We start from the raw sequence: 57671 nt of genomic DNA on the forward strand, positions 1-57671 counted from the left end.
CCTGTGCCGAGGAACCCCATGCCCACCGCCAGCAGCGGGAAGTGATCGGCGCTGGCCAGAATCGTTGCGCCAAACAGCATCGCCAGCAGGCCCAGGCGAATGAATTGCGTGGGCTCCAGTTTGAGCCGCTGCATCACGGTAATCTGTACCAGGAATGTGAACAGAGCCGACACCATCAGTGCCGCCCCGGTCATCTGGGCGGTCTGGATACCGTTCAACTCCAGTTTGTCCTGCAGGGTGAAGCCCAGTGTCTGCTGGATGCCGGAGAAGCCGACGAACAACCCCACGGCGGTGGCGAGCAGGTGGCGCACTCGCCGGTCGGTAAAACGCAGCCGTATACGCAAATGGCGTGGTACGCGCTCCCGGCGGGGTGTTTTCGGCAGCTTGCGCCACACCAGCAGCGCCGCCGACGCCGCGAGCGTTGCCGCAAAATACAGGGGTGCCAGCAGGCCGAAGGTTGCCAGGGCGCCGCTCACCGCGGGACCGAGTATGGTGCCCATGCTGTTGGCCGTGCCGAGGCGGGCCATGGTGCGTGTACGGTGCTCGGCGGCGCTGTTGTCTGCCGCATAGGCGGTTGTGGCGGGGTTGGTGGCAGACATCACCACCGACTGCCCGCAGCGCGCCAGCAGCGCCACGACGTAGAGCAGGGTGCCGCTGAGAATACCGGCCAGCCCTATGGAAAATACGCTGGTGAACACCAGGGTGCCCGCGGTGTAGCCGAGCAATCCGGTGATGATGATGGGCTTGCGTCCGACGCGATCGCTGAGTCGACCCCAGTGAGGCGAGGCGAGGGCGAACACCAGGGCGGAGATGGCGATGATCGATGTGATCTGCAGCTCTCCCAGCGCCACTTCGCGGCCCAGCGGCGCGAGGATCGCAAACACCAGCGATTGACCCATGCCCGTTGCCATGAGGGCAAGGATCAGTACGGTCAGCTGCCCGGTAGAAAGCCTGGTCGTGGTCACGGATGCCTGCGCCGGGGGTGAGTGATCACGCGTCGGCCTTGCCGATCTGGCCCAGTCCCGGCATGAAGCGGGGGTAGCTGACCGGAAACAGGCGTGCCAGCAGGTTGATGAGCTTGGCATCGCTGCCTATTAACAGGCGCTGCTGCCTTTTTTCCACGGCGCGGATGATCTGTGCCGCCGCCGATTCCGCCGTGGTGCGCACGTGTTGCTCGAACAACGCGGCTTTCTCGTCTTCGCTGACGGCGACACCGCCGCCGCGGCTGCGGCGCGCGATATTGGTGCCAACCCCACCGGGGTGCACGCAACACACGTGGACGTTGCTGCCCTGCATTTCCATGCGCAGTGCCTCGGTGTAGCCGCGCACGGCAAACTTGGAGGCGTTGTAGGCGGATTGCGTGGGCACGCCAATCATGCCGAAAATCGACGATATATTGACCAGGTGCCCCTGCGGGGCGCGTTGCAGCAGAGGCAGGAAAGCCATGGTGCCGTGGACCACGCCCCAGAAATTGATGCCCATCAGCCACTGCACGTTGGCGTAGTCACAGGCATCGACACGGTCGCTGTAGCCCACCCCGGCGTTATTGACCACGATGTCTACCGACGACTGTTGTTCGGCGATGGCCCCGGCCCAGGCGTCCATGGCGGCCTTGTCTGCCACGTCCACGGACTGCTGCTGGGTAGCGACATCGGTGCGCTCCAGGCCCGCCACGGTTTCATCCAACCCGGTGGCATCCACGTCGCTCAGGAACAGGGCGCAGCCCTCGCGGTTGAGTTGCCTCGCAAGCGCGCGGCCAATGCCTGAGCCGGCGCCGGTGATTACCGCTGTTTTCCCTGAACTGTAGGTCATGTTTGGAGATATCCTGTTGTTTACGGTTATCGGCCCATCATAGAAAACCGGGTGTGTAGCGCAACTGTTTTCTCCAGTGCCGGGCGCCGAACACAGCTTTGCTGCACCTTGGTGCCCCGCGTGCGGTACACTGCAGTGGCCCGCGCAGCAACAAACACCCTGACCCTTCCGGCGATCCGTCATGAATCACGCATCAGGCATTTCACTCCCGGTGATATTCGCCCTCGGCTTCACCATGATGCTGGGGCCTTTCGCCATCGACACCTACCTGCCTGCCTTCCCGCTGATTGCGGCGGCACTGGGGGTCACCCTGCACGATGTGTCCCTGAGCATCTCCGTGTACATGATGGGGTTTGCGCTGGGCCAGCTCACCGGCGGCGCGCTGTCGGACCGCTATGGGCGCCGGCGCGTGCTGGCGACCGGGCTGGCCGTGTTCGCGCTGGCCAGCTTCGGCCTGGCACAGGTGCAGTCGCTGGAGGCGCTGTTGTGGGGCCGTTTGTTGCAATCTGTCGGTGGTGGCTGGATCGGCGTATCAGTACCCGCGCTGGTGCGCGACCGGGTGCAGGGCGTGCAGGCCGCAAAGCTGTTTTCAATGATCGGGATGGTCGCGATCGTGGCGCCTGCCATCGCCCCCGCGATTGGCGCCCTGCTGCTGGAAGTAGGTAGCTGGCGCCTGGTGTTTGTGTGCCTGGGAGGCTATGCCCTGTGCCTGTTCCCGCTACTCCAGGCCACGGTGTTCCGCGGGCCGCGCAAGCCCCCCGGGGGTGCCGATGGCCTGAGCTTCCTGGCACGCTACCTGGGTGTACTGAAAACCCGCAGTGCGCGCCCCTACATATTCTGGCAGGCGGCATCGTTCGGCGGCCTTATCATATTTGTAACCTACGCCTCGTATATCTACCTGGAGCATTTTGCCCAGTCCCGGGCCGCGTTCACGGCATTGTTTGCCTGCAATATCGTCGCGATTTTCGCCTGTAATCTGCTCAACCGGGTTCTCTTGAATCGTTTCGAGCCACGCCAGATCATGTTTGCCGCCACCTGGTTGCAGGCAGCCAGCGGCCTCGCCCTGTTGCTGGTGGTGTTGTTCGACGGACCGGTGCAGGCTTTTCTGCCGGCCATGATGCTCTACGCGGGCATGCTGGGTGCCATCAGCCCCAACATACAGGCGTGCTATCTCGAATCGTTCCCCAGCAGCGCCGCCTCGGCGGCCGCGGTGATGGGTGCGGTCCAGTTCGGGCTGGGGGGCGCGGCGAGTGCGTTCAGTAACCTGCTGCCTGAGGCGCTGCTCAGTGTCGTCGCCTGTATCGCGGCCTGCGCCTTCGCCAGCCTGGCCTGCATGCTGTGGTCGCGCCGCAGCGCCGACCTCTGAGTTTCCCGCATGCGGTATTTGTGCCGTGCTTCTGCGCGCTGCTCGCTGGACAGGGCCGGGGGTATACCCTACAATTCTGCCCCAGATTTCATATGTCCGGATTGCGCCCCGGACGTCGTTTGTACCTGCGAGTAACCAGAGCTGATTCTATGAGAAAAAGCGAGATGTGGTGGCCCCCATCTCGCTTTTTTTCAGCGCGCGCAGCAAAGGTCCGCCGCTGAATCTTGGAGGTGTTCTTGTCCAGCCCAGCCCTTTTGGCCCTTGAAGATGGCACCGTTTTCAGAGGTGTGGCGATAGGAGCAGACGGTGCCTCCGTCGGTGAAGTGGTCTTCAACACGGCCATGACCGGGTATCAGGAAATTCTCACTGATCCCTCCTACGCGCGCCAGATTGTCACCCTGACCTATCCCCACATCGGCAACACCGGCACCAATGCCGAAGACGAAGAGTCGGCTAACATCTGGGCAGCCGGCCTGGTCATTCGCGATCTGCCGCTGCTGGCCAGCAACTACCGCAACCAGGAAGACCTGCAGAGCTACCTGCGCCGGCGCAACATTGTCGCCATCGCGGATATCGACACCCGTCGCCTGACGCGCATACTGCGCGACAAGGGTGCGCAGAACGGCTGCATCATGGCCGGTGACCAGGTCGATGAAGCTGCTGCGCTGGCCAAGGCGCGCGGGTTTGCCGGCCTCAAGGGCATGGACCTGGCGAAGGATGTCAGTGTGGATGCGCCCTACGCCTGGCGTGAGGGCAGCTGGACGCTGGACGGGGGTTGCACGGAGCGTCCGGACGCGGATTTGCCCTGGCACGTGGTGGCCTACGATTACGGCGCGAAGCGCAACATTCTGCGCATGCTGGTGGATCGCGGTTGCCGCCTTACCGTGGTGCCCGCGCAAACCCCGGCCAGCGAGGTGCTCGCCCTGCAGCCGGACGGTGTGTTCCTCTCCAACGGCCCGGGAGACCCGGAGCCCTGCGACTACGCCATCAGCGCTATTCGCAGCATTCTCGACACCGACATTCCCGTGTTCGGCATTTGCCTCGGCCACCAGTTGCTGGCGCTGGCCAGCGGTGCCCGCACCCTGAAAATGGGCCACGGGCACCACGGTGCCAACCACCCGGTGCAGAATCTCGATGACCGCACGGTGCTGATCACCAGCCAGAACCACGGCTTTGCAGTGGATGAAGCGGGCCTGCCGGACAATCTGCGGGTGACGCACAAGTCGCTGTTCGACGGCACCCTGCAGGGTATCCACCGCACCGACAAGGCGGCATTCAGTTTTCAGGGGCACCCGGAGGCCAGCCCGGGCCCGCACGATGCCGCCCCACTGTTTGACCATTTCATCGAATTGATGATCGCCAGAGCAGGGAGCCGCTAAACCGCCATGCCCAAGAGAACCGACATTAAGAGCATTTTGATCCTCGGCGCAGGCCCTATTGTTATCGGTCAGGCCTGTGAGTTCGATTACTCCGGCGCCCAGGCCTGCAAGGCGCTGCGTGAGGAGGGCTACCGGGTGATCCTGGTGAACTCCAACCCGGCCACCATCATGACCGACCCCTCGATGGCCGACGCGACCTACATCGAGCCCATCGTCTGGCAGACGGTGGCGCGGATTATCGAGGAAGAGCGCCCGGACGCCGTGCTGCCGACCATGGGTGGGCAGACGGCGCTGAACTGTGCGCTGGACCTGGCGCGCGAGGGCGTGCTGGAAAAATTCGGCGTGGAGATGATCGGCGCCACCAAGGAAGCCATCGACAAGGCCGAAGACCGCCAGCTGTTCGGCCTAGCCATGAAGCGTATTGGCCTGGAAACACCGCGCGCGGCACTGGCCCACAGCATGGAAGAAGCTTTCCAGGTGCTGGACCAGATCGGCTTTCCCTGCATTATCCGCCCCTCATTCACCATGGGCGGCTCCGGCGGCGGCATCGCCTACAACCGCGACGAGTTCGAACAGATCTGTACCCGCGGCCTTGACCTGTCGCCGACCAAGGAACTGTTGATCGATGAGTCCCTGATTGGCTGGAAAGAGTACGAGATGGAGGTGGTGCGGGACAAAAACGACAACTGCATCATCGTCTGTTCCATCGAAAACTTCGATGCCATGGGCGTGCACACGGGCGACTCCATCACGGTTGCCCCGGCACAAACCCTCACCGACAAGGAATACCAGATCATGCGCAACGCCTCGCTGGCGGTGCTGCGTGAAATTGGCGTGGAGACCGGTGGCTCCAACGTACAGTTTGGTATCGACCCCAAAACCGGGCGCATGGTCATCATCGAGATGAACCCGCGTGTGTCGCGCTCCTCGGCCCTGGCCTCCAAGGCGACCGGTTTCCCCATCGCCAAAGTGGCGGCCAAGCTGGCCATCGGTTACACGCTGGACGAGTTGCAGAACGACATTACTGGTGGCGTCACGCCGGCCTCATTCGAGCCCGCCATTGATTACGTGGTGACCAAGATCCCGCGCTTCGCCTTCGAGAAATTCGGCGCCGCAGACCCGCGCCTGACCACCCAGATGAAGTCGGTAGGCGAGGTGATGGCCATTGGTCGCACCTTCCAGGAGTCGCTGCAGAAGGCGCTGCGCGGGCTGGAGGTCGGCTCGGCCGGCTTCGAACACCGCATCGACGTGGACAACCCGGACCTGCGCGAAGAGCTGGTGTCTGAGTTGACCAACCCGGGCGCGGACCGCATCTGGTACATCGGTGACGCCTTCCGCGCCGGCATGACGGTCGATCAGGTGTACCAGTACACCGGCGTGGACCCCTGGTTCCTGGTGCAAATCGAAGACATCATTGCCACCGAGGATGCGCTGAAGCCGGTGGCACTGCTGGACATCGATGGCGATCGCATGTTCCGTCTCAAGCGCAAGGGCTTTTCCGATGCGCGCCTCGCCGTGCTGCTCGGTGTGAGCGAGCGGGAACTGCGCAAGCACCGTCACGCGCTGGGCATTCGTCCGGTATACAAGCGGGTGGATACCTGTGCCGCCGAGTTCACCTCAGCCACGGCCTACATGTACTCAACCTACGAGGAGGAGTGCGAGGCTGCACCGACCGGGCGCGACAAGATCCTGGTGCTCGGGGGCGGCCCGAACCGTATCGGCCAGGGTATCGAATTCGACTATTGCTGCGTACACGCGGCGCTCGCGATGCGCGAGGATGGCTATGAAGCCATCATGGTGAACTGCAACCCGGAGACGGTCTCCACCGACTACGACACCTCCGATCGCCTCTATTTCGAGCCGGTGACGCTGGAAGATGTGCTGGAAATCATCGATCTCGAGCAGCCCAAGGGCGTGATTGTGCAGTTCGGCGGGCAGACCCCGCTGAAGCTGGCGCGCGACCTGGAGGCCCACGGTGTGCCCATTATCGGCACCACGCCGGACGCCATCGACCGGGCCGAAGACCGCGAACGCTTCCAGAAAATGATCCAGAAGCTCGGTTTGCGTCAGCCCGCCAACACCACCGTACGCAGTGTGGAAGAGGCGCTGGAAGCGGCTGCGCGCATCGGTTACCCGCTGGTGGTCCGCCCGTCCTATGTCCTGGGTGGCCGGGCCATGGAAATTGTCTACCGCGAGGAAGACCTGCTGCGCTACATGCGCGATGCGGTGCAGGTATCCAACGACGCGCCGGTGCTGCTGGATTCGTTCCTCAGTGCGGCCATTGAGGTGGATATCGATGCGGTGAGCGACGGCGAGCAGGTGGTCATAGGCGCCATCATGCAGCACATCGAGCAGGCAGGCGTGCACTCCGGTGACTCCGCCTGTTCCCTGCCGCCCTACAATCTGGCTCCCGAGGTGCAGGATGCCATGCGCGAGCAGGTGCGGCAGATGGCACTGGAACTGGGCGTCAAGGGCCTGATGAACGTACAGCTGGCCTGGCAGGACGACGAGATCTATGTGATCGAGGTCAACCCGCGCGCCTCTCGCACGGTACCTTTTGTGTCCAAGTGCATCGGCGTGTCCCTGGCCAAGGTGGCGGCACGCTGCATGGCGGGCCAGAGCCTGGCCGCACAGAATTTCACCCGCGAAATCGTGCCGCCCTTCTTCTCGGTGAAAGAGGCGGTTCTGCCGTTCAACAAGTTCCCGGGTGTAGACCCGATCCTCGGCCCGGAAATGCGTTCCACGGGCGAAGTGATGGGCACCGGGGATACTTTTGCCGGGGCTTTCGCCAAGGCCCAGCTGGGTGCTGGTGAGCCGCCGCCGCGCAGCGGCATGGCGCTGATGAGCGTGCGCGATGTCGACAAGCCGGGCGCCGTGCGCGTGGCGCGCGAACTGGTGGCACTGGGCTTCAGCCTGGCAGCCACCAGCGGCACGGCCAAGGCGCTGGAAGAAGCCGGCCTGGAGGTGCGCCGGGTGAACAAGGTGCTGGAGGGTCGGCCGCATATTGTCGATATGATCAAGAACGACGAAGCGGACCTGATCATCAATACCACGGAAGGGCGCCGGGCAACTACGGACTCGGCCCCCATTCGCGCCAGCGCCGAGCAGCATCGGGTGTTTTATACCACCACCCTGGCCGCGGCTGAAGCCATGACCATGTCGCTCAAGCTGGAAACAGACAAGACAGTACGCAGGTTGCAGGACTTGCACAGGAGCATCGGGAAATGAGTAAAGTACCCATGACAGTCAGCGGTGAACGCCTGTTGCGGGAGGAGCTTGACCGCCTCAAGCGGGTAGAGCGCCCGCGCATTGTTGCGGCGATAGCCGATGCGCGCGAGCACGGTGACCTGAAGGAGAACGCCGAATACCACGCGGCGCGGGAACAGCAAAGCTTTGCCGAGGGCCGAATTCAGGATATTGAGAGCAAACTGTCCAATGCGCAGGTCATCGACGTCACGGCCATTGCCAAGTCCGGCAAAGTGATCTTCGGGGTGACTGTCGACCTGGTGAACATCGACACCGAAGCAACGGTGTCCTATCGCATCGTGGGCGACGATGAAGCCGATGTGAAGAACAACCTCATTTCGGTCAGCTCACCCATTGCGCGCGCCCTGATTGGCAAGGAAGAGGGGGATATTGTGGTTGTGCGTGCGCCCGCGGGCAATATCGAGTATGAGATTGATCAAGTCCGGCATATTTGATTCGAACTCGGGGCGCTCCGGCGCCCGTCCCGTCGCGGGTGAGTGCTGACGCTCAGCCGCTACTGGGCCAGCGTTCGAATCAGGTTTGAGAGTTTGGGGTCAGGTTTCGTGCAGCGTTTCAGTAGCAGGGCCGTATTGCCAATGCTCTGTACGAGCGTGGCCCCGGTCTTGCTGCACATCTCCTCTATTAGCCTGTCGCGCGCGTCGCGGTCTCCCACAGACACCTTGATTTTGATCAGCTCGTGGTCGCCCAGGGCGCGCTCGATTTCCTGCAGGACGTTGTCGCTGAGGCCGTTACCCGCCACCGTGACCACCGGTTTCAGTTTGTGGCCGATGGCGCGCAGTTGCTTGTGATCCAGGGTTGCTTTCTTGCTCATGAGGTTTCCGCGCTACAATGCCGGGTAAAGAGGGCGCCCAGTCTACACAAGCGCCGGCGCCGCGCCTAGTTTGGTGGGGCCAGTTCAGTGGGGCCAGTTCAGTAGAGTATGGCCGCGGATGTTGCGGTGGGAAAAGGCATGGCCAAGAAAAAATCATCAAGCAAGGCGTGGCTCAAGGAGCACCGGGATGACCCCTATGTGCAGCAGGCACAGCGCGAGGGCTACCGGTCTCGCGCCTGCTACAAGCTGCTGGAAGTCCAGGAGCGGGATCGCCTGATCAAACCCGGTATGACAGTGCTCGACCTCGGTAGCGCCCCGGGCGGCTGGTCCCAGGTGGCGGCGCAGCTGGTGGGCCACAAGGGGCGCGTGCTGGCGTCGGATATTCTGCCGATGGACAGCCTCGCCGGGGTCGAATTCATCGAGGGAGACTTCACGGCAGACAGCGTGTTCGAGCAGATTCTCACCGCGCTGGGTGATACGCCGGCCGATGTCGTGATCTCGGACATGGCGCCGAACATGAGTGGAGTGAACGCTGTCGACCAGCCGCGGTCCATGTATCTGGTAGAGCTCGCGCTGGACATGGCGCAGCAGGTGCTTGCTCCGGGCGGGTCGTTTGTGGCCAAGGTGTTTCAGGGCGAGGGCTTTGACGAGCTGTACCGCGATATTCGTGGTGCGTTCGGCAAGGTGGTAACACGCAAGCCGAAGGCGTCGCGCCCGCGCTCGCGCGAGGTGTATCTCGTGGCCACCCAGTTTCGCGCCGCGGAGGGTTGAAACGTGGAGCGGTGGCCCCATGTCATGTACATTGGGTACCTGTATCTGCGCTGGCATTGAGCCCTTTTCGGGGTGGCGGCGTATAACCGGCTATAATCAGGGAGAAATTGGCTGTCTCGTCCATCCGTGCTGGATGGTTCATTCATGAGGAAACAGCGTTGAACGATATGGCGAAAAATTTACTTTTATGGCTGGTGATTGCCGCAGTGCTGCTGTCGGTATTCAACAACTTCAACATGCAGAGCCCGACGCAGCAGGTGGGGTACTCCGAGTTTATCGAGGAGATCCAGAACGAACGCATCAAGAAGGTGGTGGTCGATGGGCTCACCATCAATGGTGAACGCTTCGATGGCAGCCGTTTCGAAACCATCCGCCCCATGGTGGAAGATCCCAAGCTGATCGATGACCTGCTGCAGCACAATGTCGAGGTTGTCGGCCGCAAGCCCGAGCAGCAGAGTGTGTGGACGCAACTGCTGGTCGCCAGCTTCCCGATTCTCATCATCATCGCGGTGTTCATGTTCTTCATGCGCCAGATGCAGGGCGGTGCCGGCGGTCGCGGTGGGCCGATGAGTTTTGGCAAGAGCAAGGCGCGATTACTGGGTGAAGACCAGATCACCACCACTTTTGCCGATGTGGCGGGGGTCGATGAGGCGAAGGAGGACGTACAGGAGCTGGTCGAATTCCTGCGTGATCCCAGCCGCTTCCAAAAGCTCGGTGGGCGCATACCCCGCGGCGTGCTGATGGTGGGTCAGCCCGGCACCGGTAAAACGCTGCTGGCAAAAGCCATCGCCGGTGAGGCAAAGGTACCCTTCTTCTCCATCTCCGGTTCGGATTTCGTTGAAATGTTTGTCGGCGTGGGCGCCTCCCGCGTGCGTGACATGTTTGACCAGGCGAAGAAGCAGGCGCCCTGCATTATCTTTATCGACGAAATCGACGCGGTAGGCCGTCATCGCGGCGCCGGCCTGGGTGGCGGGCACGATGAGCGCGAACAGACCCTCAACCAGTTGCTGGTGGAGATGGACGGCTTTGAAGTGAATGACGGCGTTATCGTGATCGCTGCCACCAACCGTCCCGATGTGCTCGACCCCGCCCTGCTGCGACCGGGCCGTTTCGACCGCCAGGTGGTGGTGGGTTTGCCCGATATTCGCGGGCGCGAGCAGATATTGAAAGTACACATGCGCAAGGTGCCGCTGTCCGAGGACGTTGTGGCCTCGCGCATTGCCCGTGGCACACCCGGTTTCTCCGGCGCCGACCTGGCGAACCTGGTGAATGAAGCGGCGCTCTTTGCAGCGCGCGCCGGTGTGCGCACGGTGGGGATGACGCAGTTCGAGTTGGCCAAGGACAAGATCATGATGGGCGCCGAGCGCAAGTCCATGGTCATGTCGGAAAAGGAAAAGCGCAACACGGCCTACCACGAGGCGGGCCACGCCATTGTCGGTCGCCTGGTGCCTGAGCACGACCCGGTGTACAAGGTAAGCATTATTCCCCGCGGCCGCGCCCTTGGCGTGACGATGTTCCTGCCGGAAGAAGACCGCTATAGCCACAGCCGCCGGCATATCATCAGCCAGGTGTGCAGCCTTTTCGGTGGGCGCATTGCCGAGGAAATGACCCTGGGCAAGGACGGCGTCACTACCGGCGCTTCCAACGATATCCAGCGCGCCACCAGCATCGCACGCAACATGGTGACCAAGTGGGGCCTGTCGGAGAAGCTGGGGCCGCTAATGTACGACGAAGCGGAGGAGGAGGTGTTCCTTGGCCGTTCTGCCGGGCACCAGACCAAATCGTTGTCGGCGGAGACCGCCAAGCTGATCGACCAGGAAGTGCGCAGCATCATCGACGAGTGCTACAGCACAGCGCAGGGCATTCTGGAAGATAACGTGGACAAATTGCACGCCATGGCCGACGCCCTGATGTTGTACGAGACCATCGACGCCGACCAGATCAACGACATAATGGAAGGGCGCACCCCGCGTGAGCCCGCTGACTGGGGTGGCTCGGATGGTGGCCCGCAGGCCGGTGTACGCAAGGCGACAACGGCCGAGGACGAGGATGAAGCGGCCAGCCCCATCGGCGGCCCCGCCGGTGAGCACTGACCCCGCCGCTCGGCAGTGAGTGCTGCCCCAGGCCCGGCGCTTGATTGCGCCGGGCGCATGCTGGACCTCTCGCGCCCTGTTGTCATGGGTGTGGTCAATACAACCCCCGATTCCTTCTCCGACGGTGGTGCCCTATATCGGGGTGGCCACCTTGATGTAGAGTGCGCGCTCGCACATGCTCGACGGCTGTGTGCAGAGGGCGCGGCAATTCTGGATATCGGTGGCGAGTCCACGCGCCCCGGGGCACCGGCTGTATCCTCGGTGGAGGAGCAGGATCGCGTGCTGCCGCTGGTCGATCGTGTGGCGCGCGAGCTCGACGTGGTGATATCCGTGGATACCAGTGACCCGGTGGTGATGCGTGAGGCGGCGGCACTCGGGGCGGGTATGCTCAATGATGTGCGAGCGCTCACCCGCGAGGGTGCACTGGAGGCAGCGGTGGCGTCTGGCCTGCCGGTGTGCCTGATGCATATGCAGGGCCAGCCGGATACGATGCAGCAAGCGCCCACCTACACCGATGTGGTGGCTGAGGTGCGCGCTTTTCTGGCACAGCGACTGGAGGCCTGCCTGGAGGCGGGCATGGCGCGCCGGCAGATTCTTCTCGACCCCGGATTCGGCTTTGGCAAGACGGTGGCGCACAACCTGGAGTTGTTGGACCGCCTCGGCGACCTGGCGCTGGACGGCCTGCCGCTGCTGGTGGGTTTGTCACGCAAGTCGTTGATTGGCAAGGTGCTGGGGCGCACGACAGCCCCCGGGCAACCGGGGGTGGACATTGCACAAGACCGTCTCGCCGGCAGCCTCGCCCTGGCGGTGCTTGCAGTCGAGCGTGGTGCCGCTATAGTGCGTGCGCATGATGTGGCGGCAACGGTGGATGCGCTGGCCATGTGTGTGGCAATGAAGCGATGGGGGCGACCTTGAGTAGACAGTTCTTCGGTACCGATGGCATTCGGGGCACAGTGGGTGAAGCCCCTATCACCCCGGATTTCATGCTCAAGCTGGGCTGGGCCTGTGGTCGCGTGTTCGCGCGGGGCGCCAGTCCCGGTACCCACAACACGGTTATTATCGGCAAGGATACCCGGGTTTCGGGCTACATGTTCGAGTCCGCCCTGGAAGCGGGGCTGGTGGCCGCCGGCGTGGACGTCAAATTGTTGGGGCCCATGCCGACGCCGGCTGTGGCCCTGATGACCCGCACTCAGAACGCCGTGGCAGGGATCGTAATCAGCGCCTCCCACAACCCTTATTACGACAACGGTATCAAGTTCTTCTCATCGGGTGGCGCCAAGCTGGCCGACGAGGTGGAACTCGCCATTGAGGCCGAACTGGCCTGCGATCTGGTGGTCGTGCCGTCGCGGGATATTGGCAAGGTTGTGCGGGTTGCCGACGCCGCGGGCCGTTACATCGAGTATTGCAAGGCCACGGTGCCAGACAGTTTCAGCCTGCGCGGCCTGAAAATCGCAGTCGACTGTGCCCACGGCGCGACCTACCATATCGCGCCCAATGTGCTGGCCGAACTCGGTGCGGACGTGGTCAGCATGGGCGATCGGCCCGATGGCTACAACATCAACGAAGGCGTGGGCTCGACCGATACCGCGCGCCTCTCGGCCCTGGTGCTGGAAAGCGGGGCCGACCTGGGTATCGCCTACGACGGTGATGGCGACCGCGTTATGTTCGTCGACGCTGACGGTTCCCTGGTGGATGGCGACGAGTTGCTCTATGTGATTGCTGTGCACCGGGCTGCACAGGGGCACAGCGAAGCGGGCGTCGTCGGCACACTGATGTCCAATCTGGGGCTGGAACTGGCGCTGCGCGAGCTGGGCCTGGAACTGGCGCGGGCCAAGGTCGGTGACCGCTATGTCAAGGAGCTGATGGAGGCTCGGGGCTGGCGCTTGGGCGGAGAGTCCTCCGGGCACATCATCTGCGCGGACCATACCACCACGGGCGATGGCATTGTTGCCAGCCTGCAGGTGCTGGTGGCCATGGCTGATGCGGGGGCTAGCCTGGCGCAATTGCGGGCCGGGCTGCGCAAGTGCCCGCAGACCATGATCAATGTACCGGTCAACGGCCGTTTTGTGCTCAGTGAACTGCCTGCAGTGGCGGCGGCGGTCGAGTCGGTGGAGCAGGTGCTGGGCACGCGCGGGCGTGTTCTGCTGCGTCCTTCCGGTACGGAGCCCCTGGTGCGGGTGATGGTCGAGGGTGAGGACGCAGCGGAAGTGGAAGCGCTGTGCCAGGCACTTGCCAGCGATGTGGCAGAGGCCCTGCAGGCGAGCTGAGACACCCGCTGGCGCGCCTTGTATGTGGCGGCCTTCTTGGGTACCATTGCCGACCGTTTTTTGAGGCCGGGTGTAGCCAGTGCGCAAACCGCTTGTGATGGGTAACTGGAAGATGCACGGCACCCGGGCCAGCGTGCAGAAGCTGCTCGCAGGGCTGGTGTCCGAGGGCGTGCCGGCGTCAGTAGACGTTGCGGTTTGCCCGGTGTTCGTGCATATCCCGCTGGCGGTCAGCCTGTGTGAAGGCTCGGCACTGGCCGTGGGCGCACAGGACTGCAGTCACATGGTCGAGGGCGCCTACACGGGCGAGGTGGCGGCGGCCATGCTGGTCGACAGCGGCTGTCACTGGGTGATTCTCGGGCACTCGGAACGGCGCCAGTACCACGGTGAGTCAGACGACATGGTCGCGGCAAAACTGGCGGCGGCCCTCGCCGCGGGCATCGCGCCAGTGCTCTGTGTTGGTGAAACACGGGACGAGCGCGAGGCCGGTGAGGCCGAATATACAGTGGCGCGACAGTTACAGGGCGCTCTGCGTGGACAGGCGAGCCTGCACAGCCTGGTTATCGCCTACGAGCCTGTCTGGGCGATTGGTACCGGGCTGACGGCCACGCCCGAACAGGCGCAGTCCATGCACGCGTTCATCCGCGGTCAGTTGGAAGCGCTGCCGGGGATTGATGCCACGGCAATTCGCGTGGTGTACGGCGGTAGTGTGAAGCCGGATAACGCGGCAGAGTTGTTTGCGCAGGACGACATCGACGGCGCGCTGGTCGGTGGCGCCTCGCTTGACGCAGAGGATTTTCAGGCGATTGTTGCCGCAGCACAGGGCTGACAAACGCAATACAGACGGGTAGAGCCCGGGTGGGCAAGGGTGTTATGGAACAGATAATTCTGATCGTTCATTTGCTGATCGCGCTGGCAATCATCGGCCTGATCATGCTGCAGCAGGGCAAGGGGGCAGACGTTGGCGCATCATTTGGTGCCGGCGCCTCGCAGACGCTGTTTGGCAGTGCCGGCAGCAGCAATGTGCTGACCAAGTCGACCGCCTGGCTGGTCGTGCTGTTCTTCGCCACCAGTTTTGGCCTGGCCATGCTGGCCAGCCAGAAAACACAGGTGGTGGACGACCTGGACCTGGTCATACCCGCCGCAGAGGAAAGGATGGCGCCAGTACTGGATTCCGACCTGCCAACTGTGGATAATGCCGAGCCGGCAGCCGAGGCTGCCGCAGACGACGTGCCGGAACTGTAGACCGGTCGCGCAACGTTTTTGCCGAAGTGGTGGAATTGGTAGACACGCCATCTTGAGGGGGTGGTGGGCATAGCTCGTGCGGGTTCAAGTCCCGCCTTCGGCACCAAATTGATGTTCAGGAGTGATCCTGAATGTCCTGAGAGCCTGGCACTTGCCGGGCTTTTTTGTGCCTGCACCTCCTGCCTTCGCCTCCGTTTCACACGTGTTGTGCTGTCCAGCGTGTTGCCGCCAGCCACGCGGTGCGGTCGGATAGGGTCACGTAAACCATTGTGATAGTGTACTGAGGGGTGTCGGGGCACACCCGGCCCCATGGGGTCCATGGGCGGCAGCGGTCCGCATAAAGGAGAGCGTAGCCGATGCTCAGGCGTAGCAGTCAAGTCAAGGACAAGCTTTCAACACATTTCGGCAGCCGGCTTTCGGCGGGAGAGGGTGTGCTGCAACTGGCTCTTCTGGGGCTGCTGTCGGGCATCGGAACAGGTGGTGTCATACTCCTCTTTCGCAGTGCCATCGAATGGCCACTTGAGTACTTTCTGCCGGGTGCCGACAGTGAGGCCTTTGAGCAGCTGGGCCACTTGGCGCGCATGTTGCTGCCGCTGGCGGGTGCCGTGGGGCTTGGTCTGTTTCTGCACTTTCTGTCGGTGAGCGACCGCCGGGTGGGTGTTGCCCACGTGATGCACCGCCTGAATTACCATCAGGGTTATGTTCAACTGCGCGGCGCGCTGATTCAGTTTCTGCTCGGGGTGGGCACCGTGATCACCGGGCAGTCCGCGGGGCGGGAGGGCCCTGCGGTGCACCTGGGTGCAGCGTTCTCGAGCCTGCTCGGGCAGTGGCTGCGTCTGCCCAACAACAGCATTCGCACGCTGGTGGCCTGTGGTGTTGCCGCAGCCATTGCGGCGTCATTCGACACGCCGATTGCCGGTGTGATTTTCGCCATGGAAGTGGTGATGATGGAATACACCATCGGCGTGTTTACGCCGGTGATTCTGGCGGCGGTGAGCGCGGCGGTATTGACGCGGGCCGTCTATGGTGCGGAGCCGGCCTTCGAGGTGCCACTGGTGACGCTGCAGTCGCTGTTGGAGCTTCCCTGGATCCTGCTCGTGGCAGCTCTGATCGGTGTCGCTGCGGCGCTTTTCATCCAGCTGATCGAATCGGCGGGGCGCTTTGATCACCGGCCGATTCTGCTGCGCCTGCTGATGGCCGGCCTGTTCATGGTGCCGTTTGCGCTGCTGGTCCCGGAGGTCATGGGTATCGGCTACGACACGGTAGAGCAGACCATCAACGGGCAGCTCGCACTCTGGGTGCTGCTGGGCGTCGGGTTGGCGAAACTGGTGGCGACCGGTGTCAGTGTGGGCCTCGGCATGCCCAGCAGCATCATAGGTCCCACGCTGGTCACCGGAGCCACTCTCGGGGGCGCATTGGGGTTGGTGGGTGCTGCACTCATGCCCGAGCAGGCATCCACTGTGGGGTTCTACGCCATGCTGGGCATGGGCGCGATGATGGGCGCGGTATTGCAGGCCCCACTTGCCGCGCTCATGGCCTTGCTGGAGTTCACGCACAACCCGCACATTATCATGCCGGGTATGCTGGCCATCACCGTGGCCAGCCTGGTGACCAGCGAGGTGTTTGGCAAGAAGGCGGTATTCCAGAGCATGCTGAAGGCTCAAGGCCTGGGCTATGACACCTCACCAGTGACGCAGGCGCTGCGGCGCGTGGGAGTGGGTGCCATCATGGAGCGCAGCGTGAAGGTCGCGCCGCGTATGCTGGAGGGAGACGCCATTGCCGGATTGCTGACGGCGGGCACGCGCTGGGTGCTGGTGGAAGGCAGCAAGGGCCCGGTATCGCTGCTGCTGACCGCGGACCTCGCGCGGTTTGTAGAGCAGCGCGAGTCTGAGGCGCGGGAGCGCGGCGAGCCTGTCACCGTTGCGGCAGCGGTGGACCTGATGGCGATTCCGGCCAAGCGGCAGGATGTATCGGCGGTGTCCTACCAGGCTACGCTGGAGGAGGCGCTGCAGACCTTCGAACGCACGGATGCCGAGGTGCTTTATGTGCGCCAGTATCTCTCATACGGCATTGTGCGCATTGCGGGCGTGCTGCATCGGGCGGATATCGACAGTTACTACCAGGCGGGTGTTGTACGCGTCTAACGCATTTGGGGTATGCGGCGGCCGAAGCAAGCGGCTACGGTGGCGCCACTACGAGTGTTAGCTTTCAACATCTCGATAATAAAGGGATCGTTAGCCATGAAAAAAATTGCATCTGTACCCGCACACCATCATTTTCCTAAAATGCTGCTTGCCGCCGCTGTGCTGGCCACCAGCCAGGCGCAGGCTCAGGGGCTTGAGGAAGTCGTTGTTACCGCCCAGAAGCGCGAGCAGTCGCTGCAGGACGCGCCCATAGCCATCACCGCCTTTGGCGAATATGAGCTTGAGCAACGCGGCATCCGCGACCTCGTCGATCTCGGCACCATAGCGCCCAACGTCAAGGTGGCACCGCTGCCGTCCAACACCGCCAAGGCGACGGTGGCCATTCGCGGTTCGGTGACCTCAAACCCCGGTATCTACTGGGAACCCACGGTGGGTATTTACCTCGACGGCGCGTATGTCGGCAAGTTTTCCGGCAACGTGTTCAAGCTGGCCGAAGTGGAGCGCATCGAAATACTGCGCGGCCCGCAGGGCACCCTGTTTGGCCGTAACACATCGGGCGGTGCGGTCAACGTGGTGACGCAGAAGCCTACCGGCGAGTTGGGCGGTCGCCTGCGCGCCGGGGTGGGTAACTTTGGCTATACCGAGATTGACGGCAGCCTGAACCTGCCGCAGCTTGATCTGGGTGGCGCAGGTAACCTGAAAACCCGCGTCAGCCTGTCCTGGGATGACCGCGACGGTTTCTATGACAACGTTGCGGCCGCGCCCGGCACCACCATCACCCACCCCTTTACTGGCCAGCCCATTCCCGCCAACCCACCCGGCGCGGAAGATGAGCAGAATGCAGCCTCGAGCACGGTGGGCCGCCTGGACCTGCTCTGGGATGTCAGCGACCGCTTTTCCGTGCGCTACTCGCTGGATGAGGTAGACGTCGAGAACACCCCCGGCAAGCCACAGTTCACCAGTTTTGACCCCACCAGCCTTGTATTCGGCTTTCCGCTGCCGGGTGAGCTCGCCCAGTTTCTTACCAGCGAGACCGATAACCTCGAGGCGAACAGCATCGATGCGGATGTCTACGAAGAATTCGACTCCACCAGCAATACGCTGACGATGGACTACGATCTTGGCAGCGCCGGCATCCTGGGTGATGCATCGGTCAAGTATGTGTACAACCACCGCGATCTGAGCTTTGCCCAGAGCCTGGACAACGATGGCACGCCCTTCGGCCTGTTCCACTCCGCGATTGAGGAAGAGTACACGCAGCAGTCCCACGAGGTGCAGCTCACCGGGTCTTATGACCGGGTGAACTATGTCATGGGGCTTTACTACTTCGATGAAGATGCGGACGTCTATAACCCCCTGCAGCCGCTGAACTCCTTCTTCGGGCCGCTGTTGTCGCGCAATGCCTATGGCCTGGAGTCCGAACAGTTCGCTGTTTACGGCCAGGCGGACTGGCGCCCGCCGGTGCTGGATGATCGCCTGACCATTACCGCCGGCATTCGCTGGACGGAAGAAGAGAAGACGGTCTATATCGACCACCCCGACGATAACCCGCCCTTCGCCGGCGAAAACACTGACGATTACAGCAACGTAGCGCCCACGCTGATCTTCAGCTACGAATTCACCGATGAATTCAATGCCTACGCCAAGTACGCCAAGGGCTGGAAAGCAGGTGGCTTCAACGGTGAAGCGGGCAGCATAGAGGACTTCAACGTCGGCTTTGACCCGGAAGAAATCGACTCCTATGAGATCGGTTTCAAAAGCCGCTGGCTGGATAACACCCTGCAGCTGAACGGCGCAGCGTTCTATAACGATGAGTCTGATATCCAGCTGTCCGTGTTCATTCCCCGCGATGGCGGCGTGGCCTCGGTTATCGAGAACGCCGGTGAGTCAGTGAAGCAGGGTCTGGAGCTGGAAGTGGTGTACATGCCCAACGCGGATCTCATGCTGAGCGCAAACTACGGCTACCTGGATTCCGAGTTCACCGAGTTCCTGGAATTCGACCCGGTTCTGGGTGAAACCGTCGATGTGTCTGATGAGCGCTTCACGCAGTACACGCCCGAGCACACGGTCAACTTAAGCGTTGAGTACACCATGCTGCGCAGCGACTACGGCGACCTGATGGGCCGCCTGGACTACAGCTACAACGACGAGTACACCCCGTACGTGAAGCCAGAGCAGAAAGCGGTTTCCGACATCGATGGCTACGGCACGTTGAACGGTCGCCTCACCCTGATCAACATTCCGGTGGGTGACAACCAGCTGCAGGTGGCGCTGTGGGGCAAGAACCTGCTGGATGAGGAATACCGGGTCAACACGGTACCCTTCGGTCCGTTCACAGTGAGCTTCTTCGGCAACCCCCGCACCTATGGGTTGGAAGCGCAGTACACCTTCTGATCCCCTCCGGTTCGGTTCGGCGATGTTCGCATCGCTGGGCCGAACCGGAACGCTTTCTTTACTCTCCCCATATCTGCTGTGCAGTGCGCAGTACCTGAGCGACCAATTGCGGTTGCCTGTTCACTCCTGTTTTCGAAAAGATGGCGGTCAGTTGTGCGCGCGTCGTATGCCGTGAGCGCCCGAGGCTCGTGGATATTTCCGCAAGACTCTCGCCTTCAACCAGGCGCTTTGTCAGTACGGCTTCTGCCCTGGTCAGGGCAAATAACTCCATGAGCAGTTCCTCGGTAATGATGCGGGTGCCTGCGGGATCGCGGAACAGCAGCAACGTCGTGGCCGATGCGGTTTCTTCAATGCCCGGGCGTGGCGCAATCCGCTTCAGCAGCACGCTCCACTGCTGCCCTGCCGGCCGTTTTATCTGCAAGGATTCGGCCTGTTGCGCAACATCGCCGCGAGTCAGCCGGCGCAACGCGGTGTGCAGCGCAGTATTGCTCTCAGGGGAACTGCACTGCAGACGGTCCCCACTGATCAGCAGCCCGTCCGCGTGTTGCAGTACCCGGTTTGCCAGCGGGTTGGTGGTGAGGACCTCTGCCCTGTCACCAAGGACCATGGAGCCAATGGCCAGTTGGTCTTCTGTCGCACCAGAGATACTGAGCTGGTACTCACGCCTTGCAAGCCGTGCATAGATCGCGATGGCGGTGCGCAGCCAGGGTGTCAGGGCGGCCAGTTTTTGGCGGTCATCAGCATTGAAGTGAGCCTGGCCTCGCACACGGGCGCAACGCAGGCGGAATATCATGCCGGTTTCCGGTTCCTCCAGATTGATGCCTATCAGATCATCTGTGTCGCCGTATTCCTGAATATAGGCGTAGAAGTTCGCGTGGTGGCGTGTGAGCTCACTCCGGGTCATCATTTCGCTGAGTATGACGATTTCGTCTCGTGGGATGTCAAGGAACGGCGTCTCCCGAAAGACACTGTTCTGTAGCAGCACAAGCGCTGCGGTATTGCTTTGGGTAGAAATCAGGACCCCGGGGTCCCCCTGCCTGGGCCTGCGCAGCACCATGGTGGCGTGATGGCCGTCGAGATAGTGCTCCAGTGCTTGCAGAAAACTCAGCCAGGGCGGCTCTTCCAGCAGGCTGCTGAACAGTTTGGAAACCAATGTGTCAGGCAAGCTCATTCGTGTTTTGCCCTCTGGGGTTTTGGGCGCCGGTGGTTCTGGTCGGGTGGCGAAATGGTGACGTCTCGGGGCTTCGCTAGTGCATTTGTGTTATGTGGCGCGCGCCGGGCTGCGGGTATAGTGTGTTCACAGGCGTGGTCACGGCCTCGCCGATACGCTTTCAATAATAGCGTTGAGCTGCAGAGATGGGTACCTCTGGCAGTGTGAACGCCAAGAGGTTGTATCATGGATTTCAGCGTTGCTCCGCTATCCGGAGGTGTGGGTGTCGAGGTGCTGGGGCTTGACCCCGACAAGCATATTCCCGATGAGTCTGCCCGCGCGCTGCGTGAGCTCTGGCTGAATGCGGGTATTGTCCTGTTTCGCGGTATCGGTACATCGCCGGAAGCGCTGTTGAGCATTTCACGCTGCCTGGGTGAGCTTGAACCCCATCCCATTGAACATTTCCGCCTGCAGGGCTATCCGGAGCTCATTCTCCTGAGTAATGAGAAATCACTCACAGGCCCTGTGTATGAGTTTGACGGGGTGCCCACCTACGGGGGTATTCCCTGGCACACGGACCTGGCATTTACCACCACCCCGAACGCGGGCGCCGTGCTGCGTATGGTGCGCAACAGCGAGCACGGTGGGCAGACGGGCTGGATCGATACGGCGCTGGCCTACGATGCGCTGGATACCGCTACCAGAGAGCGCATAGAGGGGCGTGAGGCACGCTATATTTTTTGCCCGGACCTGAGTGGCATGCGCTTCAACAAGCCCGGTGGAAGGTTGCTGCAGTCTTCCATGAAAGACCTGCCCAGCTTCCCGCCGGTGGCGCACCCGCTGGTCTGGGTGCACCCGGAAACGGGCCGGCGCATTCTCAATATCAGTACGCTGAACATCCAGTGCATAGAGGGGCTGCCGACAGCGGAAAGTGATGCGCTGATCGAAACCCTGGTGGCACACGCGCTGCAGCCGCGCTTCCAGTACGTTCACGCCTGGCAGAACAATGATGTGGTGGCGTGGGATAACCGCCGCACCATGCACATGGCGTTCGGGCATCCGGTGAGTGAAACGCGCATTGTGCAGCGCAGCACCCTTCGCGGTACGGTGCAAATGGGTAGAACAATCGACAGCGGTGAGGAGCAGACGGCATGAGTGACTATGACCTGGTAATTCGCGGCGGCACCGTGCTGGATGGCAGCGGCGGCGAGCCGCGGCCCGCAGACGTTGCCGTGAACGGCGGTGTGATTGCCGCACTGGGTTCGGGTTTGGGGCCGGGGCGGGAAGAAATCGATGCGCGCGGCCTGTTGGTGACGCCCGGGTTCGTCGATGTACATACGCACTACGATGGCCATGTGACTTGGGAAAACCGTCTCAAGCCCTCTTCCTGTCACGGTGTTACTACCGCCATCATGGGCAACTGCGGCGTAGGCTTCGCCCCTTGCCGGGCGCAGGATCACGATACCCTGATTCGCCTGATGGACGGCGTTGAGGACATTCCCTTTCCCGTACTGGCGGAAGGTCTGCCCTGGACATGGGAGAGCTTTCCGGAATACCTGAACGTACTCGCGGGTCGTGACTACGACATGGATGTAGGCGGCTACCTGCCTCACGCGGCGCTGCGGGTCTATGTGATGGGGGAGCGCGGTGCCCGGCGCGAGCCCGCCACCGTCGCTGATATTGAGCGCATGTGTGCCCTGCTGGAAGAGGCGCTGGAGGCAGGTGCCATGGGTATTGGCACGTCGCGCACACTGTTTCATCGGGCCAGTGATGGCTCTCCCATCCCGACCCTTGATGCCACCAATGAGGAGTTGCTGGCGCTTGCAGGTACCTTGCGCAAAGCGGGCAAGGGTGTGTTCCAGATTGTGGAAGACGTGCACCTGCCGGGGAAGGATGTCAGCGTCTTGCGCCAGCTGGCAGAGACCTCCGGTCGGCCATTGACCTTCTCCATGGGCACCGGCAATAGCGGCCCACAGATATGGCCGCAGTTGCTGCAAGGGCTGGAAGAAGCCAATGCTGCCGGTGTCACCATCAAAGGCCAGATCATGCCGCGTGCCATCGGCATGATGCTGGGGGTGGAGCTTACGCTGAATCCGTTCTACACCACCGCAGGCTACCGCGAGGTGGCCGACCTGCCACTGCCCGAGCGCCTTGCGAAGCTGCGCGATCCCGCGCGCCGCGCCCGTATTCTCGCGGAACCTACGGACCCCGACCCGGCCCTGGTGCTGGGCCGCATGGTGCGCGACTTCGACTACATGTTCCTGCTCGGTGATTCGCCGGATTATGAGCAACCCTGGGAGCAGAGCATCGCCGGCCGCGCGCAGGCGCAGGGCATCAGTGCGGCTGAACTGGCCTATGACCTGATGGTGGAGGGTGAGCGGGGAACGGTGCTGTACCTGGCCATGGCCAATTATGCCGACGGCAAGCTGGATGCTGTGGGTGAGATACTGCGTCATCCGGATGTGCTGCCCGGGCTGGGTGATGGCGGTGCGCACTCCTCCACGATTTGCGACGGCAGCTATTCCACCTTTGCCCTGACCCACTGGGGTCGCGATCGGCCTGCGGGGCGCATGCCGGTTGCTGAACTGGTGCACCGCCTGAGCAGGGCAACGGCCCTCACCATGGGTCTTGAGGATCGTGGCCTGCTGGCGCCCGGCTTCAAGGCCGATATCAACGTCATCGACTTCGATCGCCTGGCCCTGCATGCGCCGGAAATCACCTATGATTTACCCGGCGGCGGGCGACGCCTGGTGCAGCGCGCCGAGGGTTATGTGGCGACACTCGTAAACGGTGTACCGGTGTATCGCCATGGTGAAGCGACAGGGGCATTGCCTGGTCGGTTGATTCGCGGCCAGCAGGGCGCACCGCGTAGCCTTTAGCCGCTTATGCTGCCAGGTTAGCCTCGACCGCGTCGAGAAAGCCGCACATGTCCACCACGGTTTCAGTGTCAGGGTTGGTGGTCTTGCCCTTGAGATCGCCGGTGATGGTGCCCTGCGCAACGGTTTCTATCAGGGCCGTCTTGAGGTTCTTCGCGTAATCGGCCAGCGGCGGATTGTCCTCCCGCCTGGCCATTTCCTCCAGAGCGTTCGCCACGGCGAAAATCAGGGCAGAAGAATTGAAGTTGGCCTCCTTGCCGTCGGTCTCCAGGTAGCGCAGATACAGGTCGTGTGCCGTGCCGTGCGGTGCTTCGTAGAGCATGGTGCCGTCCTTGCTCTCGATCACCGAACTGGCGGTGGCCAGGCTCCCACCCAGCGCCGCGGAAATATCGGAAAAGATATCGCCATCAAGATTCTGCGCCGGATAGAGGCCCCAGCGTGGGGGGTCACAGATCATTTTGCTCAGCTGCCGTGAGGGACGCATGATCATGAAGGAAGGTGGCGGTGTATCGAGGGCCGCCAGTTCCTTGCGTATTTCCAGGATAATGGAGCTGTAAACCTCATCGTAGTTGACGAATTCCCGCTTCAGCCCGAAGTAGATTTCCTTTTTGTTGACCACCGCATCCCGGAATACCTGCTTCACCCAGTCCTTGATGGCCTCGCGATCGTTTGACATGAACAGAATGGGATCATTGGCTTTGACGCTGCGGGCGTGTTTTTCCTCGCCATCGACAATGACCTTGATGATGCCGTCCTCCGGGGCTGGCAGGTTATAGCTGCCGTACTGGTCTCCGCCGCCTGCGCTCATTCGGGAGATGGAAACGTGTGCCTTGCGTTCGGGCAGACCATAATGCTTGAGCTGCTGCACCAGTTTGAACAGCTTCATGCCGACGATGTTGTCTGGCACCCCCCAAAGCGCCCGCTGTGGAGGGTTGGAAATAATGCGCGCCGCCTGCGCATCGATCAGCTCGTAGTGATAGGACAGTCCTGCCGCGGCTACCCGTTCCTTGTACTCACGTTCGTAGATCTCCTCTATGGCCGCACGCATCACGCCGTCGTATCCGGGAACGACGGTATCCTTCAGGCCGAGGTAAATGTCGCGCCGCTCATCCAGGGCTCGCTGGAAAAAACGGTGAGCCCAGGCCTGAACTTCCTCAATGCAGTTGGTCGCGAGCATCCAGGGGTCGCCCTTTCTCAGGGTCCGCCGATGTATTTCCACCGGGTCGCCGCTGCTGCCCACAAACACCACCTTGGCAACGCCGGTGGCATTGGAGAGTTCGCTGTAGCTGAAATCCAGGCCGCCGCTGTGCATGGTGTCGACTTCGATATCGCGATTTTTCCACTCCGGTCGCACGCTTCGCAGATTGTGGAACTCGATATCCTCGCGCGTGATGTTGCCGCCAATACCTTTGCGGATAGCGCCGTTCGGTGACTTTGTTGCCAGCTTGTGCAGTGCAGCTTCCCTGATGTCGGGGTGTTTGCCGAGCAATTCGTTTAGCTGACTGCGGTTCACCGTCATTCCCGCATTCTTGACCCCGATGCCGTGCTCCCGGAGTGCCTCAATCGCATCAAGCACCACCTGGCCGTTGCTCGTCAGCCGCTTCTCCGCTGAGAGATCCACCTCTACCAAATCGATTTGCAGGCGTGAGGTGACGAACTGTTCGAGTATTCTATCGAAGGCAACTTGTGCCATCTCATCACCGTGAAGAATCACAAGTGGCTTTTTGACCACGATCTTGGTGCCCACCGCGTGCGCTCCTGTTAACAGCTCTAAAACGATAATCTACCGTGCCGGGAGGAAGAAAAGAAGCATTCTGCACCCGCTTCGGCGTTTTGCTTCCGACGTCGGTGTGTGCAGCACAAGTGCGAGACTCTCGCCCCGCACTGCCAGTGCTGTCAGGGCTGGTACCAGATCGGTGACGTCCAGGCGCGTTCCTGCAGAGTGGCAGGCACGTCTTCCGGTAGCGGCAGGCCGGTACGCAGGCTGTCCCAGGTGCTCCAGCGGCAGGTGGGATTTTCCAGCACGCGGGCGTAGTAGAATGCCGGCTGTGCAGGATTGAAGGTGGGGTCGCGCCAGCGAGCGGCGATCTGGCCATCCCCCTTGTGACGATCGAAGTCGCAGGTCTCCAGGGATACCGTGGCACCGTTGTCGGGGCAGCGATGCGTTGCCGGGTCCGGGCTCAACCCGTCTGCACAGCCCACGTCAAACACCGCCTCACGCGCGGCACCGTCCTCTACCCAGCCTTTGACGATCTGCACCCGCTGTAGCCAGGCGCTGCTCGGGTCCTTGGCGGCCCAGAGCAGAAACTCGGGTGCGGAATCGCCCATGCTTTCAGGCAGCTCCCCGCCCATGGTTACGCCGTGGGTATAGGCGTGTTGCGCCCAGTCCGCTTGCGCCAGCAGGTCAGCGGGCCAGTCAGTGCCGGCAAAAAAGCGCACGCTGATGCGCGGACCGCTGGTGCCGAATGTCTCCCGGCGTGCCAGTGCATCATAGAGTGCCTCGCGCGTGTTTTCGCTGGCCCAGACACCCGCGAGGCCGGCAGAGCTGTACTTGATATGGTGTGTGTTGATGAAGCTGCCACCGCGGCGTGACTCTGGCGTGCCATCGGCACTGCCGATCTTGCCGTGGTAGTTGTCTTCCTCCACCTGGGAACCGGAGTTGTGGCTGTCACTCGCGGCGATAACCCCAAAGCGGTAGGGGTTGAACCCCTGCTGCTCCTGCATCACCAGGCCCGCCAGCCACGCATCGCGGGCATAGCTGCCCTTGACCTCGCCCTGTGTGCCCCGCCCGCCGAGCAAATCCTCCAGCAATTCAAAGCCCGCCCACTCGTCGTTGGGAGACAGCAGCGGATGGGTTTCCGAGGTGCCCTTGATCTGCGCAATTTCCACCAGCGGTTCATTGCGCTGGCGCAGGGCGGCATACGCGGCGTCGATTTCTTCGCCGCCAAACGCCACCTCGGTGGGGAACATCAAGCCGTTGCTCAGGTTGCTGTTGTGGGCGATGGCCATGCCCTCTATGCCATGCTTGCGCTGCTCATCCAGCCAGGCCCAGAGCGCACGCGGCTCTACACTGTCGAAGCTGGAGAAAGGCTGTTTCGGCACATCGCTGCTGCGGAAGATCACGTTGCGGTGCAGGTTGACTTCCTCCAGGGCGCCGGAAGACGTCCACTCATAGCCGATCAGCGTGCTGAATTCCCCCGGCCGGTAATAGCGCTCGGCGCTACGTACATACTCTTGCCAGATGGACTGGCGCAGAGCCTCATCCACCAGTGCTGGCATGGGGGTGTTGTCACCCATGCTCATCAGCACCTCCAGCACGGCGGCCTGGCGGCGCTCCGGATCCTTGTCGGTCAGACGGGCCGCAATCGGCAGCGCCGCCAACTCGCCCTGCGGCGCGAACAGCCGTGGCAGTATGCCCATGTATTCGGAGTGGTCGGTAATGGCGACGAAGTCGAGTGGGGCTCGCAACTGAATGGTAACGCCGCTGATATGCGGTATGGCTTCGCCTTGCGCAAAGCGGTAGGCATCATCCGGCGTGGTGCGCACGTTCAGCATGAAGGCATCGGGTGAATTCATGGTGTGTACGTGGAGCTCACCGAAGAAAGCCTGTCGCGGCGCTGCAGCAGTGGCGGTACTGCCGGTTGCGGAGGCGTGTGCAGCGGCCGGTGCCAGAGTGATGCACAGCGCAGCGCCCAGGCGCAGTGGCCAGCTGAAGCGCGAGCGGATGCGGTTGTTTCGTTGCATGGCGGTGGTTCTCCGATTGTGAATCCACAGAATAGGTGCTTGCGCCGGTACAGGGCGAGCCGCAGAGCCGGGTTCTTTCGCACTGGTTTGTATAGCCGGACCGCCCTGGGGCAGGGGTGACATGCCGCAATTGTTGCGGATAAAGTTACATTTGAAACTAAATAGGGTCGAGCCTATACTCAGCGCTCAGCAGCAAGCGTGCGGCAGCGGTCTGCCGGGAGGCTCAAAATGGCCAATCTGTTCGAAAACCCGATGGGTCTGGACGGGTTTGAATTCGTCGAATTTACTGCCCCCGCAGCCGGGGTTCTGGAGCCCGTCTTCGAATCCATGGGGTTTACCTGCGTTGCCCGCCACCGCAGCAAGGCGGTAGCGCTGTGGCGCCAGGGTGACATCAATTTCCTGACCAACTACGAGCCCGGCAGCCACGCCTGGTATTACGCCCGCGAACACGGTCCCTCGGCTTGCGGCATGGCCTTCCGCGTGCAGGACGCCACCGGGGCTTACAACCGTGCGCTGGAGAAAGGCGCGCAGCCGGTTGCCGTGGAAACCGGCCCGATGGAGCTGCGTTTACCGGCCATTCGCGGCATCGGCGGTGCCATTCTCTACCTCATCGACCGCTATGCGGAAGGGCAGAGTATCTACGACATTGATTTCCATTGGTTGCAGGGCGTGGACAGAAAACCCGTGGGCCTCGGTTTTCATACCCTCGACCACCTCACCCACAATGTGTATCGGGGCCGCATGGGCTATTGGGCGCGCTATTACGAGGAGTTGTTCAACTTCCGCGAAATTCGCTATTTCGATATCGAGGGTGAGCACACGGGACTGTTGTCGAAAGCGATGACCGCCCCCGATGGCAAGATCCGTATTCCCCTCAATGAAGAGTCGCGCGGTGGCGGCCAGATTGAGGAATTCCTCATGGCGTACAACGGCGAGGGCATACAGCACATTGCGCTGGCCTGCGACGACATCCTGGCGTGCTATGACCGCTTGCAAGCAGCCGGCATGACCTTCATGCCGGCCCCTCCGGCAACCTACTATGACATGCTTGAAGGCCGCCTGCCCGGGCACGGCGAACCGGTGGCGGAATTGCAGGCGCGCGGCATTCTCCTTGATGGCAGCACTGAGGGCGGGGAGCCACGCCTGCTGTTGCAGATCTTTTCCGCCAACCTGCTCGGGCCAATGTTTTTCGAGTTCATCCAGCGCAAGGACGACGAGGGTTTTGGTGAGGGCAACTTCAAGGCGCTGTTCGAATCCATAGAGCGTGACCAGCTGGCCCGCGGTGTCATCGGCGCGGCGCGAGAGGCGTGAAGGAGGCAACATGAATATCCGCCGTATCCATCACGTGGCCTATCGCTGCAACGACACCCGGGAAACCGTCGAGTTCTACCAGCGCGCCCTGAACATGCAGCTGGTGCTGGCAATCGCCGAGGATCAGGTGCCGTCCACGCAAGAGCCCGACCCGTACATGCATGTGTTTCTCGATGCCGGCATGGGCAATGTACTGGCCTTTTTCGAGTTGCCGAATTCGCCCCCGATGGGGCGCGACGGCAATACGCCGGAATGGGTGCAGCACATCGCGTTCGAACTGGACAGCGAGGAGGCGTTGCTCGCGGCCAAGCGGGAGCTGGAGGAGCAGGGTATTGCGGTGCTGGGCCCCACGCATCACGGCATTTTCCGCTCCCTCTATTTCTTTGACCCGAATGGCCATCGCCTGGAGCTTGCGGTCAATATCGCACAGCCGGGCGATCTCGCGCGCCTGCATGCAGTGGCCCCGGAGATGATCGAGGAGTGGTCCCGCACGCGTCGGGCACCGCGTCATGCCGCCTGGCTACACCAACGCGATTCTGGAGAAAGCACATGAAACTCGCCTCTTTGCGCGCGGGCCGCGACGGCGCCCTCGTGGTTGTGTCGCGGGATCTGCAACGTTTCCTGACAGCAGAGATGACCCTGCAACAAGCGCTGGATGATTGGCCGGCGCAGGCGCCTGTGCTCGCGGCGTTGTCGCAGCAGGTCAACGAGGGCGCGGGATCACCGTTTGTTGAGTCCGATTGTGCATCGCCGCTGCCGCGTGCCTATCAATGGGCGGATGGTTCTGCCTATGTGAATCATGTGGAGCTGGTGCGCAGGGCGCGCGGCGCGGAGATGCCGGAGAGTTTCTGGAGTGATCCCTTGATGTACCAGGGCGGGTCAGACAGCTTTCTCGGCCCGCGCGACCCCATCGTCATGGATGATGTTGCCTGGGGTATCGATTTCGAAGGCGAGGTTGCGGTTATTACGGGGGATGTGCCCATGGGTGCGAGCGTGGCCCAGGCCGCCGGAGCGATCCGCCTGCTCATGCTGGTCAACGATGTGTCTTTGCGCAACCTGATCCCGGCGGAGCTGGGCAAGGGCTTCGGTTTCTTCCAGTCCAAGCCTTCCAGCGCGTTCAGCCCGGTGTGTGTGACACCGGACGAGCTGGGCCCGGCCTGGGACGGCGGTCGGCTGCACCTGCCGCTAAGCATACACTTCAATGACGCACTGTTTGGACAGGCGAATGCCGGGGTCGACATGACCTTCGATTTCCCCACGCTGATCGCCCACGCGGCGAAAACCCGCCCGCTGGCTGCCGGCACGATTATCGGCTCTGGCACCGTATCCAACAAGGGTAGCGACGGATCGCCGGGGGAGCCGGTATCGGCGGGCGGGCTGGGTTACAGCTGTATTGCGGAGTTGCGCATGATCGAAACTCTGCGCGATGGCCAGCCCTCCACGGCGTTCATGCAGTTCGGTGACCGGGTGCGTATCGAGATGGCAGACGCCAATGGCGCCGGTATTTTTGGCCGCATTGAGCAGCAGGTTGTGGCGCGTTCACACAGCTGATGGGGGCGCCGCGGCTTCGTACCGCGCTAGCGCAGTGGACTTGGTTCAACTATGCATAAAGTAATGAGCGCGTATTAAAAGCATGCTCCGCGGTCGCGGCGGCTGCGTTAGTATGGCCCCTTGCATAGCTGAGGAGCAGGGCATGAAATTCTGGCAAGCGCTGGTGTGGACTGAACCGGAGCAGCTGGTGCCGCTGGCACAGTTCGCCGAAGAGCTGGGGTTCCATGGGGTGTTCAATGCCGACCACGCTGTATTTCCCGAGGATGTGAAGTCCCCCTACCCGTACGCTGAGAATGGTGTTGCGCCGATGACCGCGGATGCACCCTACCCGGACTGTTGGGTGAGTATTGCCTTCATGGCCGCCGCCACCCGCCGCCTGCATTTTACGACATCCATTTATGTGTTGCCGCTGCGCAATCCCTTTGAGGTGGCCAAGGCCGCAGGCTCGCTGGATATTTTCAGTGGCGGCCGCTTTGCGCTGGGAGTTGGCGCGGGCTGGATGCAAGACGAATATGACATTTATGACGTCCCTTTTCGCCGGCGCGGCGAGCGCATGGATGAAATGATCGATGTGATGCACAAGCTCTGGCAGGGGGGCATGGTAGACCACGACGGCCCTCTGTTCCCGTTCCCGCGCCTGTGCATCGAGCCGGCCCCGGGGCACAACGTGCCCCTTTATGTCGGCGGTGCCAACGAGGCGGCCCTGCGCCGTGCCGCGGTGCGTGGCGACGGCTGGATTGGTGCGGGCAACCATCCGGACGAGGTGCCTGCGCTGATGGCGCGGCTGCGTGCACTGCGCGAGGCGGCCGGGCGCGCGGCCGAGCCCTTCGAGACCATTGTCGGGCTGACGACGCCGCTGGACGTTGCGACCTTGCAGCGTCTGGAAGAGGCCGGTATGACCTCGGCGGTGAACCTGCCTTTCAGTTTCGCCTTGGGCAAGCATTCAACGCTCGACGCCAAGAAGCGTTTCATGGAGGACTTCGAGCGGCGCATCATGCGTCCGCTACGTGGTTGAACAACGGAGAGGAATGACATGTCAGAAGACCAGCGACTGCAGGCGCTCGGCCTGCCCCCGATTGACCAGATCGGTTTTGTAGTAAAAGACCTCGATGCCTGGATAGCCCGTTTCGATCCGGTATTCGGCCCCTTTTCCCGGATGAATGGATCGGTAGAGGGCGCCGACTTCCGTGGCCGCCGCGAAGATGTGCAGCTGCGGCTGGGCTTTGGGCGCAGCGGGGGCGTTGAAATCGAGCTGATCGAGTGGCAGTCGGGCGTCAGTCCACACAGCGAATTCATTGAGTCCGGGCGCGAGGGCATGCATCACCTGCGTTTTCGCGTCGAGGATACCGACCACTGGGTTGAGAAGCTCGCCGCCATTGGGTACACACCGTTCTGGTACAAGCGCTGGAACAGCGATACGGTATTTGCCTACCTGGAGAGCCCGGATTTCCCACTCTGCCTGGAGCTGCTGCAAATGCCGCAAGAAGGCGCGGGCGCGCCGCAGCCATAACATGTGCCGCGGAACCTATCGTGCGCGTTGAAACCGTGCTTTTTTCTCTGCGGGGCTGTTGACCGGGCGTGGCGGCGTACCTATAATGCACAGCCTCGAATTTGGGCCGGTAATGTTGGTTAGGCCCAGTATGAAGTGCCAAGGGGCCTTCAGGTCGAGGAAGTTTTGATGCGGGGTGGAGCAGCCTGGTAGCTCGTCGGGCTCATAACCCGAAGGTCGTCGGTTCAAATCCGGCCCCCGCTACCAACATACGTGTCGTCCGCTCCGAATTGGCGGCACGTTTCGTCAAAGCCCCTTCTTGGGGCTTTTTCGTATCTGCGAAAAATGCAGGCGTTTTTGCAAGCGTAACCGCCGGTGGCGGAAATGGAGTCGGATTGACGGCCAGGCAACAGGAACTGCAGGCACTGCTGGAACCCACAGTGGTCGCCCTCGGCTTTGACCTCTGGGGCATCGAGTATGCTGCCCAGGGCAAGGACAGTGTGCTGCGCGTCTTCATTGATGCCCAGTCGGGCGTGACTGTGGACGACTGCGCCGCGGTGAGTGCGCAGGTCAGTGCCGTGCTGGATGTCGAGGACCCGATCACCGGTGAATATACCCTGGAGGTGTCTTCGCCCGGTGTCGACCGCCTGCTGTTTCGCCTGGAACAGTTTCCACCGTTCTTTGGCGAATGGATTGAGGTGCGTTTGCGCAGGCCCTTCGAGGGGCGGCGCAATTTCAAAGGCATTTTGCAAAGTATCGAAGGCGATGAGGTTGTGGTGCGTGTAGACGACCACGAGTACCTGCTGCCCTATGGCGCCGTGGACAAGGCGCGTGTTCATCCCCGCATCGAGGGTGCGGCCAGCGTAACTGACGAGGCTACGAATGACTAAAGAGATCCTGATGGTGGCTGAGGCCGTCTCGAATGAGAAAGGCGTGTCCGAGGACATCATTTTCGAGGCGATCGAGCTGGCGCTGGCAACAGCGACCAAGAAGCGCTACGACGAGGATGCCGATATCGAGGTGACGATCGACCGCAAGACGGGCGACTACGTCACTGTGCGTCGCTGGCTGGTGGTTCCCGATGATGAAATGGCGCTGCTGGGCACCCAGTTCACCACCGAGGAAGCAATAGAGAAGGAGCCGAGCCTCAAGCCCGGCGACATCTATGAGGAGTCGGTGGAGAACGTAGGCTTCGGGCGCATTGCCGCACAGACCGCCAAGCAGGTGATCGTGCAGCGTGTGCGCGACGCCGAGCGTGCGCAAGTCGTTGAGCTTTATCTGGAGCGCGTGGGCGAGCTGGTTGCCGGCACCGTGAAGAAAGTCACGCGCGATAATGTGATTGTCGACCTCGGCAGCAACGCCGAGGGCCTGCTGCCCCGCGACCAGCTGGTAGGTCGCGAGACGTTCCGTGTTAACGACCGGGTGCGTGCCATTCTGCGCGAGATCAGCGCGGAGACGCGCGGCCCTCAGCTGATGCTGAGCCGCTCCTGTCCGGAAATGCTCATTGAGCTGTTCAAGATTGAAGTGCCGGAAATTGCCGAAGAGGTCATCCAGATCAAGGCCGCCGCCCGCGACCCGGGTTCGCGTGCCAAGATTGCGGTAAAAACCAACGACCAGCGTATCGATCCGGTCGGGGCGTGTGTTGGTATGCGCGGCTCGCGTGTACAGGCGGTCTCCAACGAGCTGGACAATGAGCGTGTGGACATCATCCTCTGGGACGATAACCCGGCGCAACTGGTGATCAACGCCATGTCACCGGCCGAGGTCGAGTCTATCGTGGTCGATGAAGACAGCGGCACCATGGATGTGGCGGTTGCGGAAGACAACCTGGCGCAGGCCATCGGCCGCTCCGGGCAGAACGTGCGACTGGCCAGCGAGCTGACCGGCTGGACCATCAACGTCATGAGCAACGAGGAAGCTGCCGAGAAGCACGAGGCGGAGGCCGGCGAAGTGATCCAGATGTTCGTTGAGCAGCTGGATATTGATGAGGAAGTGGCCGAGATCCTGGTCGAGGAAGGCTTTACCACGCTGGAAGAGGTGGCCTACGTGCCACTGGAAGAAATGACCGCAGTGGACGGCTTCGATGAAGAGATCGCCGAGGAATTGCGGGCGCGCGCCAAGGATGCGCTGCTGACCCAGGCGATTGCCTCGGAAGAGCAGCTCGGTGCCAACGAGCCCGCTCAGGACCTGCTGGAGATGGACGGTATGGATCGTCACCTGGCCTTTGTGTTGGCCAGCCGTGGTGTGGTCACCATGGAGGATCTCGCGGAACAGGGTGTCGATGAATTGATGGACATTCCGGAAATGACCGAGGAGCGCGCAGGAGAGCTGATCATGACAGCGCGCGCACCCTGGTTTGCCGAGGAGAGTGAATAGGCCAGTACAGGCGTTTTTACTCTAGGCATCAGGGTTTCACGGGATTAAGGAGAATTTTGCATGGCGCAAGTGACAGTACAGCAGCTCGCGGAAACAGTGGGAGCGCCCGTTGACCGTCTGCTGACGCAGATGAAGGAAGCGGGTCTGCCTCACTCGGCTGCCGGTGAGGCCGTGTCGGAAGAAGACAAGCAGACGCTGCTCACCTTCCTGAAGCGCAGCCATGGTGAGTCCACCGCGGCGCCCAAGCGCATCACCCTGAAACGCAAGACGATCAGCACGCTGAGAACGTCAGGTTCACAGGGCAAGAAAACGGTGAACGTGGAAGTGCGCAAGAAACGCACCTACGTGAAGCGCGACGCCTCGGACGCCGATTCGGAAATGCAGGACGCGGCCAAGCTGGAAGCCGCTGCGCTTGCAGAGGCCGAGCGACAGGCGGCGGAAGCGCGTGCTGCCGCAGAAGCGGAAGCGGCAGAAAAAGCAGCCCGCGAAGCGGCCGAGGCCGAGGAAGAGGCAGCCGTTGCTGCCGCCGCGGCATCCGTGCCCGAGCCAGAGCCGGAAGACGAGAAAGACCTGGACCCGGAAATTCTGCGGCAGCGTGCAGCCGAGCGGCGTATGGCGCGCGAGGCGGCGGAGGCCGAGGCGCGCAAAGCTGCCATGGAGGCACGCAAGGCCGAGGAAGAGCGGGTCAAGGTGGAAGCCGCGGCAAAAGTGGAACGGGAAAAAGAAGCCGCAGCCAAGCGGCCCAAGCGCCTGCACGATGCGCCCGCGCCACAAACCGAAGAGCAGCGCAAGAAGGCGGCTCGTGGCCGGCTCGATCGCAGCTCTCCCGGCGGTCGCGGTAAGCAGCGTGGCCACAACCTGTCATTGTCCGACCTGGAAGCAGCGGAATCCGGCATGATGCGCCGCCGCGGCGGGCGCAAGAAGATGCGTGGTGGTTCCCATGCGGAGCACGGTAAACACGGATTCGAGATGCCTACAGAGAAAAGAGCCCACGAAGTCGAACTGGCCGACATGACCTCGGTCGGCGGCCTGGCGCAGCAGATGTCGGTGAAGGCCGGCGAAGTGATCAAGGAGCTGATGAAGCTCGGCGTCATGGCCACCATCAACCAGATGATCGACCAGGACACGGCGATCCTCGTGGTTGAGGAGATGGGGCACAAACCGAAGTTGATCAGCGCCGATGCGCTGGAAGAAAAGCTGGAAGAGACCCTGGCGCAGCACGAGGGTACGCTGGAGTCACGCGCCCCGGTGGTGACGGTGATGGGCCACGTAGACCACGGCAAGACTTCGCTGCTCGACTACATTCGCAAGGCGAAGGTGGCTTCCGGTGAGGCGGGTGGTATCACCCAGCACATTGGTGCCTACCACGTGGAAACTGGCCACGGCATGATCTCCTTCCTCGACACCCCCGGGCACGCGGCCTTTACCGCCATGCGCGCCCGCGGTGCGAAGAGCACGGATATCGTCATTCTGGTGGTGGCCGCCGATGACGGCGTCATGCCGCAGACCGAAGAAGCCGTGCAGCACGCCAAGGCTGCCAAGGTGCCCCTGATTGTCGCCATCAACAAGATGGACAAGGAGGGCGCCGACCCCGACCGCGTCAAGAGTGAACTGGCGGCCCGGGAGGTGATTCCCGAGGATTGGGGCGGCGATACCCAGTTTATCGAAGTGTCTGCACACACCGGCGACGGCGTTGATAACCTGCTGGACGCCGTGCTGCTGCAGGCCGAAGTGCTGGAGCTGCAGGCACCGCGCGACGTACCCGCACAGGGCATCGTGATCGAGTCGCGCCTGGATAAAGGCCGCGGCCCGGTGGCTTCGCTGCTGATCCAGAGCGGCACCCTGCGCCAGGGCGACATCGTGCTGGCCGGGCTGCAATATGGCCGCGTGCGCGCCATGCTGGATGAAAACGGCAAGAACATCACCGAAGCCGGACCGAGTATTCCGGTGGAAATCCTGGGCCTCGATGGCACGCCGGATGCCGGTGACCTGTTCGCGGTGGTTGAAAGCGAGAAGCGGGCGCGTGAAGTGGCCCAGTACCGTCAGGACAAGACACGCGACAGCAAGCTGCAGCGTCAGCAGGCGGCGAAGCTCGACAACATGTTCGAGAGCATGACGGCGGGCGAGAAGAAAACACTCAACGTGGTGGTCAAGGCAGACGTGCGCGGCTCTCTGGAGGCCATCCAGACGGCGTTGCTGGACCTCGGCAACGACGAAGTGCAAGTGAACATCGTCTCCGGTGGTGTCGGCGGTCTGGCCGAAACCGATATCACCCTGGCAATCACTTCGAGTGCCGTGGTGTTTGGTTTCAACGTGCGCGCCGATGCCTCTGCGCGCCGTCTGGTGGAAAACGAGGGGGTGGATCTGCGGTACTACAACGTGATCTACGATCTCATTGACGACGTGAAGCAGGCCCTGACCGGGATGCTGGCGCCGGAAATGCGCGAGGAAATTCTCGGCATCGCCGAGGTGCGCGACGTGTTCCGCTCACCCAAATTTGGCGCCATTGCCGGCTGCATGGTGATCGAGGGCACGGTGTACCGTTCGCGCCCCATCCGCGTGCTGCGCGACAACGTGGTGATTTACCAGGGCGAACTGGAATCCCTGCGCCGCTTCAAGGACGATGCCAGCGAGGTGCGCAACGGCATGGAGTGCGGTATCGGCGTCAAGAACTACAATGACGTCAAGCCGGGCGACCTGATTGAAGTATACGAAGTCAAGGAGTTTGCCCGCACCCTGTAGGCGGCCCTGTTATGGCGAAGGAATACAGTCGTACCCAGCGCGTTGCGGATTACCTGCAACGCGAGCTGGCGCAACAGATCCAGCTCGAGTTGCGTGACCCGCGGATCGGTATGGTCAGCATCACGGGCGTGGATGTCAGCCGCGACCTGGGGCATGCCAAGGTCTACTTTACGCGTCTCGGCAGCGATTGCGCCGACGAGGCACGGGAGGCCGCGGAGGTGCTGAACAAGGCTGCCGGCTTCCTGCGCAGCCGGCTGTCCCGCGACAGCAATATGCGTAGTGTGCCGCAACTGCGTTTCTATTTTGATAGCAGCGTGGGCCGCGGACGGGATATGGAAGCGCTGATCCAGCGTGCCGGTGAGGCGGACCGGGAACTGGGTCTGCGCGATGACGAGCCGGGCGAAGAGTCCTAGTGGCGCGGCAACGCAAGGGTCGGCCGCTGGATGGCATATTGCTGTTGGACAAGCCCGCCGGGTTAAGCTCCAACCAGGCGCTGCAGCGGGCCAAGCGGCTCTTTTTTGCCGCCAAGGCAGGCCATACGGGTAGCCTTGACCCGCTGGCGACAGGGGTGCTGCCGCTGTGCTTCGGCGAGGCGACCAAGTTTTCCCAGTACCTGCTGGATGCCGATAAAGCCTATGCCAGCACCTTTGTGCTGGGTGAGCGGCGCAGTACGGGAGACGCCGAGGGCGAGGTGCTCGCCACCGCAAATGCCGGCGCCATCAGCCGTGAGCAGGTCGAGCAGGCACTGGAGGCGTTCCGCGGTGCAATCGAGCAGGTGCCTTCCATGTACTCGGCACTGAAGCACGCCGGTCAGCCCCTGTATAAGTTGGCCCGTAAAGGGCAGGAAGTGGAGCGTGCAGCGCGGCCTGTGGTGGTGCACCGGCTGGAGTTGCTGGCGTTTCGACCCGGCGAACGGGCCGAAGTGGACCTGCAGCTCGAGTGCAGCAAAGGCACGTATGTGCGTTCGATTGCCGAGGACCTCGGTGCAGCCCTGGGCTGTGGCGGCTATGTGAGTGCGCTGCGACGCACGCGCGCCGGGCCTTTTGCGCTCGACCAGTGCGTTACGCTGACGGCGTTGGAGGCACTGAAGGATGCCGAGCGGCTGGCGGACATGGACGCGCTGCTGCTGCCCGCGGATACGGCGCTGGACGCACTGCCCACCGTGCGACTGACCGAGTCCGGCGGTTACTACCTGCGCCAGGGTCAACCGGTTCAGGTGCCAAACGCGCCCCACAATGGTATGGTGCGCGTCGCCCTGGAAACTGGTGAGTTTCTGGGCGTAGGCGAAATATTGGACGATGGGCGCGTTGCGCCGCGTCGCCTGATAGTCACCGGGAGGTGACGCGAACCTGTCTGTAAATCTGCACGGACAGGCTCTTTCTATCGAACTCCACCGCGCTCTGTTAAAGCGGGTGGAACATGCAGATTAATTGAGAGGAAATTGACATGGCTTTAGAAGCTGCGAAGAAAGCAGAAATCGTTAAAGAGTACCAGACCAGCGAGAGTGACACCGGGTCGCCGGAAGTCCAGGTTGCGCTGCTGACAGCAAACATCATTCAGCTGCAGGACCACTTCCAGGCTCACAAGCACGACCACCACTCACGCCGCGGCCTGATCCGCATGGTGAACCAGCGCCGCAAGCTGCTCGACTACCTGAAGCGCAAGGATGTGACGCGCTACGCCGAGCTGATCAAGCGACTGGGTCTGCGTCGATAAGCGGTACCACATACCGGGGCCTTGTGCCCCGGTTGTCATATTCAGCATTGGAGAAATAATGTGAATCCAGTTAGAAAGACCTTCCAGTACGGTGGCCAGACAGTCACCCTGGAAACGGGTCGGATTGCCAGGCAGGCAACCGGCGCGGTTCTGGTTACCGTCGAAAACACCTCAGTTCTGGTTACCGTTGTGGCGGAAAAGAGCGCCAAGCCGGGCCAGCCATTTTTTCCCCTGGCCGTGCATTACACGGAAAAGACCTACTCGGTAGGCAAGATCCCCGGCGGCTTTTTCAAGCGTGAAGCCCGCCCCAGCGAGAAAGAGACCCTCACCTCGCGCCTGATCGACCGGCCGATTCGTCCCCTGTTCCCCAACGGCTTCATGAACGAAGTGCAGGTTATCTGTACCGTGATGTCGGCGGACAAGCACATTGACCCGGATATCCCGGCAATGATCGGCACCTCGGCCGCCCTGGCGATTTCCGGCTGCCCGTTCAATGGCCCCATCGGCGGCGCGCGCGTCGGCTTCAATGACAGCACCGGTTATATGCTCAATCCCACCTACGACCAGCTCAAGGACAGCAAGCTGGATATGGTCGTGGCAGGCACGGAACACGCCGTATTGATGGTGGAGTCTGAAGCGAAGGAACTGTCGGAAGACCAGATGCTGGGTGCTGTATTGTTTGCCCACCAGGAAATGCAGGTGGTGATTCAGGCTATTCGCGATCTGGCCGCAGAAGCTGGCAAGCCGCGTTGGGACTGGCAGCCGCCGGCTGTGAACGAAGAGCTCACCGCCGCTGTTGAAACTCAGGTCAAGACTGACCTGGGCGAGGCTTATCGCATCACGGAAAAAGCGCTGCGCTACGACCGCGTGTCTGAAGTGCGCAAGGCCTGTGTGGCTGCGCTGGCGGTTGAAGGCGGCCCCTCCGAAGACGAAATCAAGGACGTGTTCAAGGCCGTCGAAAAGAACCTGGTGCGCAAGCGCATTCTTGCCGGTGAGCCGCGCATTGATGGTCGCGACACACGCACTGTTCGGGCCATTGCCTGCGAAACCGATATTCTTCCCAAGGTGCACGGCTCTGCGCTGTTCACCCGTGGCGAGACTCAGGCCATCGGTGCGGTCACCCTGGGCTCCACCCGCGACTCGCAGATCATTGATGCGCTGGAAGGCGAGCGCCGCGATCCCTTCATGCTGCACTACAACTTCCCCCCCTACTCGGTGGGTGAAGCGGGCCGTGTTGGCTTTACCAGCCGTCGCGAAGTGGGTCACGGGCGTCTGGCGCGTCGCGGCCTGGCCGCCGTGCTGCCGAGCGCTGAAGCGTTTCCCTACACCATTCGTGTGGTCTCGGAGATCACCGAGTCCAACGGCTCCAGCTCCATGGCCTCGGTGTGTGTGGGCTCCATGGCGATGATGGCGGCAGGCGTGCCGTTGAGCGCACCGGTAGCCGGTATCGCAATGGGCCTGGTGAAGGATGGCAACCAGTTTGCCGTGCTCACCGACATCCTGGGTGACGAAGATCATCTGGGTGACATGGACTTCAAGGTTGCCGGTACGGCGGCTGGTGTTACCGCGCTGCAAATGGATATCAAGATCGAAGGTATCAATGAGCAGATCATGGAAATCGCCCTGCAACAGGCGCAACAGGCCCGTCTGCATATTCTGGGGCAGATGAATGCTGTGCTGGCCGAGCCGCGTCAGGTGCTGTCTGACAATGCGCCGAGCATGCTCACGCTGAAGGTCGATTCGGACAAGATCCGCGACATCATCGGCAAAGGCGGCGCGACCATCCGCTCCATCACCGAGGCGTCCGGTGCTACTGTAGACATCGACGACGACGGTACGGTGCGTGTGTTTGGCCAGGACAAGGCCGCTCGCGACAAGGCGGTGGCGATGATCGAAGAGATCACCGCCGAAGCGGAAGTGGGTGCCGTGTACAAGGGCACCGTTGCCCGCATCGTTGATTTCGGCGCTTTCGTCAATATCCTGCCGGGCAAGGACGGTTTGGTACACATCTCCCAGATTGCGCACCAGCGCGTGGAGAATGTGTCCGATTACCTCAAGGAAGGTCAGGAAATCGAAGTGAAGGTGCTGGACGTGGACCAGCGTGGCCGTATCAAGCTGTCCATCAAGGAACTGCTTGAAGACGACACCGCCCCCGACGCCGAGAGCGGAAGCTCAGACGAGGGTTAAACCCGGGACACACAAAAAAGGGCGCTTCGGCGCCCTTTTTTGTGGCTGCGGTTTCTACAGACTGGCGACCGCCATGCAGATGAGCGTTGCCAGTACTGGTATCACTACGGTGACCACGCCCATGTCGCGGTAGGCTTCGCGGTGAGTGAGGCCGGTAATGGTGAGTGTCGCCACCACGGCACCGGAGTGTGGCAGGGAGTCGAACCCTCCCGCGGCAATAGTGGCCAGGCGGTGCAGGGTGGCAGGCTCAATGCCCATGGCCAGGTAGCTGTCCGCCATGGTCGACATGAAAATCTGCAGGCCGCCAGAGGCTGAGCCGGTGATGGCGGACATAACACTCACCGAGGTGAACATGGAGATCAGTGGGGGCAGGCTGGACCGCAGCATGATGTCGCTGAACTGCGCGAAGCCCTGGGTCTGTGTTACCACGCCTGCGAAGCCGATCACCGCGGCGGTGTTGATCAGCGGGATGATGGAGTCCTGGGTGCCCTCGCCAATACTGTAGAGGGCGTGCCGGCGCACGGCGGGGAACATGAGTACCGTAACCAGCGTGCCGGCGAAGAGTGCGAGGCTGGGCCAGACCACGGGCTGTGCGTTGGCAAAGGCGAGCAGAGCGAAGGCGGGCCCTTCACCCTCGCCGAGCATCGTAGAGAGCAGACGTGGCAGCAGGATGGCACCCAGCACCAGTGCGGGCGGCACGAGCGCCAGCGCCCAGTGCGGGTAGTTTTCCACGCCGGGATCGTCGGCAATGTGCCGGTCCCGCGGGCCGGCGACAAAGCCTTCACCCCGTGTGGCGGCCCGTTGCCGCTGGCTCTCCAGATACCACATGCCCAGCCCGAACATGATGACGCTGGCGAGAATGCCCAGCCAGCCCCCTGCGAACAGGTCGGTACCGAGTGCCACCGAGCTGATCACGTTGTGGATCGAGGGTGTGCCGGGTAATGCGGTCAGGGTGAAGGTACCTGCCCCCAGCGCCAGGGCGGCACAGAATAGCCGTTTGGGGATGTCTGCCTGTTGCAGCAGTTTGATGCCCAGCGGATACATGGCGAAGATCACCACGAAGACTACTACGCCACCGTAGGTGAGCAGGGCTGTTGCCAGCACGGTAATCCACAGGGCACGGCTGGGCCCCAGTTTGCGCACCATCGCCAGGGCAATGCTGGACGCGGCATGACTGTCCCCCATCACGCGCCCGAACATGGCCCCCGCCGCGAACAGCAGGAAGAACTTGCCGGCGAAGGTAAAAGCGCCGAGAGGGCCAAAGGCGAAGTATTCGCCCAACCCGGCGGCCAGTGGCAGCCCGTTACTGAGAATAACCACGGCAGCGCTGAGCAGGGCGGCGAACACGATGTTGATGCCGCGCAGGGCAAGCCAGATCAACAGGGAAAGCGCGACGGCAAGTCCCGCGTAGCCGAGAAAGACGCTGAAAGACATTCGAGTAGATCCGTTTTATCGTTATGCGGTGGCCAGTATACTGTGGCCACGTCTCAGCGACATGCCTGTATTGGCATAAAGGAAGCAATCATGAACGGTGCGGAAAGCCTGATTACAACGCTGGTTAATAACGGTGTCACGATGTGCTTTACCAACCCCGGAACCTCGGAGATGCATTTTGTCGCCGCGCTGGATGAGGTCGAGGGCATGCGCTGCGTGTTGTGCCTGTTCGAAGGGGTGGTTACCGGGGCAGCGGATGGCTTTGCGCGTATCGCCGAGCGTCCGGCCGCCACGCTTCTGCACCTTGGCCCCGGGTTCGGCAATGGTCTTGCCAATGTCCACAATGCGAAGAAAGGCCACGTGCCCATGATCAATGTGGTGGGCGACCACGCCACCTACCACCTGCAGTACGATGCGCCCCTCACTTCTGACATCGAGGGCATTGCGCGCCCGGTTTCCCATTGGGTGCTGACATCCAGTGAACCTGCCGCCATTGCCCGGGACGCTGCGGAGGCCGTGCGCCAGGCGGGGCACGATCAGGTGGCAACGCTGGTACTGCCTGCGGATGTCTCCTGGGGTGACAACCCGAATGGGGCAGCACCGGCGGTGGCCATCCCGGGGCCGGCACCGGTGCCCGCAGAGCGCCTGCAACGTGCTGTCACGCTGCTGGGCAACGGCAAACGCACCGGTATCCTGCTGGGGGGGCGTCATATCAGCGATGCGCAAACGCTGCTGCTGAGCCGGGTGGGCAAAGCCAGCGGTGCGCGCGTACTCACCGAAACCTTTCCCGCCCGTGTGCGGCGCGGTGCCGGTACGGGTGTGATGGAGCGGCTTCCCTACCTCGCGGAACTGGCTATCGACTCGTTGAAAGACCTCGAACAGTTGATACTGATAGGCGCAGACAGCCCGGTATCGTTCTTCGCCTACCCGGATGTCGCCAGCGTCATTCCGCCGGCGGGTTGCGACGAACTGCTACTGGCAGGCCCCGGTGAAGATATTGAGCAGGCGCTGGAATTATTGCTCGAAGAGCTGGAAGCGGTGGATGTGAGCCCGGATATCTACCCATTGCAGGTGCCTGATCTGCCCAGCGGCGCGCTGGACGCCAACAGTGTGGCGCAGGCGCTGGCCCACTGCCTGCCAGAGAACGCGATTGTGGTGGACGAGGGGATCACCTCCGGCCTTGCCTGCTTCCCCCTCACGGCAAACGCCCGGCCGCACGACTGGCTGAACCAGACGGGCGGCGCTATCGGTTGGGGGTTACCTGCCGCCGTGGGTGCGGCGCTGGCAGCACCCCAGCGCAAGGTAATCTGCCTGGAGGGCGACGGCAGCGCCATGTATACGGTACAGGCCCTGTGGACGATGGCCCGTGAGCAACTCGACGTCACGGTGGTGATTTTCAACAACCGCAAATACAGCATTCTCGAACTCGAGTTTGCGCGCACCGGGGCCCGCGGCGGCAAGCCCGGCCCCAAAGCCGCCAGTTCGCTGGATATTGGCAGCCCGGACATGGACTTTGTCGCCCTGGCGCAGGGCATGGGGGTTGCGGCAAGCTGCGCGTCAACGGCGGAGGAGTTCAATGCCCAGTTGGAGGCGGCCCTCGCCAGCGGCGGCCCGAGCCTGATCGACGCCCGTGTGCCGCCATTGCAATTGGGGTGAGGGTGGGGCGTGCTCAGGGTGAGGCGAGCATGCCCCAGTCGGAAACCGGGTTGAGCGTCAGCCGGACATTGTCGATCAGGCGTGTGGAGCCCAGACGCGCCGCGGCCAGTATGGCAATTTCCTCGGTGTTCTCATTCACCGCACGCAGGGTGCGGGCGTCCCGAATCGCGAAGTAGTCGGGTTCAAAACCGGCCTGCAGCAGCTGCATGCGGGCATGGGACTCAAGTTGCAGGAAATTGTCGAAACCGCAGGCAACCGCATCGCGACAACTCACCAGGGTAGCGTGAATCAGGGGGGCGAGCTTGCGTTGTTCGTTCGAGAGATAGCCGTTGCGCGAGCTCTTTGCCAGGCCGTCAGTGTCGCGTGCTGTCGCCACGCCCTCGATCTGCACCGGTATACACAGGTCTGCGACCATCTTGCGGATGATGGTGAGCTGCTGAAAGTCCTTTTCACCGAACACCGCGACATCGGGCTGCACGATATTGAACAGTTTGCTGACCACGGTGGTTACACCGGTAAAGTGGCCGGGCCGACTGCTGCCACACAGGGTTTCTGACAGGTCTGGCACCTGCACCTGGGTTTGCAGTGCCATGCCCTCCGGGTAAATATCCTCGGCCTCGGGCAGGAACAGATGCTGTACCCCTTCGCTGAAGAGCTTTTCCTTGTCTGCCGCGAGTGTGCGCGGGTAGGCATCCAGGTCTTCGTTGGGGCCAAACTGCAGCGGGTTGACGAAGATACTGACCACAACGATATCGGCCAGCGTGCGCGCCCTGCGTACCAGTTCAAGGTGGCCCTCGTGCAGATTGCCCATCGTGGGCACGAAGGCAATGCGCTGGCCCTGTTGGCGGCAGTTGCGCAGGGCAGACTGCAGTGGTGCTATGGCGGTATACGTTCGCATATCTACATGCCCCCCGAAAAACGGAAAAGGGTGACGCAAGACCGGAACAAGCTGGTCGTCATGTGCCCGGGATGGGTGCCCATCGGCGAGCGGACGGGCAGTATGCCCCAAGCGCAGACACCCGGCAATGGATGCAAATCAAAAGTCTGGACGATTTTGTTACCGTAAGAAGCAGTGAACAAAGAGGGTAACATTGGTGTTACGAATGGAGTGGTGCGCCTGCGCCGCTTAGCTGTAGCTGTGCTCGTCGCGCGGGTAGGCACCCGATTTAACCGCCTGGACAAATGCGGCAAGGGCCTCCTGAATACTGTTGCTGCCGGTCATGAAGTTTTGCACAAAACGCGCGCTGTGGCTGGAGAGCCCCAGCATATCGTGCATCACCAGTACCTGGGCGTCAGTGCCGGCGCCGGCGCCGATGCCGATGACCGGGATATCAAGCTTGTCGCTGATGTCCGTGGCGAGGTGAGACGGCACGCACTCCAGCACCAGCAGGCTGGCGCCGGCATCCTGGATTTCCACCGCATCCGCAAGAATCGACTTCGCTTCCTTGGGCGTGCGCCCCTGGACGCGGAAGCCGCCCAGCGCGTTCACGGACTGCGGCGTGAGACCCAGGTGCGCACACACCGGGATACCGCGCTCCACCAGCATGGAAATGGTGTCTGACAGCCAGGTGCCGCCCTCGAGCTTGACCATCTGGGCCCCGGCCTGCATCAGCCGTGTGGCGTTGGTCATTGCCTGTTCCGGCGTGCTGTAGCTCATGAACGGCATATCGGCGATGACCAGCGATGCGGGTGCACCGCGGCACACGCATTCGGTGTGGTAGGCCATGTGCTCCAGCGACACCGGAATCGTGCTGTCGTGGCCCTGCAGTACCATGCCCAGTGAGTCGCCGACCAGAATGGTTTCCGCGCCCGCTTCGGATACGAGGCGCGAAAAGGTGGCGTCATAGGCGGTGATGCAGACGAATTTTTCTCCCGCGGCCTTCATTTTGTCGAGGGTGCTGATGGTGATCTTGCCCATGCGCTGCACTATCCAAAGAACGTGGGATTGAAGTAATGGCGGCCGCTGCGGATATCCAGCAGGTAATCGACCAGATGCCGGTAATCGTCCTCACCCCGTGCGAGGTCAATTTCGCTGGCGTTGACGATCAGTAAAGGAGCTTCATCGTAATACAGAAAAAACTCACTGTACACTTCGTTCAGGCGCTCCAGATAGTCGCGTTCGATGGCTTTTTCGTGGTCTATGCCGCGCTGGTGAATGCGGTCCAGCAGGATGTCTGTCGGCGCCTGCAGGTAGATGACCAGATCCGGTGTGGGCGGCTCGATGAGCAGTTGTTCGTAGACACGCTGGTAGAGCTGGAACTCGTCGCTGTCGAGGTTTACACGCGCGAACAGGGGGTCTTTCTCGATCAGGAAATCCGCTACCCGCGACGCGGCGAAAATATCCCCCTGGCGCAGGTCGTTGATCTTCTGCGCCCGCTGGAACAGGAAGAACAGCTGGGTGGCCAGTGCGGCCTGGCGCTGGTTGCCATAGAAGCGTTCCAGAAACGGGTTCTGGTGAGCGTCTTCCAGCAGCATGGGGTAGCCGAAGGTGGCTGCCAGACGGCGTGCCAGCGTGGTTTTGCCCACGCCGATTGGCCCCTCTACCGCGATATAGCCCGGTGGTGTGCGGCCCTTGAGGTCGACGCCAGTGGTCGGGATGTCTGTGGTCACGTTCCGGGCTCCCGTGAATCCTGCAAATGATAGTCGAGACTGATTGCACTGCGTGTAAGCCCGGTGGCCGGGCACCGGGCCAGCAAGTCGGCCAGAGGGCCAAACCCGGGAACCAGCAGCCCGTGCGGGTAAAGGTCGAGCAGAGGATAAAGGACGAAGTGCCGTTGTGCCATGGCCGGGTGCGGAACCTGTAGCCTTGGCAAGCGGATCTCCTCGCGGCCGAATAGCAGAATGTCCAGATCCAGAGTGCGGGCACCCCAGCGCACGCTGCGTTCGCGGCCCTGAGCCTGCTCGATACCCTGCAGGGCATTGAGCAGTGCCAGTGGGTCCAGCCCGGTGGTCATGCGCACAACGGCGTTCAGGTAATCCGGTTGCTGCCCCGGGCCCACGGCGGCGCTGGCAAACAACCCGGAGCCCGCGGTAATACGCGTGCCGGGCAACCGGTTGATGGCATTGACGGCCAGTTGCAACTGCAGCGCGGGGTTGCCGAGGTTGCTGCCCAGCGCGATGCAGGCGTCGGTCATCAGGGGGCGGGCGGTCGCCGTTTGCGCGGCCGGCGTCGGCGTCCGCGCCCGGCGGCTTCTTCGCCGCCTTCGCTGGCGGTGTCGAGCATTGGCAGGTTCTGGTTCTCCGGAAGCTCTTGGAATTCGGTCCAGAAAGCGCCGACATTGCCGGTGTCCTCACCTGCCTCTTCGCGCAGCAGGAGGAAATCGTAGGCCGCGCGGAAGCGTCGGTTCTGCAGCAGCTCGCGTGCCTTGCGGCTGTTGCCGCGCTGCAGCCGCAGCTGGAACTCCCATATCTCACGCATGGGCTGGCTGAAACGGCGCGGGATGGCGATGCTGGACACGGCACTGGCGATCACCTGCTGCGCGGCGCTGTGCATGGCGGGGACGGGCGGGTCGCCGCGCTCCTGCAGCTGCTCAGCGAGCTGCCTGGTCACAGGCCACAGCAGAGCGGCGAGCAGGAACGCGGGAGTGACTGGTTTGTCCGCCTTGATGCGCGTGTCAGTGCTGCGCATGGCGGCCCTCACCAGCGCCATCGCGGCGGGGTCGCGGTGCAGTTCCTCTGTGCCGTCAGGGAACAGGTAGCCGAGCAGCTCGTGTGCCAGCAGTGCGTCGAAGGTGCGCTCCGCATAGCCTGAAAGGAACAGCTTGAGGAACTCGTCAAACAGACGAGCCGAGGGGATTTCACGCAGCAATGGTGCACAGCGCGGAATAGCGGCTGCGGTGTCGCTGTCAATGCCGAACTCGAGCTTGGCGGCAAACCTTGCCACCCGCAGCATGCGCACCGGGTCTTCGCGGAAGCGCTGCTCGGGGTCGCCAATGATGCAGACGCTGCGCCGCTGGAGATCCTGCATGCCGTGTACGTGGTCGTAGACTTCGAAACGGGCGGAGTCGTAGTACAGGGCGTTTACCGTCAGGTCGCGACGTACCGCGTCTTCTTCCAGCGTACCGAACACGTTGTCGCGCAGCAACAGGCCCTGTTCAGAGCGGTGTGAAGGCCCCTTGACCTTGCCCGGACGGGGTGCAGGTTCGCCGTCGTGATGGCCGCGGAATGTGGTGACTTCAATGATTTCCCGGCCCATGCGCACGTGCACGATGCGAAAGCGGCGGCCGATAATGCGTGAGCCGCGGAACAGGGCGTGGACTTCCTCGGGCGTGGCGTCGGTCGCCACATCGAAGTCCTTGGGGTGGCCACCGAGCAGCAGGTCGCGCACGGCGCCGCCGACGAGATAGGCCTCATGATCTGCATTGCGCAACCTCGCCATGACCTTCAGGGCGCCGTCGCTGATGTTCTTGCGGGATATGCAGTGTTGGTCCCTGGGAATGACCTTCAAGCGCGCGTTGCCTTTTGCGATGGGTAACCAGCCGCGAGTTTAGCACAGGCTAAAAGCCGTGGTCTGCAGGAGGTTGCTGGAGTATGCAAGTGACGGGGAAGACAGTCGTCTTCCCCATCCAGGTCACAAGCGAATCGTTATTGTTATGCGGGCGCCGTTGTTCTTATTGCGGCATCTGAGCCTGGAAATCGAAGGGGAAGAATTCTTCCCCATCCAGGTCCACAGTTTCTCTGTTATTGTTATTGGGGCACGCGTGTTATTGTTATTGTTGTTGCCGCGTTAAGTAATGCAGGCGGTGTGCCAGAAAATAATAATTCTATAAAAAACAGAGTGTTACAATATTTCGTCTGAGTTCCCCGGTGCGCAAAATTTTAAGTTTGTTACGCATCTACTCCCCCGAACGTTACAGCAGAGCCTGCCGGTAACGCTCAGGAAGCCGTTTTTCTGCGCCGGGCGCTGGTTCCGCTACTTTTCTTGCGTGGAATTTCGAAGCGCTGACGCCGCTCCCACAGGCACTTGCGGCTGATGCCCAGTTTTTGCGCGAGTTCGGTCTCGCTCATGGAGTCCTGGTGCTCGAGCACAAAGCGCTGGAAGTAGTCCTCCAGTGACAGATCCTCGGCGGGATCCGAGGTGATGTGACGTGGCGCCTGATAGGCGGTCTGCAGGGCCGGACCGGCGTGGCCGCGAATCCGGTTTACATTGACCAGTTCCAGGTCGATGCCCAGGGCCTCGTTGTCGATTTCCGTGTCTTCGGAAAGCACCACCGCGCGCTCGATGGCGTGCTCGAGTTCGCGCACGTTGCCAGGCCACTGGTAGGTGGTAATAGCCTGAATAGCGCGCGGTGACAGTGTCATGCTGCCTTTGCCCAGGCGTTCGGACTGCACTTCCAGCATGCGTTCCGCGAGCTGCAGAATGTCCTTGCCTCGTTCGCGCAATGCGGGTAACTGCAGCCTCAGCACATTGATGCGGTAGTAGAGGTCCTGGCGGAACAGACCTTCTGCGGACAGCGCGTGCAGGTTGCGGTGGGTGGCACAGATCAAGCGCACGTTGACTTTGCGCGAGTGTACCGAGCCTATCCGGCGAATTTCCCCTTCCTGAATGAAGCGCAGCAATCGGGCTTGCGCTTCCATCGGCAGTTCCCCGATTTCGTCCAGAAACAGGGTGCCGCCATCTGCGGCCTCAATCAGGCCCATGCGGCTGGCGTTGGCGCCGGTAAAGGCGCCTTTCTCGTACCCGAACAGCTCGGACTCGATAAGGGTATCGGGGATGGCTGCACAGTTGACGCAGATGAGGGTCTTGTCCGCGCGTTGGCTGTGCTGGTGCACACTGCGCGCCACCAGTTCCTTGCCGGTACCGGTTTCGCCCTGCACCAGTACCGTGGAGTCAGTGGGGGCAACTTTGCGGATATGCTCGGACAGCGTGACCATCGCCGGGCAGTTGCCGATGATGCCGGTCACCGGCGAGCCAGTGGCCGGGGCCTGTGGAGCGGCATCGCCGCGGCGCGCCGGGTGGTCGGCGATGATACGTTCGACAGCGGCGACCATGTCACTGTGGTCAAAGGGCTTGGCGATATAGTCCACCGCACCCATGCGCATGGAATCCACCGCCGAGCGCAGGCTGGCATAGCTGGTCATGATGAGCACCGGCACGTCGCCCGCTTTCTTGATCAGGTCGGTCCCGGGAGCGCCGGGCAGGCGCAGGTCCGAGATGATCAGGTCGAAATCGGTGAGCGTGTGCTTGGACTCTGCCTCCTGCACGGAGGCGGCTTCGGCAATACCATAACCGTTGCGTTCCAACAGGCGCCGCAGCGCGGTGCGGATAACCGATTCGTCTTCTACCACCAGTATCTGTTGCATGCGTTGTTACCTCCTGAACGCAAGCTACACAACATACCCTTGCCGCTCCGGTTTTTCCAGTCGGTTCAGGTGCTTGAGTTGTCACTTGCGGTTACATCAGAGCCCCGTGAGGTAGTGCCCGCGGGGCAATTGCAGGGTGAATCGTGTTCCCGGTTGCTCGGCCGGGCCCACCGGGCTCTGGATGTGCACGGAGCCCTGCATGTCATCCATGATGCTGTAAACCAGGGCCAGACCCAGGCCCGTGCCTTCACCGGGCTCCTTGGTGGTGAAAAAGGGCTCGAAAACCTGGGTTTGCAGTGCCGGCGGGATGCCGCTGCCCTGGTCTTCAACCTCAATGGATACGCGCTGGTGGTCCACTGAGGCGCTCACCGTAACCTGTGCGTTCGCGTTGCTCGCGTCACGCGCATTACCCAACAGGTTGACGAAGACCTGCAACAGCCGCTGGGCGTCGGCGTGCACCAGCAGCTCGCGGTCGCAGTGGTTCTCGAAGTGCAGCGGCCGCGCCTGGTGGTCCAGTTGCAGCAGGTGAATGGCTTCATCGACGCAATCGGCCAGGTTGCACGGCTCCAGGTGCACGTCACCGGCGCCTGAGCCCACGTGCGAGAAATTCACCAGGGAGTCGACGATGCGGCTGATCCGGTCGGTCTGCCTGAGGATATCCTGCGCTGCGCTGCGCACCTCTGCGGGGTCATCTTCGTAGGCGAGATTCTGCGCCAGGCAGGCGATGCCCGTTACGGGGTTGCCGATTTCATGCGCCACGCCGGCAGCGAGACGGCCGATTGAAGCGAGACGCTCACTGTGCAGCAGCTCCTGCTCCAGGCGCTCGTAGTCGGAAATATCCTCAATCAACACCAGTTGGTCACCGCCGGGAGTGCCCCCGGCGCTGGCTTTGTGCAGGCTTATCCAGCGGGTGGTGTCGTCGTCCAGCACCACCTCCCGTTTCAGCACGGTGTCCTCACCCTCGCCGAGAAACTGTGTGATTACCACGCCCCAGGGTGCCGGCAGGGAGTCCAGCAGCGAGCCGAGTACGGCGCTTGAAGGAATGCCGGTGATGCTCTGCATACTGCGGTTCCAAAGCAGCAGTTCCCGGTCCGGTGCCAGAGAGCAGACACCGATGGGCAGGTTGTCCAGGGTTTGCCGGTAGTGCAGGCGCAGGTTGTCCAGCTCAGCAGCCAGCCCTGTGAATTGTCCGCCCGCGCGGTCCAGCCGGCGCTCGATCAGGAACAGGTCTTCACTGCTGCCGCCGGGGTTGTTGTCGAACGGAATACAGCGGCTGATAATCGAGTGGGCAACCGCCGGTCCCAGCAGGCCGGACAGGTTGGCCTCGAGGCGGCTGCGCAGCCGACGCAGGGCGTAGGGCCTGGATTCGTTGTGATCGAATTGCAGCTCGCGCAGCGCGCGGGAGACCTCGAGTTGCGCGGTGGCCTCGCCCAGCGCAAGCGCGAGCTGCTCGGTGAACGCCTGTGCGCTGCGCAGGGTGAGGGTGCGCCTTGGCGATCGACTCAGCACATCCATGGAGCAGATCTCCGCTGCCACGCGCTCTTCTTCCGAGGGCTCACTCAGCAGTGATACAACAATGAACAGCGCAAGGTTCACCGTCAGTGCGGCGAGGCTGGCCGCTGCCCAGGCGGTGTCGTTGCCCGCGAACCAGCGTCCGGCCAGATCGGCCATCCAGGTGGGCTGGTCAATGCCGAGCACGGGTAGCAGCAGCAGGATGCACCACAGTAGCAGGCCGCCTGCGAGGCCGCTGACCAGGCCCTTGCGGTTGGCCCGCGCCCAATACGGTGTGGCCACAATACCCGGCAGGAATTGCAGCGTACCGGAAAATGCCACCAGCCCCAGTTGCGCCAGGCTGTGCTTGCCATTGACGGTCACGAAGAATCCGTAGCCGGCGAGAATCAGCAGGGCAATCAGCGAGCGCCGCAACCACTTGAGCTGGTCGTACAGTGATTGGTCAGTGCGCAGCTGCAGCAGTTGGCGCGGCAGAATGAGATGGTTTAAACACATGTTCGCCAGTGCCAGCGTGGCCACGATAATCGCGGTGCTCGCGGCAGACAGCCCCGCGACAAAGGCGAGCGCGGCGAAACCGGGGGATTGCAGGCCGATGCCGATGGCGAGCCCGGTGTACGCCGCGGGCAGGTCGTGTGACAGCCGCATGCCGGCCCAGGCCAGCGGCAGCACTGGCAGGGCCAATAACAGTAAATACAGTGGCAGGCCCCAGCTGGCGGCGCGCAGGTCCTGCGATTCCTTGTTCTCGGCAAACGCCATGTGGAACAGATGTGGCATGCATACGGCTCCGGCGAAGAATACCAGCAGCAAGACCCGCGCGGCATCACCCCCAACGGGCTGTTCAATCACGGCCTGGGCCGCCGGGGTTGCCGCAAGCCAGGCATCAAGGCCGGCAAAGCCTCCAAAAACCTCGCTGACCGCAATAGCCATCATGAGTAGCAGGGCTGCCAGTTTGACCAGCGATTCAAAGGCCACCGCAGTGACCAGACCGATATTGCGGCGCTGTGAATTCAGGTTCCGGGTGCCGAACAGGATGGCGAAGATAATGATGATTACGCAAAACAACAGCGCCAGTATGTCCTGGCGTTGCGCTGCGGGCATCACCCTGTCATGGGCCCCCGCGAGTATGTGGATGCTGTCTGCAACCGCCTGGATCTGGAGTGCCAGCAGGGGCATGAGGGTCAGGCACATGGCCAGGGTGACGGCGCCGCCGACGCGGTGACTGCGAAAACGAAAGGTCAACACATCGGCGAGTGAAGCCAGCTGGTACACCCGACACAGGCGCAGCAGCGGCAGCAGGAGCAGGGTGGCCATGAGGAACATGAGAACCACGCCGGTATAGTAGAGCAGGAAGCCGTAGCCAAAACGATAGGCGAGTTCGAAAATGGCGTTGCTGGCAATGGCACAGGCGATGACCGCCAGCGACAGGACATAGGTCGCCGGGTGGTGGGTAATGGCACGTGGCAGGGTGCCGCGGTCGGCCAGGTGCGCCACCAGGAACAGCACCATGAGGTAGCCGACAATCGCCAGCAGGATCTCCGGCAGACTAAAGCTCATCGGTGTGACGACGGAACTGGTTGGACCACGCAGCAAAAATCGCTGCGATCCAGAGGACAAAGGGGCGATACCAGCCGCCGTCTGCTGCCCACAGCCATTCGTCTATGGCGGGCAGGAAAATGAAGGCCAACGCCATGAGCAGGAGCAGCGCGCGGTTGATGTACATGTTTTTGGGCCTGTCTTCGCCGTGGTCATGGATACTACGCAAGCCCCGGCGCACGGTAAAGCGCGCGACATTGCGCTGGCGCCACTGGCAGTCAGAAGGAGGCCGGCCCCGCCACGGCGGGCTGTGCGGGTACTGCGGCGGGTGCCCAGTGTTCCAGGGCGAAGGCCAGTATGGCGTTTGCGGTATTCGCGGTTACAGGCGGTGGCGTTTGCCCGAGAGCGGCGAGTGCAGCGCGCAGGTTGCGCTCGGGCGTGTTCGGGTCGATTGCTGGCGCCAGGTTCTGTTTACTCAACTTCTGGCCACCGGCATCCGTCAGTACGGGCAGGTGTGCGTAGCGCGGGGTGGGGTGACCGAGCAGCTGTTGCAGCAGGTGTTGCCGGGGTGTGGAGTCCAGCAGGTCCGCACCGCGCACCACGTCGGTGATTGCCTGCGCTGCATCATCCACCACCACGGCGAGCTGATAGGCGTAGAGCCCGTCCTTGCGCCGGACCACGAAGTTGCCCAGCGTTGCGCCCAGCGGCCAGTGCTGTGGCCCCTGCCAGGTATCGTGCCAGCGGGTGGTGAAGGACGGTGGCACCGAGACTCGCAGCGCACGGGGCCGAGGGGGTGTCGTGTCACGCCAATCCCCCTCACGGCAGCCCTGCTGATGGCAGCCCCGCACACATTCACCCAGCGGGCCCTGTTGCTGGCGGCTGCAGGCACAGGCGAACAGGTGGCCCCGGGCGTCGAGCTCGGAGAGCGCGCCATCGTAGGCCGCGCCGCGCAGGCTTTGCCACAGCACCGCTTCATCCCAGCGCAGCCCGTGTTGCTGCAGGCAGTGCAGAATGGCGTCAGCGGCGCCGGCCTGTTCTCGCGGTGGGTCAATGTCTTCCATGCGCAGTAGCCAGCTGCCCCCGGCATGGCGCGCTTCCAGCCAGCTGGTCAGGGCGGCGAGCAGTGATCCAAGGTGCAGTGGGCCGGTTGGCGAGGGGGCAAAGCGGCCGCGGTAGGCGCTGTGGCCAGCGGTGGTCATGCTATCCGGTGTGGCTCAGTACAGACGATCGCGACTGACCTGCGTGCAGCAGGCCAGCGGCAATGGTCGCACCCGGTGTTAGCCCTTTTCCTGTTTTTCCTTGATTTCATCAAGGGTCTTGCAGTCGATGCACAGGGTAGCGGTGGGGCGGGCTTCAAGTCGCTTGATGCCAATGTCCACGCCGCAGGCATCACAGAAACCGTAGTCGTCCTGGTTGATGCGCTCAATCGTGCTGTCTATCTTCTTGATCAGTTTGCGCTCGCGGTCCCGTGTGCGCAGTTCCAGGCTGAATTCTTCTTCCTGTGTGGCGCGGTCGGCGGGGTCGGGGAAATTGGCCGCCTCGTCTTTCATGTGGGTAACGGTGCGATCCACTTCCTGCATCAATTCTGATTTCCAGTTGAGCAGAATGGCGCGAAAGTGCTCCCGCTGGTTTTCGCTCATGTACTCTTCGCCGCGCTTCGGCTTGTAGGGCTCGAAGTTCTTGAACTCAGTGCTCGCTGAGGTACTCGCGCTGGCTGCTTTTGCCGGCGCTTTCTTTGCTGCTTTGGGCATGGCTGGGTCCCCATACGGATCGGGTGGTTCGAAAACCCACCGGAGTGGGTGCGTCGGCGACGGGCGCCGGCGATTGAGCGCCGAGAAACTACCAGATATCGCCCGGCTTCGCCACAAAATTCGCAGCTGTGGTGCACGTCCGCTTGTGCGGGCTATCGGGAGCTAACACCGTGTGCCCGGCATTGATAGAATGCGGGTCTTTGCCCGTTCAGGGGGAACCATGACAACGCACGCAGGGGAATTCCGCTTCGCGGACCGCATCGCTGATATCGAGCCATTTCGCGTAGTTGAAGTGCTGACACGGGCGACTGAGCTCGCGGCGGCAGGACGCGATATTGTGCACCTGTCTGCCGGGGCGCCGGACTTTGTTACGGCAGCGCCCATTGTGGAAGCCGGTCGTCAGGCGCTTGCCGATGGGCACACCCATTACTCGCCGGCGTGTGGCTTGCCGGCCTTGCGTGAAGCCCTGTCTGCGCATTACGCGCAGGTCTATGGTCTGGATATTGCGCCGCGCCGGATTATTGTGACACCCGGTGCCTCGGGTGCGCTGTTGCTGCTCAGCGCGCTGCTGCTCAACCCGGGCGAAGGTATGCTGCTGACCGACCCCGGTTATCCATGCAACCGGCATTTCATGCGTCTGGTTGAGGGGCGCGGGCAACTGGTGCCCGTGGATGCGAGTACCCGCTATCAACTCACGGGCGCACTGGCGACCGCTCACTGGCGTGAGAACACTGTCGGCGCGATGGTTGCTTCGCCCGCCAACCCAACCGGAACCGCCCTCTCCCTGGCTGAGTTGGCCGACCTGTCAGCGGCCGTGCGTGCACGCCGCGGCCACCTGATTGTGGACGAGATCTACCACGGCCTCGGTTACGACGGTCCCACTCGCTCGGTGCTGGAAGTGGACCCGGAGGCCTTCGTGGTCAACAGTTTTTCCAAATACTTCGGCATGACCGGTTGGCGGCTGGGGTGGTTGGTGGCGCCAGAGGCCGCCGTGCCCGGCCTGGAGAAGCTGGCCCAGAACCTGTTCATCTCCATGTCCACCATGGGTCAGCACGCGGCCCTGGCCTGCTTCAAGCCCGGTACCCGTGACATTCTCGAAGAGCGGCGCGACATTTTCCGCCAGCGGCGCGACTTCCTGCTGCCGGAACTGGAAAGCCTGGGCCTGACGATTCCCTGCAGACCGGACGGTGCCTTCTATATCTACGCCGATGCAGCCCGTTTTACCGACGATAGCGAGGCCTTTTGCTGGCGCCTGCTGGAAGAACATGGCGTTGCCCTCACGCCGGGCGTCGACTTTGGCCACGTGCGGGCCCGCGAGCACATCCGCTTTTCTTACGCCACCAGTATGGAACGTCTGGAAGAAGCGGTCAGCCGGCTGTCCCGGGTGCTGGCGTAGTGGAGTTTGCCCCGCTGTTGGAGGGTCGCCTGATACGCCGCTACAAGCGCTTCCTGGCGGATGTGGCAATGCCTTCGGGCGAAACACTGACTGTGCACTGCCCCAACACGGGCGCCATGACTGGCTGTGCCGAGCCGGGCGCCCGTGTGTGGCTGTCGCAATCGGCCAATGGCAAACGCAAGTACCCACATACCTGGGAGCTGGTGGAGACCTCCCGTGGTCTTGCCTGTATTCACTCGGCGCTGGCCAACCGGGTAGTGAAACAAGCCGTGCAGGCGCAACGTATACCCGGGTTGGAAGGCTATCCCGAAATCGCCACGGAGGTGGCCTACGCGGGCGGCAGCCGGGCTGACCTGCTGCTTAGCGGGCCTGCCGGGCGGGTGTACATCGAAGTGAAGTCGGTGACACTGTGTGTTGATGGCGGTCAGGGCCTGTTCCCCGATGCGGTGAGCGAGCGCGGGCGCAAACACCTGGCAGCGCTGCGTGAGGTGCTCGATGCGGGCACGCGCAGCGTGCTGCTGTTTTGCGTATTCCACCGTGGCATTGGGCGGGTCAGCAGCGCCGGTGGCATCGATCCGGCGTACCGGGAGGCATTGCGCGAGGCGCAGGCGGCGGGTGTGGAGGTGCTGGCCTGGGGCGCAGAGATCACGCCGCAAGGGCTTACGCTCGCGCACCCGCTGCCGTTTTCACTCGATCCGCAGGTGTAACCATCATGCTGACTATTGCCCAGCTTACCGGCCGCGACGACCGTCACCTTGTGCCCTGCGCCGGTCCTCACCGCCTGCAGGCGGATGCGGCGGCCGCGTTCGAACGGTTGCAGTCCGATGCCCGCGAGGCGGGCTTTGAGCTCGCGATTGCCAGCAGCCATCGTTCCTACGAGCGCCAGCGCATTATCTGGAATGGCAAGGCCTGCGGCCAGCGCGCCGTGCACGATGATGCCGGGGCGCCGGTGGATCTGCTGGCGCTGCCGCCTGCCGCCCGCGTGCACGCCATTCTGCGTTTCTCCGCGCTGCCGGGCACGTCGCGTCATCATTGGGGTACAGACCTCGATATCTATGATGCGGCGGCAGTGCCGGCGGACTACGCGGTGCAATTAACCCCTGCGGAAGTGGCGCCGGGAGGGCCTTTTGATGCTTTGCATCGCTGGCTGGACGAGCGCATGGCAGTGCACGCCTCGCAGGGCTTTTTTCGTCCTTATGCACGCGATTGCGGCGGTGTGGCGCCGGAGCGTTGGCACCTGAGTTATGCGCCGCTCTCGCGTGAGCTGGCCGGACGAGTGACCGCTCGGGCTCTGGAAGAATGCTGGGATTGCGATCGCGAGCCACTGGTGTTGCGCGCGGAGGTTGAGGCCGAGCTGCCGGCACTGCTGGCGCGCTACGTGGCCGTTGCGGACAACTG

47 protein-coding genes and 2 tRNA genes (2 of these 49 cut by a window edge) are annotated in these 57671 nt (G+C 62.4%); 32 read left to right on the forward strand and 17 right to left on the reverse strand.

The window, feature by feature from the left end; translation table 11 throughout:
- Positions 1 to 965, reverse strand: the 5' portion of a protein-coding gene (locus tag EGJ68_RS04480) for an MFS transporter (protein ID WP_233248667.1). It extends 229 nt beyond the left edge of the window; 965 of the gene's 1194 nt are visible here — the first part of the coding sequence; it begins with the start codon at positions 963 to 965; the stop codon falls past the left edge of the window.
- Positions 966 to 990: 25 nt separating this feature from the next.
- Entirely contained in the window at positions 991 to 1812 is an 822-nt protein-coding gene (locus EGJ68_RS04485) for an SDR family NAD(P)-dependent oxidoreductase (protein WP_123033312.1), read from the reverse strand.
- Between the two features lie 181 nt (positions 1813 to 1993).
- Here EGJ68_RS04485 and EGJ68_RS04490 point away from each other — a divergent pair, with 181 nt between their 5' ends.
- The 4 genes from EGJ68_RS04490 (at position 1994) to greA (ending at position 8258) form a co-directional block, all read left to right on the forward strand.
- Complete coding sequence (locus EGJ68_RS04490) at positions 1994 to 3178, forward strand: Bcr/CflA family efflux MFS transporter (RefSeq protein WP_123033313.1); 1185 nt, start codon at positions 1994 to 1996, stop codon at positions 3176 to 3178.
- Between the two features lie 236 nt (positions 3179 to 3414).
- A complete protein-coding gene (gene carA / locus EGJ68_RS04495; protein ID WP_123034038.1) occupies positions 3415 to 4557 on the forward strand; it encodes a glutamine-hydrolyzing carbamoyl-phosphate synthase small subunit in 1143 nt (380 codons plus the stop codon).
- 6 nt (positions 4558 to 4563) lie between these two features.
- Positions 4564 to 7785 carry a carbamoyl-phosphate synthase large subunit gene (gene carB, locus EGJ68_RS04500; RefSeq protein WP_123033314.1) on the forward strand — a complete coding sequence of 1074 codons (3222 nt, stop codon included), beginning with the start codon at positions 4564 to 4566 and terminating at the stop codon, positions 7783 to 7785.
- Positions 7782 to 8258 (forward strand): transcription elongation factor GreA, encoded by a 477-nt coding sequence (gene greA, locus EGJ68_RS04505; protein ID WP_123033315.1) that lies wholly within the window; start codon positions 7782 to 7784, stop codon positions 8256 to 8258. The genes carB and greA overlap by 4 nt, the downstream gene beginning before the upstream one ends.
- 59 nt (positions 8259 to 8317) lie before the next feature.
- On the opposite strand, the gene EGJ68_RS04510 is transcribed toward greA, so the two are convergent.
- Complete coding sequence (locus EGJ68_RS04510) at positions 8318 to 8635, reverse strand: YhbY family RNA-binding protein (RefSeq protein ID WP_123033316.1); 318 nt, start codon at positions 8633 to 8635, stop codon at positions 8318 to 8320.
- 138 nt (positions 8636 to 8773) lie between these two features.
- Between EGJ68_RS04510 and rlmE the strand changes: the two genes are divergently transcribed.
- The 9 genes from rlmE to EGJ68_RS04555 all read left to right on the forward strand — a co-directional run bounded on the left by rlmE (position 8774) and on the right by EGJ68_RS04555 (position 19546).
- Positions 8774 to 9406: a 23S rRNA (uridine(2552)-2'-O)-methyltransferase RlmE gene (gene rlmE / locus EGJ68_RS04515; protein WP_123033317.1), complete on the forward strand. Its 633-nt coding sequence runs from the start codon at positions 8774 to 8776 to the stop codon at positions 9404 to 9406.
- Between the two features lie 167 nt (positions 9407 to 9573).
- Positions 9574 to 11499, forward strand: a complete 1926-nt coding sequence (gene ftsH, locus EGJ68_RS04520) for an ATP-dependent zinc metalloprotease FtsH (protein ID WP_123034039.1) — start codon at positions 9574 to 9576, stop codon at positions 11497 to 11499.
- Between the two features lie 15 nt (positions 11500 to 11514).
- A complete protein-coding gene (gene folP / locus EGJ68_RS04525; protein WP_332888874.1) occupies positions 11515 to 12414 on the forward strand; it encodes a dihydropteroate synthase in 900 nt (299 codons plus the stop codon).
- Positions 12411 to 13766, forward strand: coding sequence for a phosphoglucosamine mutase (gene glmM, locus EGJ68_RS04530; RefSeq protein WP_123034041.1), 1356 nt, complete (start codon positions 12411 to 12413; stop codon positions 13764 to 13766). Before folP ends, glmM begins: the two co-directional genes overlap by 4 nt.
- 79 nt (positions 13767 to 13845) lie before the next feature.
- A complete protein-coding gene (tpiA, locus tag EGJ68_RS04535) occupies positions 13846 to 14592 on the forward strand; it encodes a triose-phosphate isomerase (protein ID WP_123033318.1) in 747 nt (248 codons plus the stop codon).
- A gap of 44 nt (positions 14593 to 14636) precedes the next feature.
- On the forward strand, positions 14637 to 15008 hold the full coding sequence (gene secG, locus EGJ68_RS04540) for a preprotein translocase subunit SecG (RefSeq protein ID WP_123033319.1): 372 nt from the start codon (positions 14637 to 14639) through the stop codon (positions 15006 to 15008).
- Between the two features lie 20 nt (positions 15009 to 15028).
- Positions 15029 to 15114: transfer RNA gene (locus EGJ68_RS04545), tRNA-Leu, on the forward strand.
- Positions 15115 to 15364: 250 nt separating this feature from the next.
- The gene (locus EGJ68_RS04550) at positions 15365 to 17152 is read left to right on the forward strand and encodes a chloride channel protein (protein WP_123033320.1); all 1788 of its coding nucleotides are present in this window, start codon (positions 15365 to 15367) and stop codon (positions 17150 to 17152) included.
- A gap of 96 nt (positions 17153 to 17248) precedes the next feature.
- Positions 17249 to 19546 carry a TonB-dependent receptor gene (locus tag EGJ68_RS04555; RefSeq protein ID WP_158283492.1) on the forward strand — a complete coding sequence of 766 codons (2298 nt, stop codon included), beginning with the start codon at positions 17249 to 17251 and terminating at the stop codon, positions 19544 to 19546.
- A 58-nt stretch (positions 19547 to 19604) separates the two neighbouring features.
- On the opposite strand, the gene EGJ68_RS04560 is transcribed toward EGJ68_RS04555, so the two are convergent.
- A complete protein-coding gene (locus EGJ68_RS04560) occupies positions 19605 to 20717 on the reverse strand; it encodes a helix-turn-helix transcriptional regulator (RefSeq protein WP_123033322.1) in 1113 nt (370 codons plus the stop codon).
- Between the two features lie 225 nt (positions 20718 to 20942).
- Here EGJ68_RS04560 and EGJ68_RS04565 point away from each other — a divergent pair, with 225 nt between their 5' ends.
- Positions 20943 to 21851, forward strand: coding sequence for a TauD/TfdA dioxygenase family protein (locus tag EGJ68_RS04565; protein ID WP_123033323.1), 909 nt, complete (start codon positions 20943 to 20945; stop codon positions 21849 to 21851).
- Positions 21848 to 23575 (forward strand): N-acyl-D-amino-acid deacylase family protein, encoded by a 1728-nt coding sequence (locus EGJ68_RS04570; protein ID WP_123033324.1) that lies wholly within the window; start codon positions 21848 to 21850, stop codon positions 23573 to 23575. Before EGJ68_RS04565 ends, EGJ68_RS04570 begins: the two co-directional genes overlap by 4 nt.
- Before the next feature lie 4 nt (positions 23576 to 23579).
- On the opposite strand, the gene EGJ68_RS04575 is transcribed toward EGJ68_RS04570, so the two are convergent.
- Positions 23580 to 25319 carry an isocitrate/isopropylmalate family dehydrogenase gene (locus tag EGJ68_RS04575; RefSeq protein WP_123033325.1) on the reverse strand — a complete coding sequence of 580 codons (1740 nt, stop codon included), beginning with the start codon at positions 25317 to 25319 and terminating at the stop codon, positions 23580 to 23582.
- Between the two features lie 149 nt (positions 25320 to 25468).
- On the reverse strand, positions 25469 to 27316 hold the full coding sequence (locus EGJ68_RS04580) for a DUF3604 domain-containing protein (RefSeq protein WP_158283493.1): 1848 nt from the start codon (positions 27314 to 27316) through the stop codon (positions 25469 to 25471).
- Between the two features lie 228 nt (positions 27317 to 27544).
- Here EGJ68_RS04580 and hppD point away from each other — a divergent pair, with 228 nt between their 5' ends.
- The 13 genes from hppD to pnp all read left to right on the forward strand — a co-directional run bounded on the left by hppD (position 27545) and on the right by pnp (position 40688).
- Positions 27545 to 28627: a 4-hydroxyphenylpyruvate dioxygenase gene (gene hppD, locus EGJ68_RS04585; RefSeq protein WP_123033327.1), complete on the forward strand. Its 1083-nt coding sequence runs from the start codon at positions 27545 to 27547 to the stop codon at positions 28625 to 28627.
- A 10-nt stretch (positions 28628 to 28637) separates the two neighbouring features.
- On the forward strand, positions 28638 to 29180 hold the full coding sequence (locus EGJ68_RS04590) for a VOC family protein (protein WP_123033328.1): 543 nt from the start codon (positions 28638 to 28640) through the stop codon (positions 29178 to 29180).
- On the forward strand, positions 29177 to 30178 hold the full coding sequence (locus tag EGJ68_RS04595) for a fumarylacetoacetate hydrolase family protein (RefSeq protein WP_123033329.1): 1002 nt from the start codon (positions 29177 to 29179) through the stop codon (positions 30176 to 30178). The genes EGJ68_RS04590 and EGJ68_RS04595 overlap by 4 nt, the downstream gene beginning before the upstream one ends.
- Positions 30179 to 30320: 142 nt before the next feature.
- Positions 30321 to 31193: a TIGR03619 family F420-dependent LLM class oxidoreductase gene (locus tag EGJ68_RS04600; RefSeq protein WP_158283494.1), complete on the forward strand. Its 873-nt coding sequence runs from the start codon at positions 30321 to 30323 to the stop codon at positions 31191 to 31193.
- A gap of 18 nt (positions 31194 to 31211) precedes the next feature.
- Complete coding sequence (locus tag EGJ68_RS04605; protein ID WP_123033331.1) at positions 31212 to 31688, forward strand: VOC family protein; 477 nt, start codon at positions 31212 to 31214, stop codon at positions 31686 to 31688.
- Positions 31689 to 31857: 169 nt separating this feature from the next.
- A tRNA-Met gene (locus tag EGJ68_RS04610) sits at positions 31858 to 31934 on the forward strand.
- 128 nt (positions 31935 to 32062) lie between these two features.
- Positions 32063 to 32557 carry a ribosome maturation factor RimP gene (gene rimP, locus EGJ68_RS04615; RefSeq protein ID WP_158283495.1) on the forward strand — a complete coding sequence of 165 codons (495 nt, stop codon included), beginning with the start codon at positions 32063 to 32065 and terminating at the stop codon, positions 32555 to 32557.
- Positions 32550 to 34043, forward strand: a complete 1494-nt coding sequence (gene nusA, locus EGJ68_RS04620; protein ID WP_123033333.1) for a transcription termination factor NusA — start codon at positions 32550 to 32552, stop codon at positions 34041 to 34043. The genes rimP and nusA overlap by 8 nt, the downstream gene beginning before the upstream one ends.
- A 60-nt stretch (positions 34044 to 34103) precedes the next feature.
- Positions 34104 to 36785, forward strand: a complete 2682-nt coding sequence (infB, locus tag EGJ68_RS04625; RefSeq protein ID WP_123033334.1) for a translation initiation factor IF-2 — start codon at positions 34104 to 34106, stop codon at positions 36783 to 36785.
- 11 nt (positions 36786 to 36796) lie between these two features.
- On the forward strand, positions 36797 to 37198 hold the full coding sequence (gene rbfA, locus EGJ68_RS04630) for a 30S ribosome-binding factor RbfA (RefSeq protein ID WP_123033335.1): 402 nt from the start codon (positions 36797 to 36799) through the stop codon (positions 37196 to 37198).
- The gene (gene truB, locus EGJ68_RS04635) at positions 37198 to 38127 is read left to right on the forward strand and encodes a tRNA pseudouridine(55) synthase TruB (protein WP_123033336.1); all 930 of its coding nucleotides are present in this window, start codon (positions 37198 to 37200) and stop codon (positions 38125 to 38127) included. The genes rbfA and truB overlap by 1 nt, the downstream gene beginning before the upstream one ends.
- 104 nt (positions 38128 to 38231) lie before the next feature.
- Complete coding sequence (gene rpsO / locus EGJ68_RS04640; protein WP_027950504.1) at positions 38232 to 38501, forward strand: 30S ribosomal protein S15; 270 nt, start codon at positions 38232 to 38234, stop codon at positions 38499 to 38501.
- Positions 38502 to 38561: 60 nt separating this feature from the next.
- Complete coding sequence (gene pnp, locus EGJ68_RS04645; protein ID WP_123033337.1) at positions 38562 to 40688, forward strand: polyribonucleotide nucleotidyltransferase; 2127 nt, start codon at positions 38562 to 38564, stop codon at positions 40686 to 40688.
- Between the two features lie 54 nt (positions 40689 to 40742).
- On the opposite strand, the gene EGJ68_RS04650 is transcribed toward pnp, so the two are convergent.
- Entirely contained in the window at positions 40743 to 42122 is a 1380-nt protein-coding gene (locus tag EGJ68_RS04650) for a GntP family permease (RefSeq protein ID WP_123033338.1), read from the reverse strand.
- A gap of 90 nt (positions 42123 to 42212) precedes the next feature.
- Here EGJ68_RS04650 and EGJ68_RS04655 point away from each other — a divergent pair, with 90 nt between their 5' ends.
- A complete protein-coding gene (locus tag EGJ68_RS04655) occupies positions 42213 to 43778 on the forward strand; it encodes an acetolactate synthase large subunit (protein ID WP_123033339.1) in 1566 nt (521 codons plus the stop codon).
- A gap of 13 nt (positions 43779 to 43791) precedes the next feature.
- On the opposite strand, the gene panC is transcribed toward EGJ68_RS04655, so the two are convergent.
- The 10 genes from panC to dksA all read right to left on the reverse strand — a co-directional run bounded on the left by panC (position 43792) and on the right by dksA (position 54877).
- Positions 43792 to 44676, reverse strand: a complete 885-nt coding sequence (panC, locus tag EGJ68_RS04660; RefSeq protein WP_123033340.1) for a pantoate--beta-alanine ligase — start codon at positions 44674 to 44676, stop codon at positions 43792 to 43794.
- 228 nt (positions 44677 to 44904) lie between these two features.
- Positions 44905 to 45696, reverse strand: a complete 792-nt coding sequence (gene panB / locus EGJ68_RS04665) for a 3-methyl-2-oxobutanoate hydroxymethyltransferase (protein ID WP_123034042.1) — start codon at positions 45694 to 45696, stop codon at positions 44905 to 44907.
- A gap of 8 nt (positions 45697 to 45704) precedes the next feature.
- Positions 45705 to 46388: a deoxynucleoside kinase gene (locus EGJ68_RS04670; RefSeq protein ID WP_233248668.1), complete on the reverse strand. Its 684-nt coding sequence runs from the start codon at positions 46386 to 46388 to the stop codon at positions 45705 to 45707.
- On the reverse strand, positions 46385 to 46912 hold the full coding sequence (gene folK, locus EGJ68_RS04675) for a 2-amino-4-hydroxy-6-hydroxymethyldihydropteridine diphosphokinase (protein ID WP_123033341.1): 528 nt from the start codon (positions 46910 to 46912) through the stop codon (positions 46385 to 46387). The genes EGJ68_RS04670 and folK overlap by 4 nt, the downstream gene beginning before the upstream one ends.
- The gene (gene pcnB / locus EGJ68_RS04680; RefSeq protein WP_123033342.1) at positions 46912 to 48225 is read right to left on the reverse strand and encodes a polynucleotide adenylyltransferase PcnB; all 1314 of its coding nucleotides are present in this window, start codon (positions 48223 to 48225) and stop codon (positions 46912 to 46914) included. The genes folK and pcnB overlap by 1 nt, the downstream gene beginning before the upstream one ends.
- A 428-nt stretch (positions 48226 to 48653) precedes the next feature.
- On the reverse strand, positions 48654 to 50081 hold the full coding sequence (locus tag EGJ68_RS04685; protein WP_123033343.1) for a sigma-54-dependent transcriptional regulator: 1428 nt from the start codon (positions 50079 to 50081) through the stop codon (positions 48654 to 48656).
- A gap of 96 nt (positions 50082 to 50177) precedes the next feature.
- Positions 50178 to 53147: an ATP-binding protein gene (locus tag EGJ68_RS04690; protein WP_123033344.1), complete on the reverse strand. Its 2970-nt coding sequence runs from the start codon at positions 53145 to 53147 to the stop codon at positions 50178 to 50180.
- Positions 53137 to 53313 carry a hypothetical protein gene (locus tag EGJ68_RS18210; protein ID WP_199227915.1) on the reverse strand — a complete coding sequence of 59 codons (177 nt, stop codon included), beginning with the start codon at positions 53311 to 53313 and terminating at the stop codon, positions 53137 to 53139. Before EGJ68_RS18210 ends, EGJ68_RS04690 begins: the two co-directional genes overlap by 11 nt.
- A gap of 91 nt (positions 53314 to 53404) precedes the next feature.
- A complete protein-coding gene (gene gluQRS / locus EGJ68_RS04695) occupies positions 53405 to 54325 on the reverse strand; it encodes a tRNA glutamyl-Q(34) synthetase GluQRS (protein ID WP_123033345.1) in 921 nt (306 codons plus the stop codon).
- 78 nt (positions 54326 to 54403) lie between these two features.
- Complete coding sequence (dksA, locus tag EGJ68_RS04700) at positions 54404 to 54877, reverse strand: RNA polymerase-binding protein DksA (RefSeq protein WP_123033346.1); 474 nt, start codon at positions 54875 to 54877, stop codon at positions 54404 to 54406.
- 220 nt (positions 54878 to 55097) lie between these two features.
- On the opposite strand from dksA, the gene EGJ68_RS04705 reads away from it, so the two are divergent.
- The 3 genes in view from EGJ68_RS04705 to EGJ68_RS04715 are tightly spaced (at most 5 nt apart) and all read left to right on the forward strand, a layout consistent with a single transcriptional unit that may run on beyond the window.
- Positions 55098 to 56273 (forward strand): pyridoxal phosphate-dependent aminotransferase, encoded by a 1176-nt coding sequence (locus EGJ68_RS04705; protein WP_123033347.1) that lies wholly within the window; start codon positions 55098 to 55100, stop codon positions 56271 to 56273.
- On the forward strand, positions 56273 to 56980 hold the full coding sequence (gene sfsA, locus EGJ68_RS04710; RefSeq protein WP_123033348.1) for a DNA/RNA nuclease SfsA: 708 nt from the start codon (positions 56273 to 56275) through the stop codon (positions 56978 to 56980). The genes EGJ68_RS04705 and sfsA overlap by 1 nt, the downstream gene beginning before the upstream one ends.
- Before the next feature lie 5 nt (positions 56981 to 56985).
- Positions 56986 to 57671: the 5' portion of a M15 family metallopeptidase gene (locus tag EGJ68_RS04715; protein WP_123033349.1), read on the forward strand. The gene runs 10 nt beyond the window's last position; 686 of the gene's 696 nt are visible here — the first part of the coding sequence; the start codon lies at positions 56986 to 56988; its stop codon lies beyond the right edge, outside the window.

Origin of the sequence: Haliea alexandrii, from assembly GCF_003719295.1 — a bacterium.
GTDB classification, from domain to species: Bacteria; Pseudomonadota; Gammaproteobacteria; order Pseudomonadales; family Halieaceae; genus Haliea; species Haliea alexandrii.

Excerpts from the sequence above, each read along its gene's own strand:
- EGJ68_RS04485 (WP_123033312.1), bottom strand. The coding sequence starts at position 1,812 with ATGACCTACAGTTCAGGGAAAACAGCGGTAATCACCGGCGCCGGCTCA.
- EGJ68_RS04490 (WP_123033313.1), top strand. The coding sequence starts at position 1,994 with ATGAATCACGCATCAGGCATTTCACTCCCGGTGATATTCGCCCTCGGC.
- carB (WP_123033314.1), top strand. The coding sequence starts at position 4,564 with ATGCCCAAGAGAACCGACATTAAGAGCATTTTGATCCTCGGCGCAGGC.
- greA (WP_123033315.1), top strand. The coding sequence starts at position 7,782 with ATGAGTAAAGTACCCATGACAGTCAGCGGTGAACGCCTGTTGCGGGAG.
- EGJ68_RS04510 (WP_123033316.1), bottom strand. The coding sequence starts at position 8,635 with ATGAGCAAGAAAGCAACCCTGGATCACAAGCAACTGCGCGCCATCGGC.
- rlmE (WP_123033317.1), top strand. The coding sequence starts at position 8,774 with ATGGCCAAGAAAAAATCATCAAGCAAGGCGTGGCTCAAGGAGCACCGG.
- ftsH (WP_123034039.1), top strand. The coding sequence starts at position 9,574 with ATGGCGAAAAATTTACTTTTATGGCTGGTGATTGCCGCAGTGCTGCTG.
- secG (WP_123033319.1), top strand. The coding sequence starts at position 14,637 with ATGGAACAGATAATTCTGATCGTTCATTTGCTGATCGCGCTGGCAATC.
- EGJ68_RS04550 (WP_123033320.1), top strand. The coding sequence starts at position 15,365 with ATGCTCAGGCGTAGCAGTCAAGTCAAGGACAAGCTTTCAACACATTTC.
- EGJ68_RS04555 (WP_158283492.1), top strand. The coding sequence starts at position 17,249 with ATGAAAAAAATTGCATCTGTACCCGCACACCATCATTTTCCTAAAATG.
- EGJ68_RS04560 (WP_123033322.1), bottom strand. The coding sequence starts at position 20,717 with ATGAGCTTGCCTGACACATTGGTTTCCAAACTGTTCAGCAGCCTGCTG.
- EGJ68_RS04565 (WP_123033323.1), top strand. The coding sequence starts at position 20,943 with ATGGATTTCAGCGTTGCTCCGCTATCCGGAGGTGTGGGTGTCGAGGTG.
- EGJ68_RS04570 (WP_123033324.1), top strand. The coding sequence starts at position 21,848 with ATGAGTGACTATGACCTGGTAATTCGCGGCGGCACCGTGCTGGATGGC.
- EGJ68_RS04580 (WP_158283493.1), bottom strand. The coding sequence starts at position 27,316 with ATGCAACGAAACAACCGCATCCGCTCGCGCTTCAGCTGGCCACTGCGC.
- hppD (WP_123033327.1), top strand. The coding sequence starts at position 27,545 with ATGGCCAATCTGTTCGAAAACCCGATGGGTCTGGACGGGTTTGAATTC.
- EGJ68_RS04590 (WP_123033328.1), top strand. The coding sequence starts at position 28,638 with ATGAATATCCGCCGTATCCATCACGTGGCCTATCGCTGCAACGACACC.
- EGJ68_RS04595 (WP_123033329.1), top strand. The coding sequence starts at position 29,177 with ATGAAACTCGCCTCTTTGCGCGCGGGCCGCGACGGCGCCCTCGTGGTT.
- EGJ68_RS04600 (WP_158283494.1), top strand. The coding sequence starts at position 30,321 with ATGAAATTCTGGCAAGCGCTGGTGTGGACTGAACCGGAGCAGCTGGTG.
- EGJ68_RS04605 (WP_123033331.1), top strand. The coding sequence starts at position 31,212 with ATGTCAGAAGACCAGCGACTGCAGGCGCTCGGCCTGCCCCCGATTGAC.
- nusA (WP_123033333.1), top strand. The coding sequence starts at position 32,550 with ATGACTAAAGAGATCCTGATGGTGGCTGAGGCCGTCTCGAATGAGAAA.
- infB (WP_123033334.1), top strand. The coding sequence starts at position 34,104 with ATGGCGCAAGTGACAGTACAGCAGCTCGCGGAAACAGTGGGAGCGCCC.
- rbfA (WP_123033335.1), top strand. The coding sequence starts at position 36,797 with ATGGCGAAGGAATACAGTCGTACCCAGCGCGTTGCGGATTACCTGCAA.
- rpsO (WP_027950504.1), top strand. The coding sequence starts at position 38,232 with ATGGCTTTAGAAGCTGCGAAGAAAGCAGAAATCGTTAAAGAGTACCAG.
- EGJ68_RS04650 (WP_123033338.1), bottom strand. The coding sequence starts at position 42,122 with ATGTCTTTCAGCGTCTTTCTCGGCTACGCGGGACTTGCCGTCGCGCTT.
- EGJ68_RS04655 (WP_123033339.1), top strand. The coding sequence starts at position 42,213 with ATGAACGGTGCGGAAAGCCTGATTACAACGCTGGTTAATAACGGTGTC.
- panC (WP_123033340.1), bottom strand. The coding sequence starts at position 44,676 with ATGCGAACGTATACCGCCATAGCACCACTGCAGTCTGCCCTGCGCAAC.
- panB (WP_123034042.1), bottom strand. The coding sequence starts at position 45,696 with ATGGGCAAGATCACCATCAGCACCCTCGACAAAATGAAGGCCGCGGGA.
- folK (WP_123033341.1), bottom strand. The coding sequence starts at position 46,912 with ATGACCGACGCCTGCATCGCGCTGGGCAGCAACCTCGGCAACCCCGCG.
- EGJ68_RS04685 (WP_123033343.1), bottom strand. The coding sequence starts at position 50,081 with ATGCAACAGATACTGGTGGTAGAAGACGAATCGGTTATCCGCACCGCG.
- EGJ68_RS04690 (WP_123033344.1), bottom strand. The coding sequence starts at position 53,147 with ATGAGCTTTAGTCTGCCGGAGATCCTGCTGGCGATTGTCGGCTACCTC.
- EGJ68_RS18210 (WP_199227915.1), bottom strand. The coding sequence starts at position 53,313 with ATGTACATCAACCGCGCGCTGCTCCTGCTCATGGCGTTGGCCTTCATT.
- gluQRS (WP_123033345.1), bottom strand. The coding sequence starts at position 54,325 with ATGACCACCGCTGGCCACAGCGCCTACCGCGGCCGCTTTGCCCCCTCG.
- dksA (WP_123033346.1), bottom strand. The coding sequence starts at position 54,877 with ATGCCCAAAGCAGCAAAGAAAGCGCCGGCAAAAGCAGCCAGCGCGAGT.
- EGJ68_RS04705 (WP_123033347.1), top strand. The coding sequence starts at position 55,098 with ATGACAACGCACGCAGGGGAATTCCGCTTCGCGGACCGCATCGCTGAT.